The organism is Levilactobacillus paucivorans (genome assembly GCF_001437125.1).
In the GTDB taxonomy this organism is placed as follows: Bacteria; Bacillota; Bacilli; order Lactobacillales; family Lactobacillaceae; genus Levilactobacillus; species Levilactobacillus paucivorans.
Genome location: NZ_JQCA01000048.1, coordinates 1 through 45,919 on the forward strand (window position 1 = coordinate 1; position 45,919 = coordinate 45,919).

Annotated in this window: 32 protein-coding genes; 9 read left to right on the top strand and 23 right to left on the bottom strand. The window is 49.5% G+C overall.

Going from position 1 to position 45,919, the window contains the following annotated elements:
* Nucleotides 1–255: 255 nt before the first annotated feature.
* Genes IV54_RS04770 through IV54_RS11490 form a run of 3 tightly spaced genes read right to left on the bottom strand, consistent with a single transcriptional unit; the run spans nt 256 to nt 3,003 of the window.
* Nucleotides 256–1,254, bottom strand: coding sequence for a zinc-ribbon domain-containing protein (locus tag IV54_RS04770; RefSeq protein ID WP_057878258.1), 999 nt, complete (start codon nt 1,252–1,254; stop codon nt 256–258).
* Nucleotides 1,255–1,269: 15 nt separating this feature from the next.
* On the bottom strand, nt 1,270–2,373 hold the full coding sequence (locus IV54_RS04775) for a PrsW family glutamic-type intramembrane protease (protein WP_083488509.1): 1,104 nt from the start codon (nt 2,371–2,373) through the stop codon (nt 1,270–1,272).
* A gap of 9 nt (nt 2,374–2,382) precedes the next feature.
* A complete protein-coding gene (locus tag IV54_RS11490) occupies nt 2,383–3,003 on the bottom strand; it encodes a DUF805 domain-containing protein (protein ID WP_083488510.1) in 621 nt (206 codons plus the stop codon).
* A gap of 249 nt (nt 3,004–3,252) precedes the next feature.
* Here IV54_RS11490 and IV54_RS04785 point away from each other — a divergent pair, with 249 nt between their 5' ends.
* Nucleotides 3,253–3,975, top strand: coding sequence for a LexA family transcriptional regulator (locus IV54_RS04785; RefSeq protein ID WP_057878259.1), 723 nt, complete (start codon nt 3,253–3,255; stop codon nt 3,973–3,975).
* Between the two features lie 93 nt (nt 3,976–4,068).
* Here IV54_RS04785 and IV54_RS04790 read toward each other — a convergent pair whose 3' ends face one another.
* Nucleotides 4,069–4,926, bottom strand: coding sequence for an SDR family oxidoreductase (locus IV54_RS04790; RefSeq protein ID WP_083488521.1), 858 nt, complete (start codon nt 4,924–4,926; stop codon nt 4,069–4,071).
* Nucleotides 4,927–5,093: 167 nt separating this feature from the next.
* Here IV54_RS04790 and IV54_RS04795 point away from each other — a divergent pair, with 167 nt between their 5' ends.
* Nucleotides 5,094–5,786 (top strand): SDR family NAD(P)-dependent oxidoreductase, encoded by a 693-nt coding sequence (locus IV54_RS04795; protein WP_057878261.1) that lies wholly within the window; start codon nt 5,094–5,096, stop codon nt 5,784–5,786.
* Nucleotides 5,787–5,996: 210 nt separating this feature from the next.
* Complete coding sequence (locus tag IV54_RS04800; protein WP_057878262.1) at nt 5,997–6,740, top strand: sulfite exporter TauE/SafE family protein; 744 nt, start codon at nt 5,997–5,999, stop codon at nt 6,738–6,740.
* 134 nt (nt 6,741–6,874) lie between these two features.
* Here the strand turns inward: IV54_RS04800 and IV54_RS04805 are convergent, their stop codons facing one another.
* The 12 genes from IV54_RS04805 to IV54_RS04855 form a co-directional block, all read right to left on the bottom strand.
* A complete protein-coding gene (locus tag IV54_RS04805) occupies nt 6,875–8,071 on the bottom strand; it encodes a multidrug effflux MFS transporter (RefSeq protein ID WP_057878263.1) in 1,197 nt (398 codons plus the stop codon).
* A gap of 295 nt (nt 8,072–8,366) precedes the next feature.
* Nucleotides 8,367–10,436 carry a collagen-binding domain-containing protein gene (locus tag IV54_RS04810; RefSeq protein WP_057878264.1) on the bottom strand — a complete coding sequence of 690 codons (2,070 nt, stop codon included), beginning with the start codon at nt 10,434–10,436 and terminating at the stop codon, nt 8,367–8,369.
* A 192-nt stretch (nt 10,437–10,628) separates the two neighbouring features.
* Nucleotides 10,629–12,704 (bottom strand): MucBP domain-containing protein, encoded by a 2,076-nt coding sequence (locus IV54_RS04815; RefSeq protein ID WP_057878265.1) that lies wholly within the window; start codon nt 12,702–12,704, stop codon nt 10,629–10,631.
* A gap of 249 nt (nt 12,705–12,953) precedes the next feature.
* Nucleotides 12,954–15,233, bottom strand: a complete 2,280-nt coding sequence (locus IV54_RS04820; RefSeq protein ID WP_057878266.1) for a MucBP domain-containing protein — start codon at nt 15,231–15,233, stop codon at nt 12,954–12,956.
* Between the two features lie 267 nt (nt 15,234–15,500).
* Complete coding sequence (locus tag IV54_RS04825; RefSeq protein WP_057878267.1) at nt 15,501–17,642, bottom strand: KxYKxGKxW signal peptide domain-containing protein; 2,142 nt, start codon at nt 17,640–17,642, stop codon at nt 15,501–15,503.
* Between the two features lie 333 nt (nt 17,643–17,975).
* Nucleotides 17,976–20,228: a MucBP domain-containing protein gene (locus tag IV54_RS04830; RefSeq protein WP_057878268.1), complete on the bottom strand. Its 2,253-nt coding sequence runs from the start codon at nt 20,226–20,228 to the stop codon at nt 17,976–17,978.
* Between the two features lie 388 nt (nt 20,229–20,616).
* Nucleotides 20,617–22,770, bottom strand: a complete 2,154-nt coding sequence (locus IV54_RS04835) for a MucBP domain-containing protein (RefSeq protein WP_057878269.1) — start codon at nt 22,768–22,770, stop codon at nt 20,617–20,619.
* Nucleotides 22,771–23,231: 461 nt separating this feature from the next.
* A complete protein-coding gene (locus IV54_RS04840; protein ID WP_057878270.1) occupies nt 23,232–23,939 on the bottom strand; it encodes an MIP/aquaporin family protein in 708 nt (235 codons plus the stop codon).
* A 233-nt stretch (nt 23,940–24,172) separates the two neighbouring features.
* Nucleotides 24,173–24,604 (bottom strand): Spx/MgsR family RNA polymerase-binding regulatory protein, encoded by a 432-nt coding sequence (locus IV54_RS04845; RefSeq protein ID WP_057878271.1) that lies wholly within the window; start codon nt 24,602–24,604, stop codon nt 24,173–24,175.
* A gap of 348 nt (nt 24,605–24,952) precedes the next feature.
* Nucleotides 24,953–25,096, bottom strand: coding sequence for a hypothetical protein (locus IV54_RS11700; protein WP_157054359.1), 144 nt, complete (start codon nt 25,094–25,096; stop codon nt 24,953–24,955).
* Nucleotides 25,097–25,281: 185 nt separating this feature from the next.
* Nucleotides 25,282–27,099, bottom strand: coding sequence for a glycoside hydrolase family protein (locus tag IV54_RS04850; protein ID WP_057878272.1), 1,818 nt, complete (start codon nt 27,097–27,099; stop codon nt 25,282–25,284).
* 151 nt (nt 27,100–27,250) lie between these two features.
* Nucleotides 27,251–27,634: a MarR family winged helix-turn-helix transcriptional regulator gene (locus tag IV54_RS04855; RefSeq protein WP_057878273.1), complete on the bottom strand. Its 384-nt coding sequence runs from the start codon at nt 27,632–27,634 to the stop codon at nt 27,251–27,253.
* Between the two features lie 258 nt (nt 27,635–27,892).
* Here IV54_RS04855 and IV54_RS04860 point away from each other — a divergent pair, with 258 nt between their 5' ends.
* A complete protein-coding gene (locus tag IV54_RS04860) occupies nt 27,893–28,711 on the top strand; it encodes a Cof-type HAD-IIB family hydrolase (protein WP_057878274.1) in 819 nt (272 codons plus the stop codon).
* Nucleotides 28,712–28,779: 68 nt separating this feature from the next.
* Here IV54_RS04860 and IV54_RS04865 read toward each other — a convergent pair whose 3' ends face one another.
* Nucleotides 28,780–29,592: an alpha/beta hydrolase gene (locus IV54_RS04865; protein ID WP_057878275.1), complete on the bottom strand. Its 813-nt coding sequence runs from the start codon at nt 29,590–29,592 to the stop codon at nt 28,780–28,782.
* Nucleotides 29,593–29,848: 256 nt separating this feature from the next.
* Between IV54_RS04865 and IV54_RS04870 the strand changes: the two genes are divergently transcribed.
* The 3 genes from IV54_RS04870 to IV54_RS04880 all read left to right on the top strand — a co-directional run bounded on the left by IV54_RS04870 (nt 29,849) and on the right by IV54_RS04880 (nt 31,824).
* Nucleotides 29,849–30,880, top strand: coding sequence for an aldose epimerase family protein (locus IV54_RS04870; RefSeq protein ID WP_057878276.1), 1,032 nt, complete (start codon nt 29,849–29,851; stop codon nt 30,878–30,880).
* Nucleotides 30,881–30,970: 90 nt separating this feature from the next.
* Nucleotides 30,971–31,240 carry a 30S ribosomal protein S14 gene (gene rpsN, locus IV54_RS04875; protein ID WP_057878277.1) on the top strand — a complete coding sequence of 90 codons (270 nt, stop codon included), beginning with the start codon at nt 30,971–30,973 and terminating at the stop codon, nt 31,238–31,240.
* A 146-nt stretch (nt 31,241–31,386) separates the two neighbouring features.
* Nucleotides 31,387–31,824 (top strand): hypothetical protein, encoded by a 438-nt coding sequence (locus IV54_RS04880; RefSeq protein WP_057878278.1) that lies wholly within the window; start codon nt 31,387–31,389, stop codon nt 31,822–31,824.
* A gap of 496 nt (nt 31,825–32,320) precedes the next feature.
* Here the strand turns inward: IV54_RS04880 and IV54_RS04885 are convergent, their stop codons facing one another.
* From IV54_RS04885 to IV54_RS04910, 5 genes are all read right to left on the bottom strand, one after another.
* Nucleotides 32,321–34,576 carry a glycoside hydrolase family 65 protein gene (locus tag IV54_RS04885; RefSeq protein ID WP_057878279.1) on the bottom strand — a complete coding sequence of 752 codons (2,256 nt, stop codon included), beginning with the start codon at nt 34,574–34,576 and terminating at the stop codon, nt 32,321–32,323.
* A 47-nt stretch (nt 34,577–34,623) separates the two neighbouring features.
* Nucleotides 34,624–35,988 (bottom strand): SLC45 family MFS transporter, encoded by a 1,365-nt coding sequence (locus IV54_RS04890; RefSeq protein ID WP_057878280.1) that lies wholly within the window; start codon nt 35,986–35,988, stop codon nt 34,624–34,626.
* 245 nt (nt 35,989–36,233) lie between these two features.
* Nucleotides 36,234–37,199: a LacI family DNA-binding transcriptional regulator gene (locus IV54_RS04895; protein ID WP_057878281.1), complete on the bottom strand. Its 966-nt coding sequence runs from the start codon at nt 37,197–37,199 to the stop codon at nt 36,234–36,236.
* A 414-nt stretch (nt 37,200–37,613) separates the two neighbouring features.
* Nucleotides 37,614–38,957, bottom strand: coding sequence for a sensor histidine kinase (locus tag IV54_RS04905; RefSeq protein WP_057878283.1), 1,344 nt, complete (start codon nt 38,955–38,957; stop codon nt 37,614–37,616).
* A complete protein-coding gene (locus tag IV54_RS04910; RefSeq protein WP_057878284.1) occupies nt 38,947–39,639 on the bottom strand; it encodes a response regulator transcription factor in 693 nt (230 codons plus the stop codon). Before IV54_RS04910 ends, IV54_RS04905 begins: the two co-directional genes overlap by 11 nt.
* A 684-nt stretch (nt 39,640–40,323) precedes the next feature.
* Here IV54_RS04910 and IV54_RS04915 point away from each other — a divergent pair.
* On the top strand, nt 40,324–43,026 hold the full coding sequence (locus IV54_RS04915) for a YfhO family protein (RefSeq protein ID WP_057878285.1): 2,703 nt from the start codon (nt 40,324–40,326) through the stop codon (nt 43,024–43,026).
* 507 nt (nt 43,027–43,533) lie between these two features.
* Here the strand turns inward: IV54_RS04915 and IV54_RS04920 are convergent.
* Nucleotides 43,534–44,727 (bottom strand): cation:proton antiporter, encoded by a 1,194-nt coding sequence (locus IV54_RS04920; protein ID WP_057878286.1) that lies wholly within the window; start codon nt 44,725–44,727, stop codon nt 43,534–43,536.
* Nucleotides 44,728–44,976: 249 nt separating this feature from the next.
* On the opposite strand from IV54_RS04920, the gene IV54_RS04925 reads away from it, so the two are divergent.
* Complete coding sequence (locus IV54_RS04925; protein WP_057878287.1) at nt 44,977–45,183, top strand: YjzD family protein; 207 nt, start codon at nt 44,977–44,979, stop codon at nt 45,181–45,183.
* Nucleotides 45,184–45,919: the final 736 nt, after the last annotated feature.

The window sequence follows — 45,919 nt, forward strand, 5'->3', positions numbered from 1 at the left end:
AACTCGCCGTTCAAAAAGCAGCTTAACAATTTGTCCAATTTTAAGGGTTCACTTCAACTTGGCGGTTTTTGTATTTCAGACTATTCTGAAAGTAAAAAGGCATCCAATTCGTTTTGAATTGGATGCCTACGTTTCATGACCTGTAAAATACAAGCGCTTCTAGCCAGTTGTTTTAATCCAAGGAGGGCTCTCAAAGAGCTGGCACTATGTATTTTAGAATTCACTTACTGGCAATTTTCCTTCTAAACTGACTGATCACTCGTCATCTGTAAAATCGTAAATTATATCGCCATCTTCAGCTGTGTAAAGATGAAGGTTGGTATTCTGCGGATTCAAAAGTTCCACCCGAACATCTTTTAAATTAGTTGGCATCAGTGGCGCCATGGCCGTAGAAATCTTCTTTAGCTTGGTAAGATAGGGCGCCATGTCATCAGCTTCATCATAGCCATTCGTCATATCATAAGCGATATCATAGAGATCCGTATCCTCATCTGCTTCCACCGTTAACACATTATCACTCTTACTATAGCGGACCGTTGCAGAATTGCCCAAATATTTTGAGGTCACGCCATCACCAATATTGGCAATCTCTTGTTCCGTTAAATTGTCCCGCTTATAAGTGTTATAACCGTTATACCCAGCCACACCAATCAGGATGAGGACAATTGCCCCAACCACGACCCAGATGGTTCGAGAATCTCCAGCCGCTTTGGCCACTGTCTGTGCTGCCGTAGTGGCTGGTTGCGTGGCGACCTGCCCGTATTGAGAAGGATTACTACTGTTAGGAGCAGTTGTTCCTGTAGTCGAGGTTCCTGGCTGTTGCGGTGTCTGCGTTGGTGAGCCTGATACACCCGTGTCTCCTGCAGTCTGTCCTGCTGGTGCATTCACGTTAGGTGTAGTTGCTGGTTGTTCTGGTGCGTCGCTAGTCGCAACATCTGTTGACGTTACGGGTTCATCAACACTCGGCGCCACCGGGGTTTCAGTTGGCGCCACATCTGGCGTATCCGGTGCTGACGCCTGTAAAACTGGTGGCTCTGCATCAGACGTCGGCAGTGGTATCTCTGGCTCGACCGGCGGTTCCACTGGGGTGGCTTGTTCCTGCGTCGGGGCCACTGGCGTCGCTTGCGGGGTCACAGGTGCGGCCGAAGATGCTGGTGTCATAGGTTGCGTGAACTCTGGTTGCTTCGCCCCGCAATGGGTACAGAACTTTTGTCCCGCTTTTAATTGCTGGCCACAGTTAATACAAAACTTCATTTTCAACACTCCCATTTAAGTTAATTTTCCTTCTCGTAGCTCGCGAATTTCACGTAAACCGGCGTTAATTAACACTAAAACTATCACCCAGGCCACCGCGATCAGGATGCCTGACTTCAATAGACTAGGCAATGGTAAGGGCATGTCCCATAAAGCATGTAAGCTCACGGCCAACGCAAAGAATCGGACGAACCGACCATCTTGAAATGTATTCGCGGCTAATGGATGAGCACCCTTCACCATGACTAAGGCGGCGCCACTAATGGCTCCCCACATGGTGTGGGTTCCCAGCGAGTCTATGGCCCGTAACAGTAATACCCATAAGCCATAGTCTTGCGCATAACCGGCCGTTTCAAACGCCGCAAAACCAGCACCGATTGCCGCGCCGATCAGTAGACCATTTAAAATGAAACGTGCTTGGGTTCGTTTCACATAGTAGGCGATAATGACTAACTTCCCCGTCTCCTCAATGATGGCAACCAGAATAGCCGCTACAATCGTCATGTTTTGAATGTTGACGAACTGATAGAGCCCCATGGTGGTGAGAACCGAGGCAACCCCACCCACCATAAAAATCTTGGTCACTTTAAAAATACTAATATTACGGAACGTATTAATTTCAAAAAACATAATTAGCAGGGAAAATGGGACGGCCAAGGCACTCATAAAAATTAGCCCGTTATACATCTTTTCCCCATTAAAAATAAATAGGCTTCCCGCTAGAATCGCGATCGTCAAACCAAATACGGTTAACACTCGGGTAAACAACCAGGGCTGAACCGGGGAATCACTGACGGTGGCCAGCGTCGGTGTCGTCTTTTCCGTTCCCCCGATGAAGAGGGTTTCGGCTTCGGCCTCTGTATGCGTTTTAAAAACCTGGCTAAACATACTACCTAGCTGAATAGGCACCTTGCGCCGTTGTCCGGTCCAGCTATTGAGTTGCGCGGTCGCCGAATCCAAAAGGTTGGGACTTGAACTCACCTTTGCTTTTGTCTGTGCCTGTGGTGCGGCCGAAGACGCTGGCTGAAAGGCGCGTAAGTCACGCCCACAGTATGGGCAAAAGTTCAGTCCTAGCCTCACAAGTTGCCCACAATTCGGACAAAAGAAATTATAATTCATGGCTAGCTCCTAACCAAAACGATTGGCTTGTTGGTCACCGGGCTTGCAAAGTAAGACGAGAAGATAAATAGGTCCAGCAATTGGGAGAAATAACCAAAGGATATTGACTGCTGAGAGATTACTATCATGTAATCGACGAACATAACTTGAGCATCCTGGTACAAAGAACAGTAAGCCAACGACATTTAAAAGAAGAAAACTACCCATGGCATACGAAAGAGTCAACGCAATCACTTCAATAATAGAAATCGCTAGGTAAGCCCACCAGTAGTTTGCACGACTCATCCGTCCGTTAAACTTCGCATACTCCTTCATATATTCGGAAAACGCGCCAAATAATCCCAGATTGCTTTGGTAGTCGATGGCGCCATTAGCTGTTGCTTGCGGCATAGGTGCTGCCATGGTTGCTTGTTGTTGAAATTGTACCTGGGGTTGAGTTTGCGGCTGTACCTGTGGCTGTGGTGTAGCCTGAGCAGGTGCACTCGCAGCCGACGTTGGCGTTGCTCCCTTTACCTGTAAATCAAACCCACAGTTCGGGCAAAAGCGAGCTCCCGCCTTAACTGACGTGCCACACTTTGGACAAAAATTCATAATCTTACCTCCATTATTTTGTTTTACTTTTGTGAACATTGGCAACTGAACCGATCATTGTCTTGACTATTCACGAGCCATCAGCCCCTGCAACCGCTATATCAAGGTTACTAAAGGGATGACAAAACCGCTAATTAACTAGACTTCTGCCAGTTTGAATTCATAAAAGCTAACTTAATTATAAGTATAAGTCTCGTGTTTTACTTTTGCAATCACAATTTGTGCTTCAAAAGCCCAAGATCTCGGGATCCGTTGCTATACTAGTTAGATACAAACGGGGTGAGAACGATGCAGGATTCAACATTTGGCAATGAATTAAGAAAGATCTGTCGTGGCAAAGGTGATTCAGTACGTAAAGTTGCTCTATATGCGGGGATCTCGGCATCGTATTATTCCCAGATTGAAAACAATAAGCGGCAGATCCCCAAGCCCAATACCCTACGCAAGATTGCCAAGGGATTACGTATTTCGGAAACTCAGATTTTCGAGTTGGCCGATCTGATTCCTGACGACCTTGAAAAAGCCAAGTCCCCCGACAAAAAGCCATCAGGCAGGACCAAGTCCCATAGCCTCAACATGATGGCGAACACCGACAGCCTGCCAACCACCTCTTCCCTACGCATTCCGATCAGCGATACTCACACTGAATTACGCATTCCTGACAACATGAAGGTCTCCAGTAAGCTACCGGTTCGAGACGCGAAGGCAACTGGCCTGGCTTGGCTCAAGGTCACCGATACCAACTTAATGATGCTGGGCATTTTACAAAATGATTTGGTCGTTGTCGACTCGACCGAAGAAGCTTGTCAATTAGCCTCGGAAAATGCCAAGTTGGTTGCCATTAATCTTAAGTCGGGCAAAACCACTATCCGGCGCGCCCTGCCGGTAGCGAATGATCAGGTATTGCTCACCACCGGTTTCCCGTCAGAGAAGTCAGTCTTCCTCTCTCGTGACAAATTCGAAGCCCAGTTGGCTGGTGCCGTTATTAATCTCTATCGTGACGTTCACTAAACTTCATAAATAAATCTACCGTTAATAAAACAGCGTGATCACTTTGTATTTCAGTGATCACGCTGTTTACTTTTTTATTTGGATCAACAAAGTTTAACGCCGATAGTTCTCTTTCAAAAACTCCGGTAACGACTGTGCCGGATGTCCCATGATAGCGGCATAGTCATCGGTCGTAATGTCCAGCAGGCCCATGGACCCACCGGCATACATGGAGGACAACATATGCCCCTCATTGCCTTCATTGTAGATGTTCCCAAACTCAGCGTTAGTCACTGGCGCGTAGCCAATCTTTTCACCAGAAGCCGTTGAAAGCACTTCAGCCAATTCGGGCATGGTGTAGGCCCGGTCCTGGGTTAATGTGTACATGGGACGGGTCCACAAGGCTGGGGTAACGGTAATCTTGGCAAAGGCAGCGGCACTATCAGCCAGGCTGATGAAACTCAAGGCCTGATCGGCCATGGGGTAAATGACGTTTTGCCGTTCGATTAATTCTGGCAAATAAGGAACCAGTGGATCAGCATACAACGCATTTCGAACGATGGTATAGCTCAGGTCACTTGCAGCCAACCGACGTGGCACGTAGCCATAGAAGGCTGACAAATCAAACGGGTTGTTGGCCTGGTCGGCAATAAAGCCCATGACCACCAAGTGCCCCACTTTGGCTTGCGTCGCGGCCGTAACGACGTGTTCAAACTCGGTCACCCGGCTGAAGCTATCATGACTCTTGCTAGGCACGTAGACCGCAACATCTGCCCCATCCAAGGCTGCCGCTACGGTTGCTGGTTCGGTATAATCCAAAGGCTTAATCGTCATGCCTTGGTCAGCGTAGTCCTGGGCCTTACTAGGGGTATGAACGCCCAACGTTAAGCTAGTTGGGGCAACTAATTCAGTTAAATGATCCACAATCTGGCGACCCAAATGGCCGGTGGCTCCCGTAACGACAATTTTCAAATTCAACACGCCTTTCCTTTTCTGTTACTTTTAAAGTAACATCTTAACCCCACTAAGTCAACTTTCTTATTGAAATCTCATTTTTCTCTCCCTTCAACCTAATGATTGCTTTATAATGGGAGCAGGATGGTTAATCCTAAAACTAGTTTCTTTAAGGAGTGAGTCACGTGGTTGAACAATTAGCGAATAAAGTGGCTATCGTTACCGGGGCGGGGTCTGGTAAAGGCCAAGACATCGCAGAACTCTTCGCCCACGAGGGGGCCAAGGTCGTTGCCGCAGATAGCAACGCCGAACGACTGGATCAAGTCGTTTCAAAGATTAAGGACGCTGGCGGTGAAGCCGTGGCTGCCGTCGCCGACGTGACGAAGGAAGCCGACGTCGAAGATATGGTTCAGACCGCCGTTAAGCAGTACGGCCATCTTGATATTCTGGTGAACAATGCCGGAATGCTCGATAAGCTCGCTCCCGTTGGCACCCTCACCAACGAGCTTTGGGATCAGGTCATGACGGTCAACACGACCAGCGTGATGATTGCCACTCGAGAAGCCTTGAAACTCTTCACCGAACAAAAACACGGGGTCATCTTAAATATTGCTGCCGTTGAAGGCACTAGTGACAACCGGGCCAGTGCCGCGGTTGCTGCGTCAAAACACGCTGTGGTTGGTCTCACTAAAAACACGGCCTACATGTACCAGAACGTGGGCATTCGGACCAATGCCATCGCCCCAGGTGGTGCCGACGCTGACGAGGAAAGTTTGAACATTCCCGTGGCACCTAATGGAAATGAGATTGCTCAGACCGCGCTCTTCTTGTGTTCCGACATCTCCAGTTACGTTAATGGTGTGGTCGTGCCGGTTTAACAGATTTTCTATAAAATGGGAGTCGCTAGTTCTAATCGCGACTCCTTTTATTTTGACTTAACTCCACCGGAATTCAAGTCTTCATAGAAAATGGTTTTCATTAGTTATTGGTAAGTCCTAACACAACACTGCCAACAGAAGTCGAATTGATCTTCTCCCCCTAAAACCATAGACTGGAAACTAGTACATCTGTGAAGGGAGTCTGGTCTCATGGTTTGGGTCAGTTTACTTATCACGGGGTTCCTCGTGGGCCTCTTTGTTCTTTCGACTGGTGGCGGTGGTGCAGCGATTTATCTTGGCTTGTTAACCACTGCCTTCCATCTCAGTCCAGCGGTTGCTGCGGCAACGTCGCTGTTTACGGCGTTTCCCTCGCTCCTAGTTGGGGCTTATGGTCACTATCGAACTGGTCAAATTCACTTTCGCGTCGGCAATCAAATGCTTTTGGCGGCGATTCCGGCCACGATCGTGGGGGCCCTACTTTCGCCAATCATCCCCCAAAAAATCTACACCTGGCTTGTGGCCGCCATTCTTTTTCTACTAGGGGTGCAAATTCTCGTTAAGATTCTCATTAAAAGTGCTCAACGACCAGCCAAACATAAGTCCCTTCAGGCCATTCTGTACGGAATTGTCAGTGGCCTGATGGTTGGCATTGCCGGTCTATCTGGCGGCGGGCCAATCATCGCGGGACTCTTGGCTCTGGGCCTCGACATGGTCCCGGCGGCTGCGACCTCGGCCTACGTCTTGGTTGGTACCTCTTTCGTCGGCCTACTCTTCCATCTCTCAGCCAACAATATCGACTGGAGCATCGGAGTCTGCCTGATGATCGGGGCGGTGCTGGGGGCCATCTGTGCCCCTAGACTATTAGCCAAGGGCAATCCTCAACGACTAAACACAATTATGAAGCCACTCATGGCCCTGCTATTAATCGTCATGGGCGTCAAAATGGTGCTCTAAAACTAGCCAAATAAAGCCCTTATCACAAAGCCACCGAACAAATTTGTTCGGTGGCTTTTCGTGTTAGCTACCAACCCCGACCTTGCTAAAAGCGCTCCAGACCAACAGGCCTAGAGCGCTCAAATTAATTTGTTTTAATCATCCATTTCAACCACACGAGACTGTCGTGGGACAACTTTCACATAGACTACGAGCATCACCACGCTGAGTCCCAGCACATACCAAGGAAGCGTCGTGATGGCCCCGTTATGCAGGCAGCTCATGCCAAAGGTCATCCCACTCACCAGCAGGTAATACCCCAGGCTGAACCAGCCGCTGGCACTTCCCATCACGTCTTCGTAACCCACCAGCGCTCGATTCAGGGCGTTGGGTAACGCGATATTAAGCCCCAGGAACGTCAGAAAGACACTGACCAGTATCAGTCCAGGATGTTCCCCATACGCCGTTAGAACGAACGTCAGGGCTGACACAACACTGAACCAGAGTCCCCAGAGGGTCAACTGTTCTGGTGACCACCAGGTTAGGAGCCGGTTCACCAGAATGGCTCCCAAGAGGCTGGCCCCGGCAAGCACCAGACCCTGCCATCCGTATTGGACGGCGCTAAAGCCAAAATGGCTCATAAAGATAAAGGGAGCCTCGGCATAGTAACTAAATAGAATCCCGTTGATACCCCCAATGAGCAGGCCATAAGCCCATACCACCGGGTTGCCAACTAGCCGTTTAATCACTTTAATCTGCGAAACGGTTGCCTCCCGGTCATTGACTGGTTGGGTCTCCGGCAAGCGCCATAAGGCATAGCCCCCAACAACAACGGCGAGCGTCACCAATCCGGAGAACACACTCCGAAAACCCCAATAGGTTTGGAGAACACCCCCGATTAGCGGTCCCAGGGCGGGCGCTAACGCCATGGCCGCACTGGTTCGCGCGAAGACCTTAGCCCCGGTCACGCCACTGAAGCTTTCACGCATGATCGTCTGGGTCACCACAGACCCCGCACTGGCCCCGAAGACCTGAATCAACCGACTCACCAGTAAGAGTCGGAAATCACCGCTCAGTAGTAGGCCAATGTTACCCAATAGGTACACGCCGATCCCAGCCAGCATGGCGGGACGACGACCAAAGTGATCCGCAAGTTGTCCCCAGATGAGGACCCCCACGGCGAAGGCAACAAAATAGCTGCTCATCGTTAACTGTGCCCGGTTAGCACTCACTGCAAAGGCCGTTTGCAAGAACGGTAAAACCGGGGTAAAAATAGACTCGCTGATTTGTGGAAACCCAACGAGGGTAATGATCAGTCCCAAGGACGGAACCGATCGACGGACGTTTTTCATTTTACTTCTCCTTAAAATTTACTTTGCGGAAAAACGTCCTTGACCGTCTGCGGGGACACACGCCATCAATACATTTAAACTCATGGGTTGTCACCCCTTTCTGTTAGATGTCGTTCTACCATACGGGATCAGGGACGACCTTGTCAAGCTACGGAGACAACAAAACAGGAACTGCGATCGTTGTCGTAGTCCCTGTTTTCTCTTTGAATTTCTATTGTCGAAACGTGTGCCTGGCGGGAAGTCGGTTTCGCTTAAGCCTGATAACCAACTAAACGCCCTCTGTCACACTCTCTATTTAATTGTGACGTCGTTGCCGTTTGAAGATCAAAGCACCCAAGACACCCGTCAATAAGGCTAACCCCACAACCTGCATCGTCCGTGGACTAGCTTCATTGGTTTGTGGTAATTCGCCAAGGTCTGCGAGGACCCGGTTACGCATCCCCTCGAGTTCATTCAACAAGGCGGTATCACCGTGAGCCTGAGCCCAAGCAATCGCCGAATCAATTTCGTTCAAGACGGCTTCTTCAGCGGTATGAGAATCTTCTTCCTCGGCATCAATCATATCATCCCAGATATCCTCAATGTCTTCGTCACCATAATCTGGCCGTTCGTGTTCGAACTCTTCTTCCTCTTCACTGTCGTCCGTATCTGGTTCTTCAATGTTTGGTAACTCAACACTGGGTTCCTCAATATTTGGTAACTCGACACTTGGATTATCAATGTTAGGATGGTCGATAGCTGGTAATTCAACCCCAATACCTGGAATCGTCACTGGTTTATCGTATTCATCCGGATCGGGATTCTCATCCTCATCATTGTGGTCCTGGAGGTCCCACCGGTGGGTTTCGGCGTTAACCACGACCCGCTTTCCAATAATGTTCCCATCCAGGTTCTGGTTGACCGTGATGTCTGCGGAAGGTGCTAGCACACTTCCTTGGAATGGCGCATCAATGAAGAGATTCCCGTCAAACTGCTGGTCAGCGGCTGAACGGTCAATGAAGTTCCACAGTAAGTGGTTATCCCCAAAGTATTCCGTTTCGTGGCTGTCCCGGTCACTCCCATCACTGTATTGAATCTTGATTGGGGAGTTGACGTGGTAGTCTGATTGACCACCGGTATCCACGTTGATAATCACCGTAGTCCCCGTCTCCTCTGGAGAAAGGCCCACGATCTTCAGTGGCGTATTGCCAGCCAAGACGTCTGGCGAAAGGTTAATGATGATTTGGTTATTGGCGTTAGGTGTCATGTCACTCACGTCAATGACTCGGTTGTTCATGTCGTCGAAGTCACCATTGGTATAGCTGGCTTCGCTAGACTTGCCACCCAGCGACTCGTTCAGGGCCTTAAGCTTCTTAAACTCAGCATCGAAGTCGATGTAAGTTTGACCGTTCTTGTCCTGATACGTTTCGGAAGCCAACAAGTGATCGATGTAAACGCCATTGACCATCGGCCGGTTAGGATTGCTGATATCAACCGTAATACCTTCCCCGAAAACCACTTTGTTCTCACGGGTGTCCCCTTTAGAAACGAAGGAACTGCCGGCAATATTGGTAAAGTTCTGTATGTAAGAAATATCCTTGTCGAGTAGTTCTTCAATCACGTTGGTCCCGAAGTTTACGTTACCAATTAGATTCTGAACGGCAATATTTCCGTTGGTATGGGAATTCAATTCGGCTTCCAACGCGAAGATATGGAACATGGAAGAAACGCCGAGGATGTTGTCCAAGTTGCCGTAGTCATCGTAAACACTCCCACCATCTTGAACGGCATCGTTGTCATAAGCCGAGATGGCTGAGGGGTCCGTGTCATTGGAACGGGCTAACTTAGTTGCGGCCTTGGCAGCGGCAATAGCCGCCTTCAGATTGGCCTTCTGTGTGTCAGAAAGAATGCCTGACAGGGCCTTGATGCCACTAACTGGAGACTGTGCGGGTGTTTGAACCTTGTCAGTCGTGTCTGAATCGTCAGCCGGCTTCTCAATAGTCTGTTTCTTGTTTTGGTCCTTAGTCACATCAGCTTGGCTGTCAGCGGTACTTTCCTTTGTGGCGTCATCTTTCGTGAGACTATCTTTCGAGCCACTGTCTTGGCTGACACTATCCTTAGACCCGTCAAGCTCACTCCCGCTATCAGACTGGCCATCTTGCTGAGACTGGCCATCCTTGTCAGAATCTTTGGTGGCATCCTGACTACTCTCGGATTTGTCACTCGCCGCGTCAGCTAATTTACTTGTCTGTTCGCTATCGGATCCCGTGGTTGCGGCTTCTGCTGTGACGACGGAGCCCCCACCAATAACCAACATGAGCGCACAGGCAAAGACCCACTTGCGGCCTGCCTTGTACATCTTAAAATGCGTCCGTTTCGTTTCCATATCGATTAAATCCCTACCTTTCCGTGCTATATCCACTTCCCATTTTCACCCTGACACGACCAGAATTCAATGCTATTTTGAAATTATTTTTATCCAAAACTAATTAATGGTGTGTTGATTAAGTGCAGAAATTGTCTTCCTATAATCCCATAAAAAAGAGGACCCCGACAATTGCCGTGATCCTCTAACACTTTAGTTGCGTTTACGTCTGAAGAATAAACCTGTGACACTACTGCCAACCAACAAAAGCAGGCCCAGTAATGGCGAAATGGCACTTTCATTGGTTTGTGGCAATGTTTTCTCTGCCGTAACTATCTGAACTGGTGCAACTAAATCAGTTGCGTGACTGCCAGTTGCTGGCGTCTTAGCTGCCGTTACAACCTTGGCGGCCGCACCGCCTGAAGTTGTCGGCTTCTTGCTAGGTTGGCCTGGTTTTCCGGGTTTCACCGGCTTTTCTGGTTCGGGGTTAACGGTCGCTCCCCCGCCACCAGTGGTGACCTTCGCATAAGTGAACGTCACGGTTTGACCGGCCGCGGTATATGTCCCCGTAGCACTACTGTTACCCGTGACTTGGTACCCAGAAATTTCTGGGGCCGTGACTGCGAAACTGTCACCAACCGTCCCAGTCTGAGTTGTCTGGCTAAGAACTTTTCCAGACTGATCGACGCTGATGACCGTTACCGTCCCCGTTTCGGTCGGAGTTGGTGTCGGATCAACTGGTTTCTCAACAGCTTTGTATGTGTAGATGACATTGATTGGGTCCGTGCCATAAACCCCCTTTGCGTTATCCGGAGTGGTGAGGAGCTTGTATCCCGAGATATCAAGTGGCGTCGTAGTGTAGGCATCCCCAACACTGCCTTGCGCTAAAGTTGTGGTCGGACTGATCGTCTTCCCAGATTCATCCTGGTAAGAGACGGTCACATCAGCCGCCGCAACTGCCGTCGTGTAGGGTTGAATGACCATTAAGTTATAATCGCCTTGGTTATACTGGCCGATCATGTAATAGTAATTATCCATTGGGTAAATTTTGACCCAATCGGCATCTGGATAGACGGTAATCCCGGGCTTTTGTGTTGGAATATTCGTAAAGTTCAAGCCACCATTGCCGTCTGAAGTTGCGTCACCAGCTGTGAAATAAATTCGCCATCCAAAACTCATTGGGTTACCAGCCAACCACGACGCTTGTTCATCGTAATGTTCATCCGTATAGGGGGTTAAATCAACCTTTCCAGTTGGTGTTGATGGGCTAATCGCCATATGATAATCTTCACCCGATTTCAACGCAATTGGTGGCAAGATCAGCTGTTGACCACCCGTTGAATAAATCCATAATTTTTTGAATTTACTGTATGGTGTAAAGTCAACAATTGAATTGTAAGCGAGGTGGAGTTCCGTCAGATTCGTTAAGTTTTCCAGCGGTGAAATATCTTGAATTCGGTTGAACTGGACATTAACTCCGGTTAGTTTGGTTAGATCTTTAATTGGGCTGAGATCTACAATATCCCCACGCATCATTCCTGGGACGCCATCGTGACCTTCTAAGTCTAAATACGTTAGATTTTTAGCGTACTGTAAGCCTTCAAGAGAAAATGCCGTGTGCCCATCAATATAGGTGTTCATCCCGTTAGCAACAGGACCTCCATTAGCCTGAAGCGTCGTCAGCAGTAGCATGTCATCTTGTGTTATGTCATTAACACTAGCCCACGTATGATCCTTATTTTGAGCCTGAAGATCCATCAAAACAATTTTCTGCAACGTCTTATTCGGCATCCAACTATCAATCGACGTGTCAGCAGGAACATCTGCCGCTGGCGTTCCAACAACAGGAGTCGCCATCATCCGTGATTGTGGCCGAACGGCCGGCTTAGGTGTCGGCGCTTTTTCTGTTTTTTCAGTGTCCACCTTAACCCCAGAGTTGTCAGGAGCTGGCGTGACTGGCTTGGGATCTTCTGTTGTCTTAACGGTTGGCGTTGGCGTGGTTGTCTTTTCGGGGGTCGTCACCTTTTTAGGGGTAATCGACTCATGGTCAACACTACTTGGCGTTTGTTCCTCCGTCGCTCCCAATTTAGCCACGGATTGTTCCTTCGTCGCTTCACTAGTAACCACTTCGGTCTTGTCTGTAGGATCGACCGTCGTTGCCGCATGAGCACTCGGCGCAGCAACCATGCCTAAACCGAACGCGACGACCACAATGCTGGCGTAAACCCAGTGCTTCCCTGCCTTATAACTCTTGTAATGTGTTTTAATTTCCCCGAGATGTTGACTCATGATGATGTCCTCCCTGATGGACCTTAGCTTAATTATCAGTGTTACATATTTATGAATTTGGATATGCATTCAACTTCATTATACCCATGAAAGCCGTTAAATCAAGGATGTTAATATTTTTACAAAATAAACAAGGTTTTTACATTTTAACGGAATAACGATCGATTAAAAAGACGATTTCCACCTTTAACGGTGAAGATCGTCTTTTTAAATAATCTGTCTATTTACATTTGTTCCAAAATCTCTGACCTAATGCCGGCGGCGACCCCACCAGCCCCAAAGACTGCCCAACAGGAGCATGCCACCCAACCAGGCCGCAATCGTCCGTTGTTCATTGGTCTGTGGTAGGCCGAAGGTGTGGCTCGGCGTTGCGTCATTATAATCACTAGAACTGGTCGTTGACCCCACGGAGGACGTACTGCCGACTTGATCCGGTTCTTCACCCGTGACCATATCGCCATCACTGCCAGAAACCACCTCGGAACCAGGTTTATCTGGATCAGGTTCATTTGGATTCTCAACATCCGGGGTTTCATCCGGATCGAGTCCGCCATCCGGGTTCTGCGGATCCGTCGGGTTCACCGGTGGCTGGGGATCGGTTGGCGTCGTGGTCGGTGGCGTCACGCCACCATCGCCATCCCCACCAGTTGAAATTGGGGCATAGACGTAGGTGATCTCCAGATCTGACTCACCGTAGTTTCCGGTAGCCTGACCGACCGTGTTCACCAATTTATACCCGTCAATCGCCAAAGCCTCTGTTTGATAGGCTTCCCCAGGTGTGCCGCTTAACATAGTGTCTTCATGCAGGGCCTTCCCGGTTTCATCTTGGTAATGGACCGTTAACTTATGCTTCGTTGCAATGGGTTCCACCTTACGATAGCGATAGATGACCGTCGTTGGTTTTTCGGCGTACGTTCCCGTCGCGTTGTCCGGCGTTTCAGTCAACTCGTAATGCGGAATGGTTGCGGCTTCGGTCGTGTAAGACTGCCCCACTTCACCAGGTAAGGAAACCGAATCGGCAATACTCTTGCCCTCTTCATCCTGGTAGAGTACCTCAACCATCGACTTCACGGCTTGTTTCTTGTAGGTAAATGTCACCGTGATCGGGTCCTTGCCAAACGTTCCTTGGGCATTCTCAGGACTCTTCACCAGATCATAGCCAGGAATGTCGATCGGTTTCGCCGTATAGGTTTCTCCCATCATGCCTTCTAGCGGTGCCGCATCCGGTGCGACCTCTTGGCCATTTTCATCATGGTACTGTACCGTGACCGGCGCGGCAACATCTCCCAACTTGTAAGATTGCATCAACAAGAAGGCATACTTGCCGTCATCGGTCACATACTGCGCATTGAGATAATACTTATCGGGCAAGGGGATGACACCTGGGCCAGTAATCCCTGGCTCTTGATCCTTAATCTCTGAAAAGTCGAGGCCGCCCTCGGTGTCCGCGGTCAACTCTCCCCCCTTGGTGTAAAACTGAAAAGTTCTGTCGCTCTCTTCGTCTGCGTAATAATGCCAAACTATCAAGTTTTTGGCAATTGGGTTTTGAGCAAACGTACCATCTTGGAGCTTAATACCGGAATTAATATGGGCCTTCCGGGTCTTTGCATCCACTACAATGGGGGTCCGACGTTCCAAGTATTGAAAACGGAACTGGCTCGTCTCATAACTTATTCCCTTTAACGGCGAAAAGTCTGAAATATGGTTAAAGGTCAGGTCCAACCAGGTCACATTCTTCAGCTTGGCTAATGGTGAAATATCGTCAATCTGGTTGTTCTGCAAAAGCACCGTCGTCAGCTTGGGTAGCTTGGCCAATGGCGAAATATCCACGAGATTTCCAAACATTTGTTGCGGACCATCATTCATCCCGCCACCACTAAAGTCCACTGTTTCTAAATTCGTCGCGTACTCAATGCCTTCAATCGAATATTCCGATCCATCAGGATTGTAAGTTGATTCGCCATCTTCACCACCCAAGGTACCTACATAAATCCCCTTGAGGCGCTTCATGTCCTCCTTGGTAATATCCGCGACGGAATCCCAAGTTGGTTCGTCATCTGGCACTGGTGATAAATTTTGAAGCTGATATAAAACGGCCCGCTGTAATCTTTTATTGGGCATCCATTGATCGATGGATTCGCTTTCTTTTTTGCGTTGCCGTGGCTTTTCGGTCTGGATGTCCGCCGGATCACTCGGCTTTTCTGCCGAACTATCGTCGGTGGTTGTGTCGGCTTCACTGCTTTCCTCAGTTGAACTATCAACCGGATCCTCAGTGCCTGCCGTAACTGTATCCTCGATTGATTCGGCCGTGGCATCCCCACTACTTGCAGTCGCATCGGCCGTCGCCGTGGCCTCTTCTCCAGAAGCCGCGCTCACACTCTCCTGTTGCACCGCCGTTAGCGTCGCCGCATGCCCCACAAGTGGCGCTCCGGCCGAACTCCCTAGGCTCGAAAGGATGGCGACGGTCATCAACCACCCCTTACCACGATTAGACGTTAGCTTAAACCCTTCCTTTTCTCCCCAATACATCCTGTTCCCTCCTAAAATTCATTTCATAATAACCGCATAAATCCAGCGTTTTTATTATAAAAATGATAATTAAACCTCACGATTTTCGTGTAAGCGCAGTATAGCCTATCTGCCCAGAAAAATCTAGTATAAGATAAACAGTTCATAGTATGATGAACAGGCATAACTAATTACCTTTTAAGCCGTTACTGGGGGTCGTTATCGGTTCCAAAAAAGGCGCGTTCAAATGAACGCGCCCGCTAAAATTCAATTTAATCGCTTATAAAATTAGTTGTGACGGCGTAACAATCCGTCCAATCCCAACGTGGCCAGCAACGTTACTAATCCCAATACGATTGGCGAAAGCGTCCGCTGTTCATTGGTCTGTGGCAAAGTAACCGTGTGACGATCCTTGGTTTGGTCAACCGACCGGTGGGTGTGCAGTGGCGTCACAGTCGCTGCCATTGCCTTGGCTGACTTCGTTGGCGTCGAAATTTCTGCCGCTTGTCCGCCGTTATCCTTAACCTCTGCCTGCTGTCCCTTCTTAGTTGGGGTCGTCGACTTGTCTGGCAAGACGTGATCACCATCACCGGTGCTATCAGTCGCCGTATACGTAAAGGTAATCGTGTCACCAGCCGTGGTGTAGCTGCCACTGACGCTGGACTTGCCCGTAACTTTGTAGCCGGCCAGCTGGTCAGCTTGTGCCGTATAGGTATCACCCACGTTGCCAGTCATTGTCCGTTGATGCAAGACCTTTCCTTGCTGATCAACCTCGACAATCGTGACCGTTCCCGTCTGTTGACTCGGTGTGGGATCAACCGGTGTGACTGGCGTTACCGGCGCATTATGGGTAATCTTGAAGGTGATAAAGGCAACGTAGCCGCCGTTATCATCATAACTCTTGTTCATGATTCCCAACGTGTAGGCCCCAGCCGGCGTATCAGGACTGGCTACCAGATTGAAGCCTAAAGGATTAGTGGGATCGGCTACCTTAACAAAGTTAGCCGTAGCACTCGGTTGTCCGGCGGCCCAATTTAAGAAATCCGCTTTGCTACCAGCCTCGTTCAAGTCCCCCGAAACAATCCAAGCATCGTTAGAGAAACCATAAGTGATGAAACTCTCGTTGGGATCAATCTGCCCCGTCTCCATGTCCTGAATTCCCGCAACCACCCCGGTTAAGGGATCGAAGGTCTGATCCGTACCAAACAAGTTGTAGGTCTTGCCGTTCAAGAACTGATACCAACTGTAATTATCGCTGGCCTGGCCCTGGTCATTGTAGAAAGTGAGTAATCCAGAAGACAACTGGTTATAATACTCCCGGAAATCCGAGCCCTTGAAATTCTTCAAGTTTGGCAAGGCCCCACTGAAATCGTTATTGGAGATATCCAAAACATTTAATACTGGCCAATCCCCAAAGCTAGGCAAGGTCCCTGACATTTGGTTGTTCTCCAAATCAAGTCGATCAAGTACCGGTAGGTTTCCCAGATCGGGTAAGTACCCTGTCAGTCGGTTATTACTGAGGTTGACCGTTTCGAGCTTTTGATAAGCTGAAAGATCTGGAAAATTTCCTTGAAGGCCATCGTTGAGTGCTAGATTTGTCAAAGCAGTGTTCTGACTCAGATGGTCTTTCATAAATTGGGCGGCATCTGTAAAGTGCTGGTTGTCTCCCACATAAGTAAAGAAACTCAATTTTGGCGCAAAGGAAAAGTCTGGCAGACTGTCCGCTGAAATCTGTTGGTCCGTTGCCCGAAAAGAAGTCAAATTCGTAAAGTATTGTAAGCCCTCAAACGAGGCCACACCGGTATCTGTGGAATAGCTACTATCGTTCGTATCCAGGTTCAAGCTCTGATCAAGGTATGTCGACAGATTGGCATCCGTCACGGTCTCGCCCTGACTTTGTGATAAATCCCCTTCGATCCAGGTCCGAAGCCCGGCATCTGGCATCCATTTCGAGGCATCTTGACCAACCACACTTGGTGCCGTCTCCCGTGGGGCAATCCTTGCCATACGTTTCATATTCTGAGCCGGTGCACTTGCCACAACAGGTTTTTCTGGTTCCTGAGTGACCTCTTTTTTCTCCACCGTGTTAGTTGGTTTGGCTGGTTCCGATGTCGTCACTGGCTGTGCTCCTGGTTGGTCTTGCTGTACCGAGTCCTCATTCTTGGTCGGAGTAGGCGTTTCAGATTTACCTACTTGAACATCAGTCTTGACTGGATCGTCGGCATCCGACTTTTCCAGCTTGGCAGACTGACCATCACTCTGCGTCGTTTCAACTGCTGGATCGTTTGCCGTCGCTGCATTAGCCGTGGTTGTGACGCCTAGGGTACCCAAGCCCAGCGCTGCAACTGTGAGACAGGCGTAAACCCAGTGTTTGCCTGCCTTATAACTCTTATAATGCTCTTTGGTTTCGCTTACATTTAACTGCCGCATAATGGTTCTCCTCCCTGGAGGATAGTCCGTTCGTCACGACCCGTTCTCCTTAAACGTTCAATTCCATATCCTTCTACGGACCCGTCAGTCTACTAGTCACGCTGGCAAGTCACTGCCAAGCAACCTTTTTCGTAAGTCTCCTTGGCCTCACAAACTTGAATTGCCACAAATTAGTCGAAGTGTGGTAATCCCACTAACTCCATTGTAGGTCGCCCCACAATAAGTTCAAGATAGAATCATTTATTGGTAGCAACTAATTCGGTGACTAAACATACTAAAACTCGCGCTAAAGAAAAAAGGACCAGCATAGCTGATCCTTTTGAATTGATGCCATTAGTTTTGCTTCCGCCGTAAGGCCAGTCCACCCAGACTGAGCACCGTGCCTAATAAGCCTAATCCCCAGGCCGCTGCCGTCCGGTGTTCATTCGTTTGTGGCAACGTGGTCTCGTCAGTCGTCTTAGCAGGCGAAGCTAACTGTTGCTGCTGTGCTTGGACCGCATGACTGGTACCAAGGCTTTGAACCTTGCCATTTGTCTTAGCATTTACGGTCGCCGCTTGACCACCCTTGTTGGTTGGCGTTTGCTTGTTGTTATCTGTCTTCTTACCCGGCTTGTCTGGCGTCACAACAACCTTATCGCCATCCCCACCATTAGTGACGGCGGCGTAGGTGAAGGTAATCGTTGACCCGGACTGGGTGTAGGTACCGGTGACACTGGCTGGACTAGTCAACTTGTAGCCATCCAATGTATCAGCAGTTGCCGTGTAGGTATCACCGGCAGTCCCCGTTAACGTCTTGGTACTCAAGGTCTTGCCATCTTGGTCGACGTTGACAATGGTAATGGTCCCCGTCTGAACGGGATCGACTGGCGTACCTGGATCAACAGGGGTCTCTGCATCACGAGTAATCTTAAAGGTAATGAAGGCGATGTAACCCCCGTTACTGTACTTGTCATTAACCACACCCATGGTGTAAGTCCCGGGCTTGACGTCCTTGCTGGCAATCAAGTTAAACCCAAATGGGTCATCAGTCGTGGCTTGTCTCTGGAACTGAGATGAGACATCCTGCTGACTGCCCAACCAACTGATAAGTTCTTCTGATGTAAAGGATGGATCTGGTTCGCCGTAGTAGACCTTCCCGGCACCATAAGCATAGAGGAAAAGACTATCGGTAGGATCGAATTCCCCGGTCTGCGCATTTTGAATACCCGAGACAACATTCTTGATTGGATCAAAGGTGTTCTTGTCATCCGTCAGATTGTAAGTCCCACCAGTCAAGGTTTGATACCACGTATTAATGGCTCCTGGCATATTGTTCAACCCAGAACTGAAGTGGTTATACGTGCCGTCAAAGCTTCCAGTAAAGCCCTTGAAGCTTGGGAGATCGCCGGTCATGTTATTATGGCCGACCCAAACATCAATTAACCTTGAGGTACTGCCATAGACTGGGTTCAACGTGCCACTTAACTGATTGTTCTGAACAAAGAGTTCAGTCAACTGCGTCCCTGTAACTAGATCGGGTAACTCCCCAGTCAGTTGATTGTGGTCAACATCCATAATGTTAACGCTGGTTAAGCCCTTGAGTGGTGTCAAATCACCCGTCAGATGGTTCGTACTCAGGTCTAACCGAGAGAGCTTGGTGTAGGACGAAAGATTTGGTAAGTTCCCCTTTAAAAGATTGTGGACAACCAAGAATTGGAGATTCTGATTTCCACTCAGATACGTATCCATGAAGTTCTGTGCATCGAAATCACTTGGTGCATCATTGGCCTTGCCTTCATAAGCAAACTCAGTCATGTTGGGCGCAAAGTCAAAGTCGATAAACCCATCCTTTGGATAGTAATGCAAGACAACATGGTTCAAGTTAGTGAAGTACTGCAGACCTTCAAAGTTTTGAATCTTTAGGCTACCAGTATAGTTGTTGTCATCCAAGTCCAGCATTTCCCCAACGTATTGGTAAAGATTAGCATCGGTGGCCTTAATGTTGTGGTTAAATAGCAAAGCCGACTCGACTATATCCCGTAACCCTGCATCTGGCATCCATTCCGAGGCATCCTTACCCTGAATTTCTGCAGGATCATAGGTCTTCACTGCAGCTACAGCCGGTGCCACCATTCTACTCATTTTTGGCATTTCGGTCTTTTCAGGCGTTGTCACTGGTGCTGGTGTCTTGTCTTTGTCTGGTGTTACCACTGGTGCTGGTGTTTCATCTTTGTCCGGCGTTACTGTTGGTGTTGGCGTTTCATCTTTGTCTGGCGTTACCACTGGTGCTGGCGTTTCGTCTTTGTCTGGCTTTGGCGCCGGTGTCTTATCCTTATCTGACGTCGTGACCGGTGTCTCACTATTTTCTGTCGTCTCTTTTTTTGTAGTTGTCGTTAATGTTTCGCTCTTAGATATTGTTGTATCTGAATCAGCCACCTGCGTTTGTGTGGCTTCACTCCCTTGAGCATCGGCCGCGTGAGCCGTGACATCCATCCCCGTCAAGCCTAACCCCATTGCGACAGTTGCAATTCCGGCGAAAACCCACCGCTTTCCTGCCTTGTAACTCTTGTAGTGCACCTTAGTTGTTGTTAGTTTGTTGTTCCGCATGATAAACTTCCTCCTCGTAAAGTTTGACATTGCCCTAGTCTGCCTCAATCAACCGCTAATTCACGGTCGCGAACACTGTTTTGTGGCGCTTATATAATCGACTAATAAGTTAAATCCTAGGTTGTGATTACCACACATCAGTAAATGTGGACAACTATTGTCACTCTTATTGTAACCGCTACCGAAAAAAGTTCAAGGATTTTTGTATCAGGGCATAACTAATTACCCTCTGTTTAACCGCATGCATTCACACTGTAAACCCTTTAACTAACCTTTTTTAACCACTTTGTAAAAATAGTCACAATAAGAATTGGTGCCAAAGTCATTCCTCACCAAAACAAAAAACGGTTGGCATTATAGTTCCAACCGTTCATGAATTGAATGAATTTTATTGTTCTTTCCGTCTCGTACCAGCTAAGCCCAGCAACGACCCCAGCAGGACCACAACACCCCACAGCCCAGTAGAACGGTGCTGTTCACCCGTTTGCGGTAAGTTCGTCTTGGCAGCGTTGGTTGCCGGACGACTGGCTAAATTGGTTGTGCCGCCCTTGATTGGGTCTTTACCGGTGACGATTTGGTCACCACTACCACCGTCATCGGTATCTGGTGTGGCGACATCACCGTCGTCGCCATCCTCGTCGGTATCCGTGTCTGGATCTTCCGGATCAACCAGGTCACCACCCCCATCGGTATCCAGCGGGGCATAGATGTAGGTGACCGTGATATCCCCATCACCCAGCGTACCGGAAGCATTGCCTGGTGTTTCGACTAAAGCATAGCCTTCAACCGTGACTGGACTCGTGGTATAGGTTGTCCCCTGCTTCCCCGTAAAGATTTGATCTGGGGCCACCGTCTTGCCATCCGCCGTTTGATAGTGCACGGTGACGGTCACGTCGGCTGCGGGGTTAACTACTGGTGGATCAACCGGATCGGTCTTCGATTCGTAGATATAGTAGACATCTGTAGGACCCTCGGCATATTTACCAGTGGCGTTATCCGGGGTCTTCGTGAGCGTATAGCCCTCAACCTCAGCCGCCGTGGTCGTGTAGTCATCGCCAATGAACCCATCGTCAAGAACCACATCCGGTGCGAGTTCTTTGCCATCCTTATCTTGGTAGTGAGCGGTGACGGCGCCTCCCATATCGCCAATGACGTAAGGCTGGACAACCCCAACGTCAACGGTATAGCCACCAGGGAATTGTGTCGTCACGGCCCCCGTCAAATAGAAATTCTCGTCGAGTGGGTCAATGTTAAATCCTGGATACTCGGTAATCCCTGGAATTTGATCCTGTAGCCCCGTGAAGTACAGGCCACCCTCACCATCGACTTCCGCGGTACCTCCATTCCAATACAGCTTGTAAACCAAAGAAATCGAGTTTCCCGATCCCACAACTCGGTCGGGATAAGCAATCCCCTTACGCGCTTCTAGTGGGACAATTTCGCCGTTTTCATTCTTGAATTGGAAGACAAGGTGACCCTTTCGCGTCTTGGAATTAATCTTAATCGGTGGCAAAAAAACCACCTGGTTCGTCGCACTGAAGGTACTATATTTACGCCCAGCGATCGGCGTAAAATCCGAGATCGCATTAAATTGTAATTGGAGTTTCGTGATGTTCGTTAAATTCTTCAATGGCGAAATATCTTCGATCCGGTTCTGTTGGAGATAGACCGTTTGTAGCTTAGTCAGGTCCGCCAATGGTGAAATGTCAACGATGTCCCCATAGTACTTCTGGGAAGCATAGTTAAAGTTGGTTCCCATTTCAATTCGAGTCAGGTTAACCGCATACTGTAGCCCTTCAATCGAGAACGGCTTGCGGTTATTGTAGGTATCGATTCCACCGGATTCGTTCGATCCATACGCCACCAGACTGGTTAACAACGCCATGTCATCCTTGGTAATATCCGCCACACTATTCCAAGTCTTCCCTGGGTTTTGCTTCCGCAATTGTAACAGGACAACCTGCTGGAGTTTCTGGTTTGGCATCCACTGGTCAATCGTCTCGAGGTCTTTGACAGCAATCTTAGGTGTCGCCACCGGTGCCTGAACGGATCGTGCTAGTCTTTTAACCTGCTGATTCACCTGTTCTTCAGAATCATTGGACTGGTTTGAATCCACCGTCGCTTGCTTGTCACTGGTGTCTGCCTTTTGGTCATCATTGTTAGCGGTTACATTTTTATCAGTTTTGTCTTTTTTAACTGGTTCTTCAAGGTCATTTTGTTTGTGTTCGTCCGATTGTTCAGCTTGTGTTTCTGGGTCTTGGGTCGCTCCCTGGCCCTTTTCTTCGCTCTGGTCCTGAGTAGTATCTGGCACCGTAACTGCTTCGGTCTCGACCTTAGGGGTGGTGAGCGTAACCTCGCCGGTTGTTGTCTTCTCGCTCCCTTGAGTTGTCGCCACCGTCCCATCATCCGTCGTGTCGGCGTGAGCAGCTTGTGGTGCTGCAACACCCAATGCTAAAGCCGTCGTCACAATCCCTGCGAAAATCCAGGTCTTCCCTTTTTTATACATCTTGTAGTGAATGTTTTGATCTTCAGAATGAAACATCATAGGCCCTCCTCAAATGTGCCTCAACTTTATTCACACCCGCATGAATGATCGGCATCGCCCCTATTAATTCCGGTTAATTATGTTGCCTGATCACAGGTTCATTATAACGGGTATTATCGGAAAAATCTACAGTATACTTAAAACGGTTCATTAGTATAGCTATTTGCTTATGGACTAGTACAGGTTAATCGTTAAACCTGATAAATCGCCGTAAATAAAGCAATTTGTTAGTCCGGTTAAGCAACCCGATTTTTGAAATTCAATTTCAGACGCTTCAAATTCCGTTGTTACAATAATCAAATTATGGTTATATTATCTATCTCTTAGTACATAGGTTAACAGTCTTAAGTAATACCGATTATTGTGCAATTCATTTACTTCGCTAAGACATAAAAAAAAGAGACGTAGGACCAGTCCCACGTCTCCAAGATCACATTAAGCAATCCAATTATTTTGAATTAATTTAACAGATACTTCATACCAGCAGCTAGAATTCCGCCGACAATTGGGCCACACATTGGGACCCAGGCATAGTTCCATTCAGCTGCCCCCTTGTTGGGCACTGGCAAAATAGTGTAAGCCAACCGGGGACCCCAGTCACGAGCTGGGTTCAAGGCGAACCCCGTGGTGGTCCCTAAGGCCATCCCAATGGTCATAATTAACAGCCCTACCATGAAGGGTTTCAGGCCAGTCGTGAAGTCCCCTAAGTTCAGGAGAATGAAGATAAAGGCCCAAGTCGCAACAACTTCAGAGATGAAGTTAAAGGCTGGATTCTTAATTGCTGGCCGGGTCGCAAAGATGCCAACCGAGTTCCCAGACGCTTCATCTGGTGACGCCTTGAAGTGGGGATAGAATTGCAGAATCACAATGGCAGCTCCCACAAAGGCCCCCAAGAATTGTCCTAGCAGGTAGGCCCCAACGTGTGCCCATGGGAAATACCCAAACAGGGCAAACCCAATTGTCACGGCTGGATTCAAATGCCCGTCCGATCCAAACATGCCGGCCACGTAGACTCCCATGGTCACGGCCATCCCCCAGGCTAAACTCACGTACGTCCAGTTGGATCCCTTGGCATAGGTTTTATTTAGATTAATACTTGCCCCAGTTCCGGCACCCAAGACGATTAGAATCATGGTCCCCAGGAACTCACCCATAAAGCCACTCATAACACGAACACCCACCTTGTTAGTTTTTTTCAAATTTTGAACTATTAACAGTCTACCATAGACGTTCTAGATAGCGGAGGTAAATTTGAGACCGCTTTCAAAATGTAAACTTTTCATAACAACTGACGAAAGTCCTAATTGTTTACATAAAGCGGTTTACCTGGCGGCGTATCGCGCACTTGGCCATAAAAAAAGTTTCGACCAAAGGGGCCGAAACTTTTCATCTGACAGGTTTATGCTGGGGAAACGCCCAGTGTGTTCTTGTTGCCACCGTTTAAAATCTTGAAGAAACTGGCAAGTTCCTTCTTCCGGTATGAGGCTGGCACGAATTCCCGAATGGTTTCCAGGTCAAATCCAGTTGCTAACTTGTTACGGTCAACCACGATTGGGTTCTTCAGAATGCCTGGATTCTGCTGTAAGAGGTCAACCAACTCGTTCATCCCCATGTCCTGAACGGACTGTGGCAAGGCCTTGTAAGCCTTGGAACGGGTAGAAATTAAGTCGTCGGTGCCTTCTTCAGTTAAGGAAAACATGTAGAGAATCTCTTCACGAGTTAATGGTTGTTTTTTAATGTCACGAGCAGTAAAGATGGCGTCGTGGTTCGCAAGCCATTTCATAGCCTTCGTTACCGCGGTAGTTTTTGCATGAAAGTACATTTTGATCATAGAATCGCCCTCCAATTATCTTCTCTTCGATGAGGTACTTGAGTTAGCACTCTTTTAATTGAGTGCTAATTTATGATTCTCATTGTACACCACAATCCGAAATGATGAAACCCATTACCCCCACAGTTGACTGCCTTTTAACAATTTCTCAAGATCCTTGGCCAACCTAAGTAGGGCAACAACCCCACCATCTCGGGCTTAGGTTAACCTTAGCAAGAGAATCCACCCTTTTTACGCCCGAAAAATGAATTTTTTGAGAAGATCTCCTCGTTCCCCGTGTTAAAACATTGGTATAGCTTTCATTGCTGTTGCTTGTGTTGAAAATTAGCCGCCTGCGGCTGCCAGGGATTACGCCTGCTGTGGGGATGCTTCAGCCTGGGAACCAGGCTTCTCGCTCGATTTGAAGCCCCGCCAGGAACGCGGGTCTTCAAAGTCGTCCGTGCTGTAAACTGGCAAACCACCAGTTAGCACCACCGCCACGGCTGGCTCCATCCCTGATCTCCTCCGGCTAAGATCAGTTTTTACCGCGACCAGTACGCCCCAATGACTGGCAAGCTAATCATCATTACTCTTCTTGTCTATCAGAATAACATGGCACCAATCACAGAAAACTTGATCATAATCAAAAAGCATGGTCAAAACCAAAACTGATTTCACCATACCTTTAAATTTATCGCTTACTGTAATTCGAACGCAGCCGCTCTGGTCCACAGGCCATTACTCATTCTATAGAAGGTTGTGACCGACCCACTCGAGGTCTTTCGCTGAACCCGTTCAGTAATGTGCACAACGCGCTGGGCAATATCGGCCGTCGTTCCTCGTTGTTGTGCCAACAGCGGGTCATTGAATGGCCGCGTGTAGACTGGATAAACCTTGGCCAGCATTGCATCGTGATCGAAGGCTTCCTTGGTAAAGGTATCGAAGGTCAAGGCCCCCTTACGAATCCAGTACGTCTTCGCATTGGCTTTCTTACTAAACCGGATGCGATACCACTTTCCGGTATCAGCCTCCGCGCGCATGTCAATGTAGACGCGCTTGGTCTTGATCGACTGCCACTTGAACTTCAAAGCATTCCAGTTCTTGTGCCCCTTGATCACGTTGTAAAGCGTGTAGCTCTTATAATGTTTACTCAACTGGGCATGTTGCGAAGCGACCCCTTTGAAATAAGTTTCATGTTTGTTGGTTTGCTTACGCTTCTTAAGCTTTTGGCCAGTGTCGTGAACGACCGCCGTTGGTTTAATCGTGTGTTGGGGCTTGACGACGGTCCCCGACTTCTTAGCCTTCTTAATACTGTTCTTAGCCACCGTGTTCCCCGTCATGGCAAAGTTACTCATGAGGAACTGCGCTTGGTCATTTTGCGTCGTGGCCTTGTTCCCCGTAATCGTGACCTGCGTCATTGGGTTCGTGGCATAACGACTGTCTAGGCTGACGTAACTATGCATCGGGTTCACATCGGTAAAGGTATTGTCCTTGATGTTGATATTTGTCATTTGGTAGTTAGGCAACGTATTTCGCAGATAAATGTAGTCACCCGACCCTAAGGCATGTTGATTGATAAACCGGTTGCCGGTAATCCACAGGTTAGAAATGCCCTTGAAGTGAATCGTGGCCATGCCACTCCCGGCAGCACTGGTCAGTGGCTTGGGGTCGACCACCGTGTTGTTGCTAAAACGAACATCGTGGATAATTCCGTCAACACCTTTGTTATAGACGGCATGTTCCCCAATCGGATTGGGCGCGTAAACCTTCACGGATCCACTGGCCTTCTGGACTGGCAGAAATTGACTGTCGGTCACCGTCACCCCATAGGTCGGCAAGTTATCGTATTGGTCCCCAGGATTCTGGTAAGACATGGCGCGCAGATTAGAGTAATCCACCTGAATGGCTTCCTTATAATCCCGCGACCCATCGAACCCGGTGAAAACCGACCCCGTCACATTGATGTTGTGACTGCCATCGAGATCGAGATAGTGGCCAGTTGGTGATTCCGCATTGTCGAAGACACAGTCTTGAAAGTTAACGTTCTGCGCATGGTGCACGCTCTGAACGAAGACGCTTTGGCCCTTGACGTGGTCACCTTGGAAGGTGGCGCGTTGCCAAGTCACGTTCTTCAATCCCCCGTCATATCCGGCTTTCGGACTCGGATAAACGAAGAACACCTCATGGCCATCGGTTACCCGAAAAACGGCACCCTTATCAAACTTAAACGTTATGTTCGAATGCAGTAAAATTTTTCCAGAGTCAAAGACGTACGTTCCCTTCGGTACACGAACCGTCAACGCATCTTGATCCCACTTATCCAACATCGCTTGCATAGCCTCATTATTCGCCGTCTCACCATCGCCAACCATCCCCTGGTTCTTGGCATTGATCGTCGTCGCCGCATGGGCCACAACGGATTGACGCGATGATGTTCCGGGAAGACCACTCAAGCTCAACAGTGTTGTCCCCACAACGACTGTCATTAGTAAACCGAGTTTTTCCCTCAAATTCACAAAAAACCCCTCCATTTCAAGTATCCTACTCGCGACCAATTATAACTAAGACAACATAAGAAATGGATCATCTTAACTAAATTGTTACACGAATATAAGAAACTTACAGTGAAGGGGTTTTACTTTTCAATTGTAAATTAATTTAAGTTTGTTACATTAATTTTGAGATGTCGTCATGCAAATTGTTTAAACGGTCGACAACCTTGCCACGAACGGACGTGTAAACTTTAACACCATCTGGTGTCAGCTTCAGGTTGTGTTGACGACGGTCAACCGTGGAGGCGATGCTTTCAATTAAACCAGCCCGCAACAACCGTGAAATTTGACCGGAGATCATGGATTTAGAAACCCCAATCTGACCGGCAAACTTGGTTGGTGTGAATTCCTCCCGTTGGGTGGTAATGGCATGTAATAGATTAAATTGTTCCAGAGAAATCGTAATGTCCTCCGTTTTAATCGTGGTTACTGGCCGCATGATCTTTTGGAGCTGGGAGAACCATTCCAAGGATTGGTTTAAATCGTTCGTTTGCGTCATTTCTGCTTTCTTCCTTTCCAGTTGAGCTAGCGGTAAGCCTGCGGTAGCGGTTACTATTCTTACCCGCTAACCATTTATTATAGCCCTTATTTTCAGCCTTTATGTTACCGATTCATTAATAGTTTATAGCATTACGAATGAAAAAACTAGTGATCCGCAATCTTTTTGTCATATTTCTTCTAGCTTAGAACATTGAAATCCCAAACAGAAGCCCGTATGATTAATGTTAACGAAATCTAAACGAATAAGGAGACCGGTATGACACATATTAAACTTATTGCAACAGACGTTGACGGGACCTTTCTCAACTCGCAGCGCCACTATAATCAGCCCCGCTTCCATGAACAACTCGATCGGCTTCACGCCGCGGGCATTCACTTTGTCATTGCAAGTGGCAATAGTCTCGGCCACCTTCATGATGTCTTCGCACCCACACCGGCAATTAAAACGTTCGTCGCCGAAAATGGTGGTCTCATCACGAGTGGGGATAAAACCCTCTTCGAAGACGCGATTCCCACACCGGTAGTCCACGAGATCGTCCGCACCATCCTCGCTGACGACACGTTGCGGCCACAAGTACTCCGCTTATCCGGCGCCCATGGCACCTATATCAATCGTGCCGACCAAACCAATGATCCGGCCTCTCAGGCCTACTTTTTCAACAACATTGTCCTCGTTGACGACCTGACACAGGTCGACGATACCTTCTACAAGGTCAATGGTGAGTGGCCCAACGAGTCGATTCAGGCCTTGGCAGCCAAGATCAACGAGCGCTTCCCGACAGAGATTCACGCGACGGCCAGTGGTTTTGGCAGTATCGATATCATCCCACCCCACATGAATAAGGCCATTGGCCTCCACCAGTTGGCGGACTCATGGGGCATCAAACCGGCTGAAATTGCGGCTTTCGGTGATAACGATAATGACCAAGAAATGCTGGCTCACGTCGGTCTCGGCGTTGCCATGTCCAACGGTACCGACACGGTGAAACAAGTCGCAGACCTCATCACCAAAACGGATAACGATCACGATGGGGTCCTCGATGTCATCGATGCTATCTTAGCAGACGAACTTTAAAACTAGCTAAATTATTCAGGGTCTGGGATATTTGTCCCGGCCCTTTTTAATTGATGCCCTGGTTTTAGTTAGGCGTTAACCCAGAGGTGGGTCGCAATCAGCCGCCACATTCGCTCGGTGGCGTGCAACTGACGATGACTGGTAGCCGGCACGTGAACCTCCACGTACCCTACCGGACTGCCACTCACCACCCCACGTAATGGGGTGATTTGACTGACCGGCACCGAGCCATCCGTCAGATGCCCTGAGAGCGTCCCATAGACGTTAATGATTCGAGCCTTAGGATGAGCCATCAAATGGTGTTTCGCCGCTCTCAGCCGCTGATAAGACACATCAGGGCTATCCAGACTACCCTCATCTACCGGTGCCCCCAGGAGGACTAACCGATGGAGCACGGGTAGATCGACATGGTGACTGTGACGAACCAAGGTATGAACAGCCGCACTACCACCCCAGGAGTGGGCCACGACGTTGTAACTCGTGACGCCATACTGTTGTTTCAAGGTCCGTAGAATCGTCGTCAGCCATTGGACCTGCTGCTGATAGCCACGGGTCACACTATGATCAAATAGGACTTGAATCACCGGATTCTCCCCGGTACCGTCCCAATGTCCATTAAACCGTAGCTTACCGGTCCAACTCACGCGGACCGTCAAGACTTTCTGGGCATAGCCGGCCCGTGGTAACCAGCGTAAGAAACCATTGAACGTCCAGGCATTACCCGCCCAACCCGGAATCAGGAGGGTCGGTGTCTGGCTATAAGTCACGTCTTGTCGATGATGCGTCAAAGGCTCAGGGGGTACCGCTTGTTGTCCCAGCCAGTGATACCCTAACCAACTACCCCCTAAGATAATCGGGAGCCATTGCCATTTAAGGTTCATGATTACTTCCCCCTTAAACTAACCCATTATGCCAGTTCTTTTGATTGCGTACAAGTTAAAATTGGCGTGCTTAATTATTTTTGTTGGTCGTCATTTCTGGCGATAACCCCCGTCCAGGTTCACCATCCCCCTTGGTCGTATCCCCGTCAAATCACGGAGCCTGCGTGAACATCGTTTGACAATCAACTAGTCAAACCCATAAAATAGAGAGAAATGAAACCGCTTAATTAAAAAAATCAGAAACGGGGACTTGCTCATGCAGACCGCAACGAAAAATTGGGATACTTATCAAAATCAGGTCGTGACCCGCTACGTCATTGCGAATGATCATGGCGTAAAATTAGCCGTTCTCAGCTGGGGGGCGACGCTTCACACGTTGTCCGTACCCACTGCTAACGGCGAGAAGAACTTGGTGTTATCTTACCACAGGATGGCCGATTATCTTGATAATCCGTTCTACGTCGGCATGAGCATTGGCCGAACCGGTGGCCGGATCTCCGGCGGCAAGTTCCCACTCAACGGTCAGACCTATCAGGTCGACACCAACGAAGGCCACAACACCCTTCACGGTGGTCCCCATGGCTTTAATACGGTGAACTGGGAGGGTCAACTGGATACCAGTGATCCCCAGGCGCCGAAGATCGTTCTCACGCACACCTTCAAGAGCAGTGAGGACTCTTTCCCAGGCGATCTCACGGTACACATCACCTACACCTTGAGCGATGCGGACAAGGTCACGATGACTTATACCGCCACCAGTACGGCGGACACCCTGTTCAACCCCACCCAGCATGTCTACTTTAACCTGAGCGAGGACCAACTGATTGCCGGTCAGACGTTGCAGATCAACAGTCAGGAGCGCCTGGAGCTAGATGGTGAGAAGCTCCCCACTGGTCAGTATCTCTCGACCGCCGGTACCCCGTATGACTTCGCGAACGGCCAGTATCTGGGCAGTGCCATCCGGGGGCTCCAAACCATTCCGGAACAAGGCATCGATGACGTTTATCATGTCGTTCCCGCCGCCGACCAGACTATTGCGGAACTCAGCGACCCCCAATCCAAGCGTAGCGTCACCATCAAGTCCGCTCGAAATGGTCTCGTGGTCTTCACGGCTAACTCATTCACCTCACAGATGAAGCTCGCCACGGGTCCCGGACAGCCTTACATGGGCTTGGCCTTGGAACCGCAGAGCTTACCGGATTCACCCAATCATCCGGAGTTCTGTGATGTCAGTCTCCCGGCCGGTGAAACCCGGACTTATCAGATCGCCTATGACCTCAGCTATTAGGTGAGTCGTCATCGTTGACAGGGCCCATCTTCCTATGATAAATTGATAAAACGTAATTATTATCATTTAAGAAAGGAGGACCCTTTATTCATGGCTAAAAAGTCTAAGATTGCTAAGGCAAACCGTATTGCGGCAACTGTCGCCAAATACGCCGACCGTCGAGCAGAACTCAAGGCCGCCGGTGACTACGCCGCACTGGCCTTACTGCCTCGCGATGCTTCCCCTACTCGGATGCATCATCGTGACCACCTGGACGGCCGGCCTCACGCCTACATGCGTAAGTTCGGGATGTCTCGATTGAACTTCCGTCAACTAGCCCATGCCGGTCAAATTCCTGGTGTAAAGAAAGCTAGCTGGTAGTTCCCTAAAACTTAAAACTTGCACCCACGTCAACCCTGCCCGCGGCTTCGTTTGACGTGGGTTTTTTCGTGACCTAAACTTGAGATAGTTTGATTTATTGGGGCCTTGCCAATTGGCTATCCCCAAATAATGAAGGAGCGTTTCGCATGACAGAAGTTTTATCAGTAATTCGAGAATTTGATATTTTTGGCGGCGGTGACGATGTCCCTTACGGTATCGACACCCCTAAGATTCATGCCCAGTTCGTGGGTGTGAGCCCAGCCATTGCCTTTAATACGAGTAACCAACCCCGTTTAGCCCGGCAAAAGGAACGACAATTACGGACGTTGGAAGACGACATCCGTAAGGAATTCCGCGACCAATTGAGCCACCAACAAGGTGGGGATTTATCCGCTAACTTAAACATCTTCGGTAGCCTCATCACTGCCTTCAAGCAACGCTTGGAAGACACGTTACTGGTCAAGGACCAACTGGAATTGGAAAGCCTCACCATCAGCGGTGAATGGCTGACCTACTGGCAAGACAAGACGCCATTAGCACGGCAAAAGACGGCTCAGCAACAACAGATGCCGAGTGACCTTTAAACTGTCTTCTGTGATAAATTGACCGCCTGCGGCTAGGATCGCCCACTGCAATTACACCGATCTTAATCGGCTCGATTCCATCAAGCGGTTGGAACCAAGGTTCTGGCTGATGCTTGCCATGTACTGGCAATCCCAGTCACAGTCAGCGGCCGACCAAACTTGAGTCAAAAAGCTTAAACCAAAACAAATGGCGTCATAGCAACTATCCAAACGGATATTGTTATGACGCCATTTTTCATTTCTTGTTAGTCAAAATCAAATTAGATCAGGCTTGCCATTACCGTCGACCTTAACCAACCGGTCTCGAACTTTGACTACGGTTATGTCAATCTGCAACCTTAGCCGGAGGAGGCCAGGGGTGGAGTCAGCCTGGGACGACTTGGAAGACTCGCGCTTTCCAGCGGGGCTTCTAAGCGAGCCGGAAGCCCGTCCTTTGGCTGCAGGCGGTCCCCACAGCAGGCGTAACCCCTGGCAGCCGCAGGCGGCCAATCCAAACTTATTTAACGGTAACGGACTTCCCAGCAACGTCGATAGTCAAAGGTTCCCCACTAAGCAACTTGAAGTGTGATCCACTACCATCGACGGTAACCTCAATCAGCCGGTCTCTGAAGACCTGCCGGAATGAGTAGCGGGACCATTTCTTAGGCAGGAATGGCGCAAAGTGTAAGTGACCATCCCGAACCCGCATGCCGGCAAAGCCTTGAACAACCGCGATCCAGCCACCGGTCATGGCCGTGATGTGCAGACCATCCTTGGTGTCATTGTTGTAGTTGTCCAGATCCAACCGCGCCGTCCGTTCATAGAGTTCCACGGCCTTATCCTCATAGTGTAAGTCCGCCGCAAGCACCGCGTGAACGGCCGGCGACAGGCTGGATTCATGCACCGTGAGTGGTTCGTAGAAGTCGAAATTGGCCTTCTTCTGTTCTGGGGTATAGTCATCGATAAAGTCCCAGATCCCTTGGAGTACATCACCTTGCTTGATGTAAGGTGAGCGCAAAATCTTATCCCAGGACCAGTGCTGATTGATTGGCCGTTGGTCGGCTGGAATGGCACTGACCGGCTGAAGATCTTTGTCGAGGAACCCATCGTGTTGAACAAAGATATTGAGATCCTTGTCATAGGGCAGATACATCCGATCGATGATATCTTGCCACTTGGTCTTCTCGGCCGGCGTCACACCGAGTTTTGTTGCGGTTTGCGCATCGACTTGACCTAAGATTTCCAAGGTATAGCGTAAGGTCCACTGCGCCAACATGTTGGTATCCCAGTTGTTATCGACGTTATTTTCATATTCATCGGCACCGGTAACCCCATGAATCATATACTGACCCTTGCGTTGACTGAAGTGAACCCGGTCCGCCCAGAACCGTGAAATCTCGGTCAGCACTTTGGCACCTTCATGCAGCACGTAAGAGGTATCGCCAGTGTAACGAGTGTAATTATAGATAGCGAAGGCAATATCCCCGTTACGGTGAATTTCTTCAAAGGTGATTTCCCACTCGTTATGGCATTCGATCCCGTCGAACGTCACCATTGGGAATAAGGCGCCCTTAAGTCCTTGTTGTTGGGCATTGATGTAAGCTCCATCGAGTTGCTTGTACCGGTACATCAAGAGGTTTCGCGTCACTTCCGGATTGGTAATTCCCAGATAGACCGGAACGGCAAAGGCTTCGGTATCCCAGTATGTGGCACCCCCGTACTTTTCTCCAGTGAACCCCTTTGGTCCGATATTCAAACGCGAATCTTCCCCGTAGTAGGTCGAGAAGAGTTGGAAGAGGTTGAAACGAATCCCCTGTTGCGATTCGTCATCCCCTTGAATCTGAACGTCAGACTTAGTCCAGCGGTCAGCCCAAACAGTCTCGTGCATGGCCAACAACTCATCATAGCTTTCCAAAGCCACGTGATCACTCAGTTGGTGCATCGCCGTGGTTAATGCGGGAACATCCGCGTAGTCCCGTGAGGTCACCACGATGACCCGTTTTTCCAGTTGTGCCGTGGCGTTAGGGGCCAATTCACCGGTGTAAGCCGCGGCTACCGCCTGTTCATTAGGTTGGGCAATGGTGGCTGGCTTTAAGGCGGTCACCACGCGCATTTCCATTCCTGAAGTAAACTGAGGTGTGCCGAATGGATTAGGCGTCGTCTTGGCAATAACACTTCCTCGATCCGCCTGTTGGTCAGTCGCTAAAATTTCCCAGAAACGTTCATCGTAATTGGCTTCTTCATTCTTGACGTTGCCGTCGATTCCAGGTTTGAGCGTCAGGGTTACCGCATCAGTTCCCAGGTTCTTCGCCGTCACCCGTTGCACGGCAAGTTCGCGCTGGCTAACACTCAGGAACCGTTCGAAGGTCAAGTTCACCCGAGTCGCCCCACGCTCCACAACAAATGATCGGGTCAATGTGCCGTGTTGCATGTCTAGGTCCAAGGTGAAATCGCTAATACTGTCTTGCGCCAGATCAACGGCTTCGCCATTAATTTCGATCGGTAACTTCATGAAATTGACGGCATTGACAACTTTCCCAAAATATTTCGGATAGCCGTTCTTCCACCAACCCACTCGCGTCTTGTCCGGATACCAGACACCCCCGAGGTAGATGCCTTGCAGCGTATCACCACTGTAGCCTTCCTCAAAGTTGCCCCGCATCCCCATGTAGCCATTTCCCAGGCTCGTCATTGATTCTTGTAGCCGCTTGTTTTGCGGGTCAAAGGTATGGGTAATGACATGCCATGGTTGGACTTCAAAAATTCGTTTCATTGCCGAACGCTCCCTTTTATAAATCATTTCAATTTTTAATCGTCTTATTAAGCCTTGTAAGTTTCTTTAATTGCCCCGACCGCAACAGCGCCGAGGGCCAAGATAATGCCGGCCAAGATGAACATGTTGGCCTGAACCTTCCCTAAGAGTGGGAACAAGGAAAAACTAGCCAATGAAGCCACAATTTGTGGTAAACAGATGGAGCCGTTGAACAGTCCCAAATAAGTACCCATGTGTGCCCCAGACAAGGCATTCGTGACCATCGTCAGTGGGTAGGTATTCATTGCCGCCCAAGCGATCCCCACCAGAACAAAGGCTACGATTAAGGCGTACTGGTTGTGAATGAAAAAGACCGATACGAATCCTAATGCCCCTAGGCCCAGGCTTCCGGCATAGCCCAACTTGTGGTGATCGTTTGGTAACTTAGCTAACACGTAGGACCAAACAACAGCCGCGATCGATTGAACCGCCGCCAAGACCCCGTACCAGTTACCGGCAGCTTGATAGCCCGCCGAAGCGGCATTAGTCGTGTGCCAAACGTTACCCGAAATGGCCCCAACTGAGTAGGTCCACAGGTATTGGAAGGCAATCCAGCAGAAGAATTGAACCAAAGTAACGGTCCAGAAGACCCGCGGTGCCGACTTAAGCAATGACCACCAGTTACCACCAGTCGTATTGTCTTCCTTGGCAATCCCATGATACTTGGCATAAGTATCTGGATCGTATTCCTTAACCCGGAAAATCGTAAAGAGACTGGTAATCACAAGCAGCACAGCCCCCACGTAGAAGGCCACCTTAACCGTGGCGGGAACAACCCCTTTAGCCGCGGTATTGGCAATCCCAAACATTGCGAAGAGAAATGGGAGAATAGCGGCGACAACGGCCCCCGTGTTAGATAAGAAACTCTGGATTCCGTAAGCGTAACTCTTCTGGTCATCATTGACCATGTCCCCCACCATCATCTTGAATGGTTGCATGGCCACGTTCGATGAGAGGTCCAGGAAGGCTACCGTAATCGCCCCAAAGAGCAGTGCGGCCATCGAGGCGTACCCGAAGCCAAGACTCCCAGAGTTTGGTAACAGACACATGACGATGAGCGCCACGATCGTTCCAAGTAACAGATAAGGTAAACGCCGACCGCCTAATTTAGGCAACCACGTTCTGTCGAAATAATATCCCACGATAGGTTGCACGATCAGTCCGGCCAGTGGCGGCAAAATGAAGAACCACCCTAAACTGTTCGGATCCGCCCCAATCGTTTGAAAAATCCGGCTCATCTGTGAACTTTGCAGGGTAAACGCGGTTTGCACCCCGAGATACCCAAAATTAATCATCCAAATGGTACTTGCTGGTAATGTTGGCAAGCCATTGTTTGCATTGGCCGCAGCCGCTGTCAATGATTCATCTGCCATAACCTGAAGCCTCCCATAATTTTAGTTACATTTGAAAAATAGTCACAATTGAAAATAAGTGCTGACATCATTATGGCACCGCTTCCAAATTAATGCAACCGTTTGCGCAAATTTTATTTTTCGCGCCATTAGCCGCTATATTTTCAACTCAAGTCAAAAACCGTGACGCCTTCACGTGCGAAATTCTTTAAAAAACCTGTCGATAAAAAAGACCGAGACACCTGTCCCAGCCTATCATCTAGCGTTTATTTAATTTCATAGGGAATTGTAATTTGCCGTGGCGTAGCTGACTCTAGGGGTTGACGATCACTGAACAACAAAGTCACCGTGGCCGCCCCCATCTTTTCCGGATAGAGATCGACTGAATGCAGGTTAGCATCGGTCAAGCCTACCGGTAACGAACGGTTAAAACTTACAATTGGGAAATGATTGGCCCCGCTGCTCTCGCGAATCAAGCGATAAAATTCGATGGCATTGAAGTCATCGGTGGCCATAATCCCATTGATTTCGGGATGACGCGTGATGAATGCGCGGGCCTGCTCCAGGTCGCCCAGCTTACACGTGAGGGGTTCCACGTTAAATTGGGCTGCCATGCGTTCATAACCTTCGCGCCGCTGCTGTTCGTAAGCCCAGTCATGCGTGGATTCGACGAAAACGGGATGGGTCACGGCTAGTTGATCCAACAGGTAGGATGCGCCACCAATGCCGGCCTTTAAGTTATCGTTATCAACAAAAAGGTCGGTCGGGTCATCAACTGGTTGGCCAATCGTCACAAACCGCAATTTGTTCTGCCGCAAAAAATTTGCGATGGGATCGGTACGATGGGCGTAAAGCAAGATAAATCGTTTGATCTTTCCCTGCGTTACCATGGATTTCACATTGGCTAGGAGCTCGTCTTGCGTTTTACTAATCGCCACGGATAGCACGTACTGTCGTTCCATCAGTTCGGTATTGATTCCGCGCAACAGGTCGATGTAAAACGGGTTCTCAGGAAAAGTATGGTCGGCTGTCGGAAAGACAACGCCCACCGTATTGGCCTCACCCGCCGTGAGATTTTTGGCATTATAGTTGGGCCGATAGCCTTCAGCCGCAGCCAACGCCTGGATCCGTTTACGGGTCGCCACGCTGATACGTGGATTATTATTTAATGCCCGGGAGGCCGTGGAGACCGACACGCCCGCCTTAGCGGCAATATCACGGATAGTTAACATCTTCGAAAGCTCCTTATGCTGCACTTGCCAATTCGTTCTAATGCTTCAGATCTTACCATACAACGGGTGGGAATAAAACTTTCCTTGTGACCAGGCAAAGCAAAAAGGCCGCCTGCGGCTGCCAGGGATTACGCCTGCTGTGGGGACCGCCTGCAGCCAAAGAACGGGCTTCCGGCTCGCTTGGAAGCCTCGCTGAGAACCACGAGTCTCCCAAGTCGTCCCAGGCTGTAAGGCCGAGAAAACCGCTCGGTCTAACAGCCTCGTCACGGCTGGCTCCATCCCTGACCTCCTCCGGCTACACTGGTTGTTAACCAACAGGCAGGGTTAACCCAACAGCAGCCTTTTTCCTTAGCATGATTGAACAGTTTTAAAAAATCGCAGCCACCTCAAACAAGGAACTGCGATTATCAAATTCTATTGTTTTTCCTTTGCAGTGAGTTTTTCATGGTGTCCCGCTAAGCCCACAGGATTAACCGGGAGCGTCGTAATGAACTGACTCCCCTGAGGCTGATTCTCCTTGACCACAATTGTCCCGTGGTGCAGATTAACAATCCAATGGGCGATCGATAAACCCAGCCCGTTTCCGCCGGTTTGTCGGCTACGGGAACTATCGACACGGTAGAAGCGGTCAAAAATCCGTTGCCGATCTGCTCGTTTGATCCCGATACCTTGATCGGCAACCGTTAACTGCCACTTGCGACTCGTTAACTTAGCAGACAACGTGATTGGCTGCCCTTGCGGTGAGTACTTTAGCGCATTATCGATTAGAATATTCAATAACTGATGCACTAAGGCCTGATCTAGAGTTGCCTGGAAAGGCGTGACTGGATCCAGGACCAAGGTCTTCCCCTGGCTGGCCGCAATCTCGGTATAGGGTTCCACCGTCCGTTGCATGAATGTCGCCATGTCAGTGAGTTCGAAATTGGTCTGTACGGTATTGGAATCAGACCGTGCTAGTGCCAACAGGTCCTGCGTTAATTTTTGCAGGCGCTGACTCTCGCTATTGGCCACAGCGATGCTTTCTGCCTGATCGATAATCTTATCGTTCGGCCGTGTCAACAGAAATTCCAGCTTGTTCTGAATGATGGTCAGTGGGGTCCGCAACTCATGGGCAGCATTCCCCACGAACTCCGTTTGCCGGCGCCAGGACCGGAGAATTGGCCGCATCGTCAGGCGTGACATCCAGATACTCATCAGAATTGACAGGAGCCAGAAGACCCCCATCGTGATCAGCAAGACGCGCGTGAAATTGGACATGGCCGCCTTTTGTGGATCAATGTTTTCCATAATCAGGAGGTACTTCCCTGCCACGGCTGGGTCCGAATTAGATTTCGGTACCTTCACCAGTAACGTCCGGAAGCTATACTTGCCATTCACTCGGACCGTATGCAGTTGGCCAACCTGGCTACGCTTGAGCGCGATGCTTTTCAGCATGTCATAACGCGATCCCAGTTGGGCCTGATTGCTGATCTTGCCCCGGTCATTGTAGATCAAGGTGGTGGTCATAAACGGGTGAATGGCGGCCTTCTGCATCTGCCCGGGGGTCATCTCCGGCTGATGTTGGGGCCGTCTTTTCACCGGCGTTCCGGATAGACGCGACGTCCGTTCAACTCTGAGCGCTTGATCAGTACTGGTCAACATGGCGCGTTTGAACAAGACAAAAACAATCACGCCCAACAAGACGAAAATGACGGTAAATCCGATAAAATTGCTGACAAATAACCGCCACTGTTGCGCGCGGTTAACCTTATTGCTCATCAGGTGCCTCCACAATGTAACCAGCATTGCGAATGGTCCGCAACGACAGGTCACTGCCGGCGCGCTTCAGTTCCTTTCGCAGATTACTCATATAGACTTCCACCACAGACAGTGAGGTCTCTGAATCAAAGCCCCACAAGCGATTGAAGATTTGCTCTTTGGTAATAATTGTCCCGGGATTGGCCACGAGGTAGGCCAATAGATCAAATTCACGGCCCTTCAGGGTCAAGAGATCGCCGTCAAAGGTCGCTAAATGCTTGCTGGTATTAATCTCCAGCTGGCCTAACGTAATCACATCACTGCTATTCAAATGCCCCGTACGCTTTAGCAGCGCCTTCATACGGGCCAACAATTCTTCACGGTGAAAAGGCTTAGTGACGTAGTCATCGGCCCCATCATTGAACCCCCGCAACTTGTCAGCAATCGTATCCTTCGCCGTTAAGATTAAGACGGGCGTCTTGATATCCTTGTTGCGAATATGCAACAGGAGGTCCAGCCCACTCTGACCTGGTAACATCAGATCCAGAATAATCGCGTCAAAAACACCCTGACTAGCTAGGAACTCACCTTGTTCACCATCAAACGCGGTGGTTGTTTCGCAAATTGGTCTAATTAATTCCACAATGTCCGCGGATAACTCACGTTCGTCCTCCACGACCAATACCTTGGCAGTCGTACTCAACGGGCATTCCTCCTTTGAATTTATCTTTTGGTTTTAACTTATTCGCCGGAGGCAATCAGACGCCACCCTGTGGGGCAGACCTGAAGCCAAAGAACGGTCTTCAGGGCAACCTTGAACTTCGCACAACCCGCGAATTTCAAAGTTGGCCGTGGTCTAAGTCGAGACAGAACCTCGACTAAGGCCACCGACACAGGGCTCTGTCTGATTACCTCCAGCTAAACTTTATTTCAAATAACTTCTTCAAAAAACACATTGTGCGGGTAGCGGTGCACGGTTAGAAGCGCAGTCCCGTGTCGGTGGTGTTAGGTCGGTGATTCTCCGGCCTTACAGCACGGGACGTCTTTAAGACCACGGTTTTGGGGCTTAAAGGCGAGTTCGAAGACCGCCCTTTGGCTTCGGACGTGCCCCACAGGACGAAGCTTCTGACCGTGCACCGCGGCACACCCCACAGGGTGGCGTCTGGTGACCGCAGGCGACCACACTTTTACCATTAATAACATAGTCTAAGTGATGAACGATAACGCAACCTTAAGTCACTCGCCTTACCAAACACACGGTTAATTCGAATTTTAGCACGTTCTCCCATATAATGCCCGAAAATTGGAGTAGACTTTTATCAGGACAAGGACCGTGTTATTCTATTAAGGTTAGACATTTTGTCCATTTAACAACGGAGGGGTTTTCATGAAAGAGCATCGTGACACGCTAGCGCAGGCTCGCGTCAGCCGCTGGGTGTACTTAGGGGCATTTTTAATCCCGATGATCATCATCAGTGTCATTTTTTGGCACTTGAAGATCACGCCATTCGGCCATCGGAGCCTATTATTTAGCGATACCGGGGCACAATATGTGCCCATTTTAGAGTACCTGCGATCGACGATTTCACATGGTCAGTTCCATCTATTTTCATTCGCACTGGGCACGGGGAGTAGCCTAGTGCCACTACTGACCTACTACGTTATCAGTCCCTACAACGTGCTCATCTTCCTATTCCCGGCGGCACAACTACCGACCGCCGTGGCTTTAATCATGATTTTAAAAATTAGTACGATTGGCCTCACCATGGCTATCTTTCTACGCCGCGCCTTTCTTAAGAGCGGGTGGGCACTCCTCCTGTTCTCGACGGCCTTTAGTCTGTGCGGCTTCGTGGCGATGTACGACTACGACATCATGTGGCTCGACGCCCTCATCATGTTGCCACTGGTCGCGCTAGGCTTGCATCGGATCGTCAGTGTCCATCACTTTGGGCTCTACACACTGAGCCTCACCATTACCATCCTAGCCAATTATTATCTCGGGTATATGACGTGTCTCTTTTCCGTCCTGTACTTTGCCTACCTCATCATCGAGCATCAACGAACCGCCACCACCTTCAAAGAAATCTGGCGGGTTCACCGGCCTGCTATCCGCCAATTCATTATTGGATCGTTACTGGCGGGAATGATGGCCATGGTCGTGTTGATTCCGACCGCCATGGGGATGCTTCTGACTGGTAAGGGGAACTTCTTTGTGACCAACTTCCTGCCGACCCCCCTCTTCGGCCCAGAAGTTCTGGCCCAATTTGGCCCCGGGACCACGACCTTCGTCTCCCATCTGTATCATGCCCCGAGTCTATTTATGGGGACCTTGATGTTCCTGCTACTCATCGTGTACTTCGTCTCCCCCAAGGTCCAGTCGATTGAAAAACACCGGGCCATGTGGCTCCTGATTACGATGGGACTCGGGCTCTTCTTAACGCTATTCAATACCATCTGGCACATGCTCCAACAACCAGCCGGATTTCCATTCCGTAACGTCTACTTCTTCACATTTCTCGCCCTGATCATCGCCTACCGGGCTTGGCAAACGCACCCTGCCCAAACCATGAACGATCCGCAAAAGGTCCTCGCGTTGGTCTGGGGGGCTGGCTTATTGGTGATTGGTTTCCTATCCGCGCGGATCTTCCCACGCCTCTGGGCCTTCATGCTCCCGAGCTACGATGCCACCCTCTATCAACAGAGTCAGCCGCCGTTCCACCTCGTTTGGTGGGCGCTGGGACTGCTATTGCTCAATACCATGCTCCTATTCATTAGTGAGTGGCGGCCCATCCGCATCGGCTTGATGGGTCTCCTGATTTCCTTTGAACTCGGAGGAAATCTTCTGGTGGCCAGTCGCGGCATGGACTTCGGTTCTCAAACGAAATTTGAAAAATATTTCAAGGCCGACACGACGACGTTGAAGCAGTTCAACGCTTCTTCAACCAAGGCTGATTTCTACCGAACCGACTTTCTACATTCACGGATTGGCAAGGCCTACGACGAGGCTTACAACCACTACAACGACCCCCTGTTATTCGATTACGCCGGCTTGAGTTCCTATTCCTCCACCTTAGAGGAACCGGCCCGAGTCTTCCAAAATGACCTCGGTTACTTCAGCAGTAACGTTCGCCGAATCAGTGCGCAAGGCAGTACCAGTCTGACCGACACGCTACTCGGGGTTAAATACCGAGTTAACGTCAACCGAGAACCCGAAGTCACCAAACTCAACACATTTGCGGGTATCGGTTTCGCCGTTCCACAAGAACTCGTGGGCGTACAACTTGACGATCAGAATGCCCTGGGCAACCAGCAACGCATTCTCACCGCCTTGGGCGCACCGAGTGACACGCTGGCTCATGCCACTGTTCTCGATGTTTCTAATCGCCGGGCAACCGTCGATGACTTGCGCCGAGTTCCCAAGAAGACCATGATGCCACAACAACGCTATCAACAGACATTTAAGCTCAGGGTCAATGCGACGGGAACCCTTCACGGCTTTTCACCATCCAATACGCTAATCTACTCGACCTTGCGGATTAACGGTCGGGCGGCCAGTCCCACAGTACGGGCCGATGGTTATCGCTACGTCATGAACTTGGGTTACCATCACAAGGGGGACGTGCTGACGATCAGTTACCTTACCCCGGCCCCAGCCGCTGGTTATAGCAATGAGTTTATCTCGTTGAACCAGGCCCAATATCAAACGGTCGTCAACCGTCTGAAGCGGCAACAATTCCACCTTTCAAAACAAAGTGGGGTTACCGACTTGTCCGGAACCGTTACTGGGACTGCGCAACAGCCTTACCTGTACCTTTCCGTACCAAATACGCCGGGTTGGCACGCCACCGTCAATGGTCGGGCGGTCAAGGTTCAACCGGCCATGCATGCGCAATCAATCACCCCAGTCATTAGGAATTATCCGGGGATGATGGCCGTGCCACTCAAACCAGGCCAGAATCACGTGGTCTTCCGCTACACCACGCCGGGCTTAAAGGCGGGGGTCATCACGTCAATCATCGGTGTCATCCTGTTTGGCCTCCTGTGGTTTGGGGGCGAATGGCGCCGCGTCGTTCGGCAACGTCATCAGTAAATTTGTTTAATCAGCGTTCGGTGTTTCTTACCGGACGCTGTTTTTTTGTTTGCCGATCGTTTCCCCCCACTTAGTACTAACGAAATTTCTTCGGTATTTTTCGCATGTTTTTAGTGGAAATCGTTTTACCCGATAAATTAATTTATGATGTCCGCCTGCGGCTGCCAGGGATTACGCCTGCTGTGGGGACGCTTCAGCCCCTCGGGCTTCTCGCTCGATTTGAAGCCCCGCCAAGAACGCGAGTCTTCAAAGTCGCCCGTGCTGTAAACTGGCAAAAGGCACCAGTTAACACCACCGCCACGGCCGGCTCCATCCCTGGCCTCCTCCGGCTCATATCGACCGTTAGTCGTCTCATAATAGGCTATTTCCCAGTGCCGTCTCAATCCGCTAAACCAGCTTTCTAAAAGCAGCTCATTTGTAGCGTCCGCAAAAAAGGTCTAGTAGCCACCCACTATGAGTAGTCACTAGACCTCGCTATCATTCTATTCTTAAATAGCGGAACTCATTCTAAGCACTTGGCCGCACCTTAGAGACATCCGCTTCGCCCTTACGAACTCGGTTAACGGTCACCCGTAATAAGAATGGGGCAACTAACGTGGCCACGATGATTGCCGCCACGATTGCCGAATAACGAACGGGTGACATGAGCTTGGCTTGGAACCCAATCTGGGCAATGATTAACGCCATTTCACCCCGTGAGACCATCCCAGCCCCCACGGCCGCGGAACTTTTCCAGGAATAGCCAGCTAATTTAGCACCACCACCGGCTCCTAACAACTTGGTTAGGATGGCCACAATGGTCAGAACCACGATAAAGCCAATCTGGTGACCCAAGCCATGAAAGTCCATGTTTAACCCAATGCTGACGAAGAACACGGGAATAAACAGGGCATACCCAATCGGTTCGATATGCCGATCGACCGTCGACAAGGCCGACGTCTGCGCAATCGCAATCCCGGCGAAGAAGGCCCCCACGACATCACTTAAACCGACAAGTTCAGCCAAGTAGGCCATCCCAAAACAGAGAATAATGGCCATGAGCGTTTGGCCCATAGGAATCAGTAATCGTTCCCCAATCTTAGCCATGTACGGTGCCACCCAGCGAACCACGAAGTAGATAGCCGCAAAGTAGACAATCTGTTCCAACGTGGTGATGAGCAGGTTACTGGAAGCCCCACTACCACCAACCGCGGTCCCAGTCGTTGAGACCAGCACACTCAGAATCACCACGGCCAAGACATCATCGACCACGGCCGCTCCCAGAATGGTAGTCCCTTCACGGCTACTCATGGCGTTCATTTCCTTCAAGACTTCCACGGAAATGGAAACCGACGTCGCAGCGAAGATCACACTAATGAAGAGGCTCTCGACCATCCCCAGGTTGTAAACCATCCCCACCAGGTACGTCCCAATCATTGGCACGATAACCCCGAGCAGTGCAACAAAGACACTCGGCTTCAAATAACGCTTCAGTAGCTTTAGGTCACTTTCCAGCCCGGCAATAAACATCAGGATAATAACCCCGATCTCCGCGTAGCTTTCCAACACATGCGTCAGACTAATCCAACCCAAGACGGCGGGTCCAATAATAACCCCCACCAATAACTGTCCAATTACCGCTGGAATCCCAATACGCGTACTGTAGTGACCCACCACAGTTGTTGCGAGTAGAATCAGCGTCAAGCTCATTAATAAGTTCACGAGTAGCCTCCTTTTCAACAAAAAAGCGACAGCTCCAGAAAATGGTCCCCCCAACCCAAGGGAAACACTATTCTTGAAAGCAGTCGCTTCAACCATCTTTTAATTTAATTAAGGATTATTATACCGAAACCAACTGATACAAGCAACCTTGCCGCCTCATTAGACCAATTATTTAACCGCTTACACAATCTTAACTACCGCATTGCCGGCGACCGTGTTAAAATGGGTAGTGATTGTGAGGTGACGCGTGTGAAGTGGTTTTTCTCTAACTTGATCGTGGTTTTCTGGGCCGTTATTTTCGGTGAAATCATTGGCTATATTGGGGGTACGTTGGAAAAAATGACGTATGATCCCATGACTGTTGGTGTTATTACAGCCGTTGGCGCATTCGTTGCAGTGAACGGTATCTGGTTCCTTAACCGCGAAGGCCGTAAACAAGCTTCAAGTGCCAAGTAACGTCAATATGAACATGATCAACAAACCAGCCTTGGCACTTGCCAGGGTTTTTTATTTTGGATTCAAAACTTCATGCGTAGAGGGACCGCCTGCGGCTGTCAGGGGTTCCACCTGCTGTGGGGACGCTTCAGCCTGGGAATCGGGCTTCTAGCTCGATTTGAAGCCACGAAGATCACGTGTCTTCAAAGTCGTCCGTAGCGTAAGGCCGAGAAGCTCACTCGGTCTAACGCTACCGCCACGGCCGGTTCCACCCCTGACCTCCTCCGGCTACGATTGATTTTTAACTCCCCTATTGATGACAATCGCTGGATAAGCCGCCACTTCATCCTATGCTATCCTCACCTAAGCTAATGCTAAACATACAACTAACCACATACTCATAACCAACTAATGACATTAAGAAACCCTGTAAAACCATCATCGGTTTTACAGGGCTAATTTAATTTCATAACTCAAGGTCACCGGGCACCAGTACTAATCGATATTAATACCACAAAACCAACCCTAAAGACTAGGGTACACACGCTAACCAATTCAAGCGTACCTGGCTCATAAACGTTGTGGAAACCGCCACACTTAGCCGGAGGAGGCCAGGAATGGAGCCAGCCGTGGAGGTGGTGTTAACTGGCGTTTCTTGCCAGTTTACAGCACGGGCGACTTTGAAGACGTGTGGTCTTCACGGCTTCAAATCGAGCGAGAAGCCCAAGGGGCTGAAGCGTCCCCACAGCAGGCGGAA

Bases quoted from the DNA above. Each gene is read 5' to 3' on its own strand.
- IV54_RS04770 (WP_057878258.1), bottom strand. From the start codon at position 1,254: ATGAAGTTTTGTATTAACTGTGGCCAGCAATTAAAAGCGGGACAAAAG.
- IV54_RS04775 (WP_083488509.1), bottom strand. From the start codon at position 2,373: ATGAATTATAATTTCTTTTGTCCGAATTGTGGGCAACTTGTGAGGCTA.
- IV54_RS11490 (WP_083488510.1), bottom strand. From the start codon at position 3,003: ATGTTCACAAAAGTAAAACAAAATAATGGAGGTAAGATTATGAATTTT.
- IV54_RS04785 (WP_057878259.1), top strand. From the start codon at position 3,253: ATGCAGGATTCAACATTTGGCAATGAATTAAGAAAGATCTGTCGTGGC.
- IV54_RS04800 (WP_057878262.1), top strand. From the start codon at position 5,997: ATGGTTTGGGTCAGTTTACTTATCACGGGGTTCCTCGTGGGCCTCTTT.
- IV54_RS04805 (WP_057878263.1), bottom strand. From the start codon at position 8,071: ATGAAAAACGTCCGTCGATCGGTTCCGTCCTTGGGACTGATCATTACC.
- IV54_RS04810 (WP_057878264.1), bottom strand. From the start codon at position 10,436: ATGGAAACGAAACGGACGCATTTTAAGATGTACAAGGCAGGCCGCAAG.
- IV54_RS04815 (WP_057878265.1), bottom strand. From the start codon at position 12,704: ATGAGTCAACATCTCGGGGAAATTAAAACACATTACAAGAGTTATAAG.
- IV54_RS04820 (WP_057878266.1), bottom strand. From the start codon at position 15,233: ATGTATTGGGGAGAAAAGGAAGGGTTTAAGCTAACGTCTAATCGTGGT.
- IV54_RS04825 (WP_057878267.1), bottom strand. From the start codon at position 17,642: ATGCGGCAGTTAAATGTAAGCGAAACCAAAGAGCATTATAAGAGTTAT.
- IV54_RS04830 (WP_057878268.1), bottom strand. From the start codon at position 20,228: ATGCGGAACAACAAACTAACAACAACTAAGGTGCACTACAAGAGTTAC.
- IV54_RS04835 (WP_057878269.1), bottom strand. From the start codon at position 22,770: ATGTTTCATTCTGAAGATCAAAACATTCACTACAAGATGTATAAAAAA.
- IV54_RS04840 (WP_057878270.1), bottom strand. From the start codon at position 23,939: ATGAGTGGCTTTATGGGTGAGTTCCTGGGGACCATGATTCTAATCGTC.
- IV54_RS04845 (WP_057878271.1), bottom strand. From the start codon at position 24,604: ATGATCAAAATGTACTTTCATGCAAAAACTACCGCGGTAACGAAGGCT.
- IV54_RS11700 (WP_157054359.1), bottom strand. From the start codon at position 25,096: ATGGAGCCAGCCGTGGCGGTGGTGCTAACTGGTGGTTTGCCAGTTTAC.
- IV54_RS04855 (WP_057878273.1), bottom strand. From the start codon at position 27,634: ATGACGCAAACGAACGATTTAAACCAATCCTTGGAATGGTTCTCCCAG.
- IV54_RS04860 (WP_057878274.1), top strand. From the start codon at position 27,893: ATGACACATATTAAACTTATTGCAACAGACGTTGACGGGACCTTTCTC.
- IV54_RS04865 (WP_057878275.1), bottom strand. From the start codon at position 29,592: ATGAACCTTAAATGGCAATGGCTCCCGATTATCTTAGGGGGTAGTTGG.
- IV54_RS04870 (WP_057878276.1), top strand. From the start codon at position 29,849: ATGCAGACCGCAACGAAAAATTGGGATACTTATCAAAATCAGGTCGTG.
- rpsN (WP_057878277.1), top strand. From the start codon at position 30,971: ATGGCTAAAAAGTCTAAGATTGCTAAGGCAAACCGTATTGCGGCAACT.
- IV54_RS04880 (WP_057878278.1), top strand. From the start codon at position 31,387: ATGACAGAAGTTTTATCAGTAATTCGAGAATTTGATATTTTTGGCGGC.
- IV54_RS04885 (WP_057878279.1), bottom strand. From the start codon at position 34,576: ATGAAACGAATTTTTGAAGTCCAACCATGGCATGTCATTACCCATACC.
- IV54_RS04890 (WP_057878280.1), bottom strand. From the start codon at position 35,988: ATGGCAGATGAATCATTGACAGCGGCTGCGGCCAATGCAAACAATGGC.
- IV54_RS04895 (WP_057878281.1), bottom strand. From the start codon at position 37,199: ATGTTAACTATCCGTGATATTGCCGCTAAGGCGGGCGTGTCGGTCTCC.
- IV54_RS04905 (WP_057878283.1), bottom strand. From the start codon at position 38,957: ATGAGCAATAAGGTTAACCGCGCGCAACAGTGGCGGTTATTTGTCAGC.
- IV54_RS04915 (WP_057878285.1), top strand. From the start codon at position 40,324: ATGAAAGAGCATCGTGACACGCTAGCGCAGGCTCGCGTCAGCCGCTGG.